Origin of the sequence: Amycolatopsis sp. NPDC089917 (genome assembly GCF_040684635.1) — a bacterium.
Lineage (GTDB): Bacteria > Actinomycetota > Actinomycetes > Mycobacteriales > Pseudonocardiaceae > Amycolatopsis.
In genome coordinates, this window is sequence record NZ_JBFBGL010000063.1 from 1 (window position 1) to 47,476 (window position 47,476).

At 68.9% G+C, this 47,476-nt stretch carries 47 protein-coding genes and 1 pseudogene; 27 read left to right on the plus strand and 21 right to left on the minus strand.

The genetic code is table 11. From position 1 onward, the window contains the following. Window positions 1–104: 104 nt before the first annotated feature. Both AB0N89_RS33005 and AB0N89_RS33010 read right to left on the minus strand, forming a co-directional pair. Window positions 105–530: a YciI family protein gene (locus AB0N89_RS33005; RefSeq protein WP_364212855.1), complete on the minus strand. Its 426-nt coding sequence runs from the start codon at window positions 528–530 to the stop codon at window positions 105–107. Between the two features lie 55 nt (window positions 531–585). Further along, window positions 586–852: a DUF3040 domain-containing protein gene (locus AB0N89_RS33010; protein ID WP_364212858.1), complete on the minus strand. Its 267-nt coding sequence runs from the start codon at window positions 850–852 to the stop codon at window positions 586–588. A gap of 258 nt (window positions 853–1,110) precedes the next feature. On the opposite strand from AB0N89_RS33010, the gene AB0N89_RS33015 reads away from it, so the two are divergent. Further along, a complete protein-coding gene (locus AB0N89_RS33015; RefSeq protein ID WP_364212861.1) occupies window positions 1,111–2,172 on the plus strand; it encodes a cobalamin-independent methionine synthase II family protein in 1,062 nt (353 codons plus the stop codon). 22 nt (window positions 2,173–2,194) lie between these two features. On the opposite strand, the gene AB0N89_RS33020 is transcribed toward AB0N89_RS33015, so the two are convergent. Both AB0N89_RS33020 and AB0N89_RS33025 read right to left on the minus strand, forming a co-directional pair. Beyond that, window positions 2,195–2,821 carry a LysE family translocator gene (locus AB0N89_RS33020; protein WP_364212864.1) on the minus strand — a complete coding sequence of 209 codons (627 nt, stop codon included), beginning with the start codon at window positions 2,819–2,821 and terminating at the stop codon, window positions 2,195–2,197. Then, complete coding sequence (locus AB0N89_RS33025) at window positions 2,818–3,384, minus strand: GNAT family N-acetyltransferase (RefSeq protein ID WP_364212866.1); 567 nt, start codon at window positions 3,382–3,384, stop codon at window positions 2,818–2,820. Before AB0N89_RS33025 ends, AB0N89_RS33020 begins: the two co-directional genes overlap by 4 nt. 51 nt (window positions 3,385–3,435) lie before the next feature. Here AB0N89_RS33025 and AB0N89_RS33030 point away from each other — a divergent pair, with 51 nt between their 5' ends. Further along, window positions 3,436–4,257, plus strand: coding sequence for an alpha/beta hydrolase (locus AB0N89_RS33030; RefSeq protein WP_364212868.1), 822 nt, complete (start codon window positions 3,436–3,438; stop codon window positions 4,255–4,257). A 51-nt stretch (window positions 4,258–4,308) separates the two neighbouring features. Here the strand turns inward: AB0N89_RS33030 and AB0N89_RS33035 are convergent, their stop codons facing one another. Together AB0N89_RS33035 and AB0N89_RS33040 are read right to left on the minus strand one after the other, a co-directional pair. Continuing rightward, complete coding sequence (locus AB0N89_RS33035; protein WP_364212870.1) at window positions 4,309–5,124, minus strand: MerR family transcriptional regulator; 816 nt, start codon at window positions 5,122–5,124, stop codon at window positions 4,309–4,311. Window positions 5,125–5,169: 45 nt separating this feature from the next. After that, window positions 5,170–5,484, minus strand: a pseudogene (locus AB0N89_RS33040) (epoxide hydrolase); the annotation flags it as partial. Between the two features lie 108 nt (window positions 5,485–5,592). Here AB0N89_RS33040 and AB0N89_RS33045 point away from each other — a divergent pair. From AB0N89_RS33045 to gcl, 3 genes are read left to right on the plus strand one after another with little or no spacing between them, the layout of a single operon-like run. Then, window positions 5,593–6,420 (plus strand): TIM barrel protein, encoded by an 828-nt coding sequence (locus AB0N89_RS33045; protein WP_364212872.1) that lies wholly within the window; start codon window positions 5,593–5,595, stop codon window positions 6,418–6,420. After that, window positions 6,417–7,304 carry an NAD(P)-dependent oxidoreductase gene (locus tag AB0N89_RS33050; RefSeq protein WP_364212875.1) on the plus strand — a complete coding sequence of 296 codons (888 nt, stop codon included), beginning with the start codon at window positions 6,417–6,419 and terminating at the stop codon, window positions 7,302–7,304. Before AB0N89_RS33045 ends, AB0N89_RS33050 begins: the two co-directional genes overlap by 4 nt. Before the next feature lie 3 nt (window positions 7,305–7,307). Continuing rightward, the gene (gene gcl, locus AB0N89_RS33055) at window positions 7,308–9,002 is read left to right on the plus strand and encodes a glyoxylate carboligase (protein WP_364212878.1); all 1,695 of its coding nucleotides are present in this window, start codon (window positions 7,308–7,310) and stop codon (window positions 9,000–9,002) included. 48 nt (window positions 9,003–9,050) lie between these two features. On the opposite strand, the gene AB0N89_RS33060 is transcribed toward gcl, so the two are convergent. Both AB0N89_RS33060 and AB0N89_RS33065 read right to left on the minus strand, forming a co-directional pair. Next, entirely contained in the window at window positions 9,051–9,479 is a 429-nt protein-coding gene (locus AB0N89_RS33060) for a pyridoxamine 5'-phosphate oxidase family protein (protein ID WP_364212881.1), read from the minus strand. A gap of 130 nt (window positions 9,480–9,609) precedes the next feature. Further along, window positions 9,610–10,791: a lytic murein transglycosylase gene (locus tag AB0N89_RS33065; RefSeq protein WP_364212884.1), complete on the minus strand. Its 1,182-nt coding sequence runs from the start codon at window positions 10,789–10,791 to the stop codon at window positions 9,610–9,612. A 250-nt stretch (window positions 10,792–11,041) separates the two neighbouring features. Between AB0N89_RS33065 and AB0N89_RS33070 the strand changes: the two genes are divergently transcribed. From AB0N89_RS33070 to AB0N89_RS33080, 3 genes are all read left to right on the plus strand, one after another. Continuing rightward, window positions 11,042–11,605: a helix-turn-helix domain-containing protein gene (locus tag AB0N89_RS33070; RefSeq protein WP_364212887.1), complete on the plus strand. Its 564-nt coding sequence runs from the start codon at window positions 11,042–11,044 to the stop codon at window positions 11,603–11,605. A 110-nt stretch (window positions 11,606–11,715) separates the two neighbouring features. Beyond that, a complete protein-coding gene (locus AB0N89_RS33075) occupies window positions 11,716–14,037 on the plus strand; it encodes a penicillin acylase family protein (RefSeq protein WP_364212890.1) in 2,322 nt (773 codons plus the stop codon). Continuing rightward, window positions 14,034–15,362, plus strand: coding sequence for an alpha/beta hydrolase (locus tag AB0N89_RS33080; RefSeq protein ID WP_364212892.1), 1,329 nt, complete (start codon window positions 14,034–14,036; stop codon window positions 15,360–15,362). Before AB0N89_RS33075 ends, AB0N89_RS33080 begins: the two co-directional genes overlap by 4 nt. Before the next feature lie 108 nt (window positions 15,363–15,470). On the opposite strand, the gene AB0N89_RS33085 is transcribed toward AB0N89_RS33080, so the two are convergent. Then, window positions 15,471–16,271 (minus strand): carbon-nitrogen hydrolase family protein, encoded by an 801-nt coding sequence (locus AB0N89_RS33085; RefSeq protein ID WP_364212895.1) that lies wholly within the window; start codon window positions 16,269–16,271, stop codon window positions 15,471–15,473. A 103-nt stretch (window positions 16,272–16,374) separates the two neighbouring features. Here AB0N89_RS33085 and AB0N89_RS33090 point away from each other — a divergent pair, with 103 nt between their 5' ends. Continuing rightward, window positions 16,375–17,034 (plus strand): GntR family transcriptional regulator, encoded by a 660-nt coding sequence (locus tag AB0N89_RS33090; protein WP_364212898.1) that lies wholly within the window; start codon window positions 16,375–16,377, stop codon window positions 17,032–17,034. On the opposite strand, the gene AB0N89_RS33095 is transcribed toward AB0N89_RS33090, so the two are convergent. Beyond that, complete coding sequence (locus tag AB0N89_RS33095; protein ID WP_364212901.1) at window positions 17,022–18,173, minus strand: agmatine deiminase family protein; 1,152 nt, start codon at window positions 18,171–18,173, stop codon at window positions 17,022–17,024. The genes AB0N89_RS33090 and AB0N89_RS33095 overlap by 13 nt on opposite strands. Before the next feature lie 86 nt (window positions 18,174–18,259). Here AB0N89_RS33095 and AB0N89_RS33100 point away from each other — a divergent pair, with 86 nt between their 5' ends. Together AB0N89_RS33100 and AB0N89_RS33105 are read left to right on the plus strand one after the other, a co-directional pair. After that, on the plus strand, window positions 18,260–18,826 hold the full coding sequence (locus tag AB0N89_RS33100; protein ID WP_364212904.1) for a TetR/AcrR family transcriptional regulator: 567 nt from the start codon (window positions 18,260–18,262) through the stop codon (window positions 18,824–18,826). Further along, window positions 18,827–19,153, plus strand: coding sequence for a sporulation protein (locus AB0N89_RS33105; RefSeq protein ID WP_364212907.1), 327 nt, complete (start codon window positions 18,827–18,829; stop codon window positions 19,151–19,153). Here the strand turns inward: AB0N89_RS33105 and AB0N89_RS33110 are convergent. Next, entirely contained in the window at window positions 19,138–19,812 is a 675-nt protein-coding gene (locus AB0N89_RS33110; protein WP_364212910.1) for a TetR/AcrR family transcriptional regulator, read from the minus strand. The two genes, AB0N89_RS33105 and AB0N89_RS33110, sit on opposite strands and share 16 nt — an antisense overlap. A gap of 64 nt (window positions 19,813–19,876) precedes the next feature. On the opposite strand from AB0N89_RS33110, the gene ligD reads away from it, so the two are divergent. After that, the gene (ligD, locus tag AB0N89_RS33115; protein WP_364212913.1) at window positions 19,877–20,815 is read left to right on the plus strand and encodes a non-homologous end-joining DNA ligase; all 939 of its coding nucleotides are present in this window, start codon (window positions 19,877–19,879) and stop codon (window positions 20,813–20,815) included. Window positions 20,816–20,858: 43 nt separating this feature from the next. On the opposite strand, the gene AB0N89_RS33120 is transcribed toward ligD, so the two are convergent. From AB0N89_RS33120 to AB0N89_RS33130, 3 genes are all read right to left on the minus strand, one after another. After that, window positions 20,859–23,243: an excinuclease ABC subunit UvrA gene (locus AB0N89_RS33120; RefSeq protein WP_364212982.1), complete on the minus strand. Its 2,385-nt coding sequence runs from the start codon at window positions 23,241–23,243 to the stop codon at window positions 20,859–20,861. A gap of 150 nt (window positions 23,244–23,393) precedes the next feature. Beyond that, the gene (locus AB0N89_RS33125; protein ID WP_364212916.1) at window positions 23,394–23,909 is read right to left on the minus strand and encodes an alpha/beta hydrolase; all 516 of its coding nucleotides are present in this window, start codon (window positions 23,907–23,909) and stop codon (window positions 23,394–23,396) included. Between the two features lie 12 nt (window positions 23,910–23,921). Continuing rightward, window positions 23,922–24,425 carry an Lrp/AsnC family transcriptional regulator gene (locus tag AB0N89_RS33130; RefSeq protein WP_364212919.1) on the minus strand — a complete coding sequence of 168 codons (504 nt, stop codon included), beginning with the start codon at window positions 24,423–24,425 and terminating at the stop codon, window positions 23,922–23,924. Window positions 24,426–24,518: 93 nt separating this feature from the next. Here AB0N89_RS33130 and AB0N89_RS33135 point away from each other — a divergent pair, with 93 nt between their 5' ends. The 7 genes from AB0N89_RS33135 to AB0N89_RS33165 all read left to right on the plus strand — a co-directional run bounded on the left by AB0N89_RS33135 (window position 24,519) and on the right by AB0N89_RS33165 (window position 30,296). Beyond that, on the plus strand, window positions 24,519–25,703 hold the full coding sequence (locus AB0N89_RS33135) for an MFS transporter (protein WP_364212922.1): 1,185 nt from the start codon (window positions 24,519–24,521) through the stop codon (window positions 25,701–25,703). A gap of 138 nt (window positions 25,704–25,841) precedes the next feature. Continuing rightward, window positions 25,842–26,030 (plus strand): hypothetical protein, encoded by a 189-nt coding sequence (locus AB0N89_RS33140; protein WP_364212925.1) that lies wholly within the window; start codon window positions 25,842–25,844, stop codon window positions 26,028–26,030. A gap of 45 nt (window positions 26,031–26,075) precedes the next feature. After that, complete coding sequence (locus tag AB0N89_RS33145) at window positions 26,076–27,218, plus strand: type III PLP-dependent enzyme (RefSeq protein ID WP_364212928.1); 1,143 nt, start codon at window positions 26,076–26,078, stop codon at window positions 27,216–27,218. Beyond that, the gene (gene speD / locus AB0N89_RS33150) at window positions 27,208–27,579 is read left to right on the plus strand and encodes an adenosylmethionine decarboxylase (RefSeq protein WP_364212931.1); all 372 of its coding nucleotides are present in this window, start codon (window positions 27,208–27,210) and stop codon (window positions 27,577–27,579) included. The genes AB0N89_RS33145 and speD overlap by 11 nt, the downstream gene beginning before the upstream one ends. Then, window positions 27,579–28,451, plus strand: a complete 873-nt coding sequence (locus tag AB0N89_RS33155) for a spermidine synthase (protein ID WP_364212934.1) — start codon at window positions 27,579–27,581, stop codon at window positions 28,449–28,451. The genes speD and AB0N89_RS33155 overlap by 1 nt, the downstream gene beginning before the upstream one ends. A 419-nt stretch (window positions 28,452–28,870) precedes the next feature. After that, the gene (locus tag AB0N89_RS33160) at window positions 28,871–29,590 is read left to right on the plus strand and encodes a GAF and ANTAR domain-containing protein (protein WP_364212936.1); all 720 of its coding nucleotides are present in this window, start codon (window positions 28,871–28,873) and stop codon (window positions 29,588–29,590) included. Window positions 29,591–29,777: 187 nt separating this feature from the next. Next, the gene (locus AB0N89_RS33165) at window positions 29,778–30,296 is read left to right on the plus strand and encodes a hypothetical protein (protein WP_364212939.1); all 519 of its coding nucleotides are present in this window, start codon (window positions 29,778–29,780) and stop codon (window positions 30,294–30,296) included. A gap of 15 nt (window positions 30,297–30,311) precedes the next feature. On the opposite strand, the gene AB0N89_RS33170 is transcribed toward AB0N89_RS33165, so the two are convergent. Next, window positions 30,312–30,581 carry a hypothetical protein gene (locus AB0N89_RS33170; RefSeq protein WP_364212942.1) on the minus strand — a complete coding sequence of 90 codons (270 nt, stop codon included), beginning with the start codon at window positions 30,579–30,581 and terminating at the stop codon, window positions 30,312–30,314. Window positions 30,582–30,814: 233 nt separating this feature from the next. Between AB0N89_RS33170 and AB0N89_RS33175 the strand changes: the two genes are divergently transcribed. From AB0N89_RS33175 to AB0N89_RS33190, 4 genes are all read left to right on the plus strand, one after another. Beyond that, window positions 30,815–31,726 (plus strand): universal stress protein, encoded by a 912-nt coding sequence (locus tag AB0N89_RS33175; RefSeq protein WP_364212945.1) that lies wholly within the window; start codon window positions 30,815–30,817, stop codon window positions 31,724–31,726. A 58-nt stretch (window positions 31,727–31,784) separates the two neighbouring features. Further along, window positions 31,785–32,465: a response regulator transcription factor gene (locus AB0N89_RS33180; RefSeq protein WP_364212948.1), complete on the plus strand. Its 681-nt coding sequence runs from the start codon at window positions 31,785–31,787 to the stop codon at window positions 32,463–32,465. 77 nt (window positions 32,466–32,542) lie between these two features. Next, window positions 32,543–33,577, plus strand: coding sequence for a PAS domain-containing sensor histidine kinase (locus AB0N89_RS33185; protein ID WP_364212950.1), 1,035 nt, complete (start codon window positions 32,543–32,545; stop codon window positions 33,575–33,577). A gap of 48 nt (window positions 33,578–33,625) precedes the next feature. After that, window positions 33,626–38,137, plus strand: a complete 4,512-nt coding sequence (locus AB0N89_RS33190; RefSeq protein ID WP_364212953.1) for a HAMP domain-containing protein — start codon at window positions 33,626–33,628, stop codon at window positions 38,135–38,137. Window positions 38,138–38,145: 8 nt separating this feature from the next. On the opposite strand, the gene AB0N89_RS33195 is transcribed toward AB0N89_RS33190, so the two are convergent. Further along, complete coding sequence (locus tag AB0N89_RS33195) at window positions 38,146–38,520, minus strand: response regulator transcription factor (protein WP_364212985.1); 375 nt, start codon at window positions 38,518–38,520, stop codon at window positions 38,146–38,148. Window positions 38,521–38,621: 101 nt separating this feature from the next. Further along, the gene (locus AB0N89_RS33200; protein WP_364212956.1) at window positions 38,622–38,927 is read right to left on the minus strand and encodes an ANTAR domain-containing protein; all 306 of its coding nucleotides are present in this window, start codon (window positions 38,925–38,927) and stop codon (window positions 38,622–38,624) included. Window positions 38,928–39,115: 188 nt separating this feature from the next. Between AB0N89_RS33200 and AB0N89_RS33205 the strand changes: the two genes are divergently transcribed. Continuing rightward, on the plus strand, window positions 39,116–39,748 hold the full coding sequence (locus AB0N89_RS33205; RefSeq protein ID WP_364212959.1) for a response regulator transcription factor: 633 nt from the start codon (window positions 39,116–39,118) through the stop codon (window positions 39,746–39,748). A 13-nt stretch (window positions 39,749–39,761) separates the two neighbouring features. On the opposite strand, the gene AB0N89_RS33210 is transcribed toward AB0N89_RS33205, so the two are convergent. After that, entirely contained in the window at window positions 39,762–40,739 is a 978-nt protein-coding gene (locus AB0N89_RS33210) for a hypothetical protein (protein ID WP_364212962.1), read from the minus strand. Window positions 40,740–40,870: 131 nt separating this feature from the next. Between AB0N89_RS33210 and AB0N89_RS33215 the strand changes: the two genes are divergently transcribed. Then, window positions 40,871–42,613 carry a GAF domain-containing protein gene (locus tag AB0N89_RS33215; protein WP_364212964.1) on the plus strand — a complete coding sequence of 581 codons (1,743 nt, stop codon included), beginning with the start codon at window positions 40,871–40,873 and terminating at the stop codon, window positions 42,611–42,613. A 6-nt stretch (window positions 42,614–42,619) separates the two neighbouring features. On the opposite strand, the gene AB0N89_RS33220 is transcribed toward AB0N89_RS33215, so the two are convergent. Then, complete coding sequence (locus AB0N89_RS33220; protein WP_364212967.1) at window positions 42,620–42,916, minus strand: dsRBD fold-containing protein; 297 nt, start codon at window positions 42,914–42,916, stop codon at window positions 42,620–42,622. A 156-nt stretch (window positions 42,917–43,072) separates the two neighbouring features. Between AB0N89_RS33220 and AB0N89_RS33225 the strand changes: the two genes are divergently transcribed. Both AB0N89_RS33225 and AB0N89_RS33230 read left to right on the plus strand, forming a co-directional pair. Then, complete coding sequence (locus AB0N89_RS33225) at window positions 43,073–44,029, plus strand: hypothetical protein (RefSeq protein ID WP_364212970.1); 957 nt, start codon at window positions 43,073–43,075, stop codon at window positions 44,027–44,029. Between the two features lie 77 nt (window positions 44,030–44,106). Beyond that, window positions 44,107–45,066, plus strand: coding sequence for a DUF6528 family protein (locus tag AB0N89_RS33230; RefSeq protein ID WP_364212973.1), 960 nt, complete (start codon window positions 44,107–44,109; stop codon window positions 45,064–45,066). Between the two features lie 182 nt (window positions 45,067–45,248). On the opposite strand, the gene AB0N89_RS33235 is transcribed toward AB0N89_RS33230, so the two are convergent. Further along, the gene (locus tag AB0N89_RS33235) at window positions 45,249–46,238 is read right to left on the minus strand and encodes an alpha/beta hydrolase (RefSeq protein WP_364212976.1); all 990 of its coding nucleotides are present in this window, start codon (window positions 46,236–46,238) and stop codon (window positions 45,249–45,251) included. 80 nt (window positions 46,239–46,318) lie between these two features. Beyond that, window positions 46,319–47,296, minus strand: a complete 978-nt coding sequence (locus AB0N89_RS33240; RefSeq protein ID WP_364212979.1) for a helix-turn-helix domain-containing protein — start codon at window positions 47,294–47,296, stop codon at window positions 46,319–46,321. Window positions 47,297–47,476: the final 180 nt, after the last annotated feature.

Sequence of the window (47,476 nt, forward strand, 5' to 3'; positions counted from 1 at the left end):
AGCCCGACCTGTTCACATCCATGAACGGAGTCTGTTATAGTGATTATGTTCATCCATAAGAACGCTGTTCGGGACCCATCCTGACCGACACCTCGCCTTGGCCCCTAAGACCGTTCGGCGACTTCGTCGCGCATCCGCTGCTCGTTCTCCTGCAGTTCCGGCGTGAAGGCTTCGCCGAAGTCCTCGGCTTCGAGGATCTTGCGGACTTCGAGCACGGTGTCACCGTGCGGGGGAGTGGGACAGCGCTTCGCCCACTCGATCGCTTCGGCGCGCGACGGGACGTCGACGATCCAGAAGCCGCCGACGAGTTCCTTGGCTTCGGTGAAGGGGCCGTCGGTGACCGTGGCCCCGGCGGCGCCGAGCGTGACCCGCGCGCCCTTCGAGCTCTCCTGAAGACCTTCGCCACCCAGAAGGATCCCGGCGTCGAGCATGTCCTGGTTGAACTTCGCCATGGCGGTCAGTGCCTCCATCGGCGGCATCTTCCCGGCTTCGGAATCCTCGTCCGCCTTGATGATGATCATGAATCGCATGCGTCTTCCTCCCAGTGAACCGGACGTATCGCCCGGACTCTACCGGCGAGGACGATCACGCCCGCCCGAACCGGGACAGATGCACGATCACCGCCGTGGTCACGGTGACCATCCCGGTCAGCAGGAGGGCCGGGCTGTTCAGCACCATGCCCAGCAGCATGAGCAGACCGGCGATGATGTCGAGGGTCAGGACGACCACCAGCCGGAGCAGCGGGGGTCGTGCGGGCTTGCCCGAGCGAAGCCGGGCCGCCAGCGCGGGCTCGGTGAGCTCGAACCAGCGCTCGATCTTCTCCAGCTCTTGCCGATCGTGATGGCTCAGCATCGGTTTCTCCTTCGGCGCGGCCCCGCCCGTCGACATCGACGGAATACCCAGGCGCGGGGCCGGATAAGCATCGAATTTCGAGGAATCTCGTATAACGGCCTATACGTCGCGGCGAATGGCACATGCCCGGTGGGCCGAATGGTTGCGCCATTAGTGGTTTCCGCACGCGGAAAGATCGTCAAGGAACGGAGTGATCGGTAGTTTCTGCGCTTGTGGCCAGGGTGGCCACGGGCTGCTCCATCCGGGAGGACTCGAGCGATGACCATACCCACCGAACCGATCGGCAGTATTCCCCGTCCTGCCTATCTCGTCGAGGCACTCGGTGAGCACGCGGCCGGGCGGCTCGACGCCGACGGTCTCGGCGAGGCGCAGGAAAAGGCTCTCGTGGAAACCATCCAACGTCTCGAGGAGACCGGTTCGCCGGTCATCACCGACGGCGAGCAGGGTAAACCGAGCTTCGCCACCTATCCCTTGGCGGGGCTGGCTTCCCTGGCCTCCGACGGCGTCGTCATCCCCTTCGCCGACGGGCACACCCGGCAGCTGCCGAGGCTGACCGCCGGCCCTTTCCGCTACCAGACCTACGCCGACACGTATCTGCGCGCGGCGAAGAAGCATGCGACCAAACCGGTGAAGCAGGCGGTGATCGCCGCTTCGGCGATCGGGCTGGTCTACCCCGGTGAGGAATTGTCCGGATATGACAAAGAACAGTTCATCGCCGACCTCGTGAATGAGGCGGAAACCGATATCCGCCGCAGCCTCGACGCCGGCGCGGACAGCGTTCAGATCGACTTCACCGAAGGCAGGTTGTCACTGAAACTCGACCCGTCCGGTGGGCTTCTTCAGTCTTTTGTGGACTTGAACAACGCCGTGCTGGCCCGGTTCTCCGACGAGGAGCGGAAGAGGATCGGGGTGCACACCTGCCCCGGCGGCGACCAGGACTCGGTGCACAGCCTCGACGTCGACTACGCCGGACTTCTGCCGACGTTGTTCCAGCTCAACGTCGGCAACGTCTACGTCCAGCTGGCCAGCGAGGCGGATCCCGAGCGGGCGCTGCGGGTGATCGCCGAGCACGCCCGCCCGGAGCAGCGGATCTTCGTCGGCGTGACCGACCCGATCGACCCGCGCGTCGAAACCGCGGAGGAGGTTCGGGACAGGGTGCTGCAGGCGGCCCGGTTCCTCCCGCCGGACCGGTTGGGCACCTGTGACGACTGCGGGTTCTCGCCGTTCGCCGACGACACTTCGACGTCGCGGGAGACCGCGTTCGCCAAGATCGCCGCCCGCGTCGAAGGCACGCGTCTCGCCGCCGAAGCCCTGGGCTGATGCCGGGTGATGGGCGCCTTGCTCAGTTCTGGACGGCGACGCGGATGCCGAGCCCGACCAGGAAGGTGCCCATCACCGCGTCCATCCCGCGACGCACCTTGCCGGAGCCGAAGAACCGCCGCAGCGAACCGACCAGCGTCGCCAGGGTGAAGGTCCACACCACCGCCACCGTCGTGGCGAGCACCGCGAGCTGCAGGGTCTGCACGGTCGAGGCCGAATGCGGAAGGAACTGCGGGATCAGCGCGAGGAAGAAGACCGCTACCTTCGGGTTGAGCAGGTTGGTCAGCAAGCCCTGGCGGAACGCTTCCCTGGGCGAGACGACGGGTGTCACCCTGTCCTTGAGCTCGCTGTAGTCGCCGCGGCGCACGGCCAGCCACGCCTTGACGCCGAGGAAGATCAGGTACGCGGCGCCGATCAGCTTCACCACGGTGAAGGCGATCGCCGACACGGTGAGGATCGCCGCGACCCCGAGCGCGATCGCGACCACCCAGACGAAGACGCCGAGCGCGATGCCGAGTCCGGCGGCGATCCCGGCCTTGCGCCCGCCGAGGATCGCGCTGCGGGTCACCACCAGGAAGTCCGGCCCGGGTGCCATCGCGCCGAGCAGGCAGACCAAGACGAACGAAAGTGCGGTGGCGCCGGAGATCATCCTTCGATCCTATCCGGCTGTTCGACGTCCCGGGCCATGACCGCTCCCGGGAGATCGACCCCGTCGGGCGTCGTCACAGTCACCCGTTCGAGTTCGGTGAAGCCGAACGACAGGTACAGCGGGACGCCGGGCAAGGTCGCGGTCAGCGTCAGCGAGGTGAACCCCTCGGCCTTCGCCGCGAGGCGGCACGATTCGAGGATCGCGCGCCCGAGCCCGCGCCGGGTCCAGTCGCCGCGGACGAACATGGCGCGCACCCGAGCCGGTTCGGTGGCCGGGTCGAGCGGACGTTCGTCGTCCGCCGCGTCGCCCGCGCCTGCGTGGGTCTTGTTGCGACGGCTCCACCCTCCGCAGGCGACGATCTCGCCGTCGGTCTCGTGCACGAAGTAGGTGCCGTCTTCGATCAGCCGCAGATCGATGGCCGCGATGTGCTCGGCCGCGCTCGCCGTCTGCCGCTCGTCGTAGAACCGGGGGAACAACTCCAGCACCGAGGCCCGCATCAGCGCCGCGATGGCGGGCGCGTCGGCGAGCGTCGCCGTCCGCTGCGGGGGTGTGTACGCCGTCATGTCGCGGAAGATAGCCAATGGCGGCGGCCGCGCCTACCGGATAATCGAGGGATGATCACCGACGACGGGCGTGAGCTGTGGACCTCGGCGACCGGCCGGGGCGCACCGATCCTGTGCTGCCATGGCGGCCCGGGGCTGTGGGACATGTTCGGCACCTTCGATCCGGGCCCGGGATTCCGGCTGATCCGGTGGGATCAGCGCGGTGCCGGTCGCTCGGAACCGCGTGGCCCGTACACGCTCGACCGGATGGTGGCCGACGTCGACGCCGTCCGCGAGTGGCACGGGCTCGACCGCGTCCCGGTGCTCGGGCATTCGTGGGGCGCGCATCTCGGCCTCCTCTATGTCCTCGCGCATCCGGAGCGGGTGAGCGCGTTCGTCTACGTGTCGGGTGTCGGACTCGGGTACGAGTGGCACGCGGAGTTCAAGCAGAACTTCGAGCGAGTGCTGGGGGATCGGCATCGGCGATGGACCGAGCTTCGTGCGAAGGAACGTGATGCTGCCGAAGAGCGGGAACTCGCGGTCCTCCAGTGGGCGGCCGACTTCGTGGTGGACGGCGCGCGTCACGCCGAGACGATGGCGACACCGTGGTTCCCGATCAACTACGAGGCGAACTCCGCGCTGGGCGAGGAGATGCGCGCGGTGCCGGAGTCCGAGCTCGTCGAGGCTTGCCGGTCGCTGCGGGTGCCGACGTTGATCGTGGACGGGATGGCGGACGCCCGGCCTCGATGGGCGGTCGACTCGCTGGAGCGGGCTCTGCCTTCGGTGACCCGGGTACGGCTGCCCGGTGTCGGTCACGTGCCGTGGCTGGAGGCGCCGGAGGCGTTCCGGACCGCCGTGGCCGACTTCGTGGCGCGGCACGGCGGCGTGTCATGAGGGGTCCCCATGGGGCGAAACCCGTCCCATGGGGACCCCTCATGACACACCTCAGGCCTTGGCGATCGGCTGCTGCAACTCGGTGACCCACTTGTCCCCGTCGGCCGGGCAATCGAGGTAGAACTCCCGTGCCGGGCCGCTCGCGCGGTATCCGTGCGCGTCGACCCACTTCGCCAGTGCCTGGTAGCTGGAGAGCACGGTCTCCATCGAGCCCCGGTGCAGGATCGTCGCCGCGGTCGCCACTTCGGCGAGGCTCACCGTCGAAAAGCCTTCCGAGCCATCGGTTTCGGCCGCGATCGGGACGGCGGCGTGGATCAGCACGCGTTCGCCGTCGGGGTCGTCCTCGTAGTAGGCGATGAGCGGCCCCGACGGCGTGATCGGGCCGAGCGCCCCGAACAGCTCCTTGTACAGGCCCTGCACGACGGGCCCGATCTCCTCGTTCACGTATCCGCCCGCCGTCCCGGTCAGCTCGGCGACGCGCACCGCGGGCAGGCTTTTGAGGACGACGTCTTCGGAAGGCATGCTTCCCTCGCTTTCGATCGACCGGAGCCTCGCTTCGACGGCCATGAGCCGTGCCTCGTCGGCCGCGATGGCCGCTTCGAGTTCGGCCCGGCGCAACCGCAGCATCCCGCGCAACTCGTCGGCGCCGACCTCCGCGTCGAGGATCTCCTGCACCTGGGTGAGCGTGAAGCCGAGATCCTTGAGCGCGATCACCCGGTTGAGCCGGGCCAGCTGGTCGCCGGTGTAGGACCGGTACCCGCTGAACGGGTCGACGTGGGCGGGCCGCAGCAGCCCGATGGCGTCGTAGTGACGCAGCATCCGGACCGACACCCGGCCGTGCTTGGCGAAATCTCCGATACTGAACATGACGCCTCCCAGCCGACAGCCTGACACGGTGTCACAGTCAAGCGGTCACCGCACGAGCCGGAAGAACGACCGCACCTCCTCGGTGAACGCCTTCGGCTGCTCGAAGGCCGCGAAGTGGCCTCCCCACTCCAGCTCGTTCCAGTACCGGATGTCGGTGAACCGGCGCTCGGCCCAGCGGCACGACGCCCGCGGCGACTCGCGCGGGAAGATCGAACAGCCGGTCGGCACGGCGATCGTGTCCACAGTGGATTCGGTGAACCAGCTCGACACTTCCGCGAAACTCTCCCAGTACAACCGGGCCGACGAGGCGCCGGTGCCGGTCAGCCGGTAGAGCGTGATGTCGTCGAGCATCGCGTCCCGGCCCACCTCTCACTCGCCGGTATACCGCCCGTTGACCGCAGGCAGGTCAGCGAGCTATTCTCGATATACGAAAGAAAAATTCCGCAGAGCGAAATTACAGAGGTTTCGATGGCTGATCTTGCGGGTTCGCGTCATGCGCTGCCCTACGTGCTGAACCTGTCGCTGGTCTTCACCGAGCTGCCGCTGCTCGACCGTGCGGAAGCGGCGCGCGCGGCGGGTTTCACCGCGGTCGAGTACTGGTGGCCGTTCGAGACGCCGGTGCCGGACGCCGCCGAGGTCGACGCGTTCGTGGCGTCGGTCGAGCGGGCGGGTGTCGCGGTGACCGGGCTGAACTTCTTCCCCGGTGACATGGCCGGAGGCGATCGGGGCCTGGTCACCTGGCCCGGCCGCGAGGACGAGTTCACCCGAGGTGTCGCGTCCGCGATCGACCTCGGCGAACGGCTCGGCTGCCGCCGGTTCAACGCGCTCTACGGCAACCGGATCGACGGCGCGGATCCGGCCGGACAGGACAAGCTCGGCCTGTCGAATCTGGCGCTCGCGTCGGACGCGGCCGCGCGGATCGACGCGGAGATCGTCTTGGAACCGCTGTCCGGGGCGGAGAAGTACCCGCTCAAGACTGCGGACGACGTCCTGAAAGTGCTCGACGAACTCGGGCGGGACAACGTGAAGCTGCTGGCCGACCTGTACCACCTGGCGGTCAACGGTGACGACCTCGACACGGTCACGACCGTCCACACCGGACGGATCGGCCATGTGCAGATCGCCGATGCCCCAGGGCGCCACCAGCCGGGGACCGGAACGCTGGACATCGAGGGCTACCTGGAAAAGCTGCAGGCGGCGGGCTACCGCGGGCAGGTCGGGGTGGAGTACAAACCCGACGGCCCGAGCGCGGATTCGCTGTCGTGGCTGCCTTTCGAACGAAGGGGACTGGCATGACCAAGCTGGGATTCATCGGCCTGGGGATCATGGGCGGGCCGATGGCGGGACATCTCGTCGCGGCCGGCCACGAGGTGAGCGGATTCGACACGAACGCGGACGCGCTCGCGAGGCTGGAAGCCGCGGGCGGCCGGGCGGCGAACGGAGTGACGGACGCCGTGGCCGGCGCCGAGGTCGTCATCACCATGCTGCCGAACCATCCGCAGGTCGAAGCCGTCGTGCTGGCGGCCGGAGGCGTGCTGGAGTCGGCGAAACCGGGCACCCTGCTGATCGACATGAGCACGATCCGGCCGGAGACCTCCATCGAGGTGGCGGAGCGGGCGGCCGAACGGGAGATCCGCGTGCTCGACGCGCCCGTGTCCGGTGGTCAGGCCGGTGCCGAGCAGGCCTCACTGTCCATCATGGCCGGTGGCGACGCGGAGGACTTCGCCGTCGCGCTCCCGATCCTGGAGGCCGTCGGCAAGACGATCGTGCACGTCGGGCCGCACGGCGCCGGTCAGGTGGTCAAGGCCGCCAACCAGCTCGTCGTCGGCGGCACCTACGGTTTGATCGCGGAAGCCATCGTGCTGCTGGAGGCGTCGGGCGTGGACGCCGGGGTCGGGCTGGACGTCCTCGCGGGCGGCCTGGCGGGCAGCCGGATCCTCGAACTCAAGCGGAAGTCCATGGTGGCGCGGGAATTCGCGCCGGGCTTCCGGATCGACCTGCACCACAAGGACATGGGCATCGCGCTCGCCGCGGCCAGGCAGGCCGACGTCGCGCTGCCGATCACCGGGCTGGTCGCCCAGCTCGTCGCCGCCGGACGGGCGATGGGCCACGGCTCGCTCGATCACTCCGCCCTGCTGAAGGTCGTCGAAACGCTGTCCGGCGCGGAAAGCAAGGAGTGAGGAATGCCCAGAATCCCCGCCATGCAGGCCGTCGTCGACGTCCTGGTCAGTGAGGGCGTCGACACCGCGTTCGGCTGTCCCGGCGCCGCGATCCTCCCGCTGTACCACGCGATGCAGGGCAGCGGCATCGAGCATCTGATCGTGCGCCACGAAGAGGGCGCCACCCACATGGCCGACGGCTGGGCGCGGACCACCGGGAACGTCGGCGTCGCGATCGGCACCTCCGGGCCCGCCGGGACGAACATGATCACCGGGCTCTACACCGCGCAGGCCGATTCGATCCCGATCCTGTGCATCACCGGGCAGGCCGACTCACGGAAGCTGCACACCGAGGCCTTCCAGGCCGTCGACATCGTCGAGATCGCCAAACCGGTGACGAAATGGGCGGTGCAGGTCAAGGAGGCGGCCCAGCTGCCGTGGGTGTTCCGGGAGGCGTTCCGGATCGCGCGGTCCGGCCGCCCGGGCCCGGTGCTGATCGATCTGCCGATCGACGTCCAGCGGCAGGAGATCGAATGGGACTCCAGCATCGATTCGCCGCTGCCGGTCATCAAGGCGACGCCGTCGCCGGCCCGGGTCGAACGGGCACTGGATCTGATGCTGGCCGCCGAGCGGCCGTTGATCCTCGCGGGCGGCGGCGTGGTGCTCGGCGACGCGAGCGACCGGCTGCGGACCGCGGCCGAACTGCTCGGCGTCCCGGTCGGCGTGACGCTGATGGGCAAGGGGAGCTTCCCCGAGGACCACGAACTGTTCGCCGGTATGGCAGGTATCCAGACGTCGCAACGGTGGGCGAACGCTGCCTTCCTCGAAGCGGATCTGGTGCTGGCACTCGGCGCGCGGTTCGGCGACCGGCACACCGGTGACCTCGACGTCTACCGCGGGAGCCGGAAGTTCATCCACGTCGACATCGAGCCGACGCAGCTGGGCAAGGTGTTCGGGCCGGACCTCGGGATCGTGTCGGACACGGGCACCTTCCTGGACGCGTTGATCGAGGCTGCGTCGAGGCGCTCCCCGGCGCGGGATCGCGCGTGGCCGCGGCGGATCGGTGAGCTGAAGGACGGCCTGCCACGACGCGAGGATTTCGAGGACACTCCGATCAAGGCGCCCCGGGTGTTCAAGGAGATCAACGAGTTCTACGGCGAGGACGCCTACTTCGTCACCGCGATCGGGCTCTATCAGATCTGGTCCGGGCAGTTCCAGCGCGCGCACAAGCCGCGGCACTACCAGGTGTGCGGCCAGGCGGGCCCGCTCGGCTGGGAGATCCCGGCGGCGATCGGCGTCAAGAAGGCGAAACCGGAGGCGGAGGTCGTCGGTGTCGTCGGGGACTACTCGTTCCAGTTCCTGGTGGAGGAGCTGGCGGTGGCCGCGCAGTACGACGTCGGGTTCGTGCTGATCATGCTGAACAACGAGTACCTCGGGCTCATCCGGCAGGCCGAGACCGGCTACGAGATGAACTTCGAGGTCGACATCCACTACGACAAGAACGGCACGGACAATGTGAAGGTCATGGAGGCCTACGGCTGCTCCGGGACCCGCGTGACCGAGCCGGGCGAGATCCGGACGTCGCTGGAATGGGCGCGCAAGGAGGCCGAGCGCACCTCGCGACCGGTGCTGGTGGAGATCATGATCGAACGCGAGGGGAACGCCGCGATGGGCAAGGCGCTCGACAGCGTCGTCGAGTTCGAGCCGATCGCGGGCTGACGACGGTGCCCGGCCGTCGCCCCGTGGCGGCCGGGCACCGTCGGTTCGTCAGGCCTTGCCCTGGTCGTTGCTCAGCCACTTCTCCGGCCGGACCCGGACCAGCACGGAGTTGTCGCTCAGGGCGCCGTCGACGTACTTGGTGCCCTCGTCCTCCGGCAGGTAGCGGTGCGCGATCTTCAGCGCCTGTTCCCGGGTCGGCGGAGCGTCGTTGGCGACGACCGGACCCTCGGCCGTCACGTACTTGTACGGCAGCGTCTCCGACTGCGCGACCAGGCTCAGCCTGCCCGCCTTCTTGATCGCCTTGTCCTTGACCGAACCGCCGTCCATCCAGATGAGGAGTTCCCCGCCGGGCTCGTAGTCGTACCAGACCGGCACGGCCAGCGGGGCCCGCCCTTCCCGCTCCACGGCCAAGACCCCGATGTGGACCTCGCTCAGGAAGGCTTCCCGTTCCTCGGCGGTCATGACGAAAGACGACATCCGTGTCTCGCTTCTCTCGGTTGGTGATCTACGAGAAGCGACAACGCGGCCCGGGTTCAGGACATTCCGGGCATCGCGTTTCGTTCGCTGAATGCGCTCTGGCGCATTCAGCGAACGAAACGCGGGGTGGTCACGGGGTGGGCGAGGTGGTGGTGGAGCTGGTCGGGCTCGTCTCGCCGGTGTTGCCCGCCGGGGTCGACGACGGCGGCGCCGAAGACGTGCTGGACGGCGGAGGCGTCGTCGAGGACGGGGGCGTGCTCGAAGGCGGCGTCGACGACGGCGGCGTACTGGTCGGCTTCGAGGGCGAGCTGCTGCTCGGCGGAGTGCTGCTGCTCGGCGGGAGCGACGAGCCCGGCGGCGGGGTCGTCGGCGGTGTGGTCGTGCCAGGCGGGGGAGTGTCGGGCAGCGTCGGGACCGGGATCTGGCCGCCGGGCGTGTCGGCGGCGACGTTCGAGGAGTCGGGCGCGCCGACCGGGACCTGGCTGTCCGGCATGGTCGAGACGCCACCTCGATAGGCGACCGCCCAGCGGATCACGGTGTCCACATAGGACAGCGAGTGGTTGTAGCGGTACACGGCCACGCGCTGGGTCTGCTCGGACGTCAGGTCGACGCCGCCGGAGCAGAGGTAGCGGCCCGAGCCGAGCGTCGCGTCGTAGATGTTGTTGGGGTTCGACTCGCCGTCGCCGTTGCCGTCGGAGGCGTAGCCCTTCCACGTCGACGGGATGAACTGCGTCGGGCCCACCGCGCGGTCCCACACCGTGTCGCCGTCGTACTTCCCGCCGTCGGTGTCGGGGATCGCGGCGAACGCGCCGGCTCCGTTGAGCTGCGGGCCGAGGATCGGTTCGAGGGTGTTGCCCTTCGCGTCGACGTAACCGCCGCGCGCGTGGTTGGACTCGATCCGGCCGATGCTGGCGATCAGCGCCCAGTCGATGTGACAGCCGGGCAGTTCCTTCGCGAGGATGTCGGCCGCGTTCTTGTACGCCTTCATCATGCTCGCCGGGATGCCGAGCGCGCCCGACGGCGCGAACGAGCCACCGACGTTGCCGGAGCTGCCGGGAACGGTCAGCGGATCCGGATTGGGCGGCTCGGGGAGGCTGCCGTCTACGGCGATCTCCGGGACCGTGCCCACCGGCGGCTGCCAGGCAGCGGCCTGATTCTGCGGCACGACGGGCTTCGGCGCGGCGATCGGGGCATCGGGACCCGCCGACCCGGTGACCGCGGGCAGGACCGCGAGCGCACCACCGGCGAGCGCGAAGGCCGTCCGGTGCCGGGCGGACATCTTGTCCGTCTGTCGAGGGCGGTGCTTCGGCATGTTCTCTCCCGCAAGGTCGACTCCGGGCAAAACTATCCGATACAACCGAATTCTGGGGAAGACACAACGAAAAAGCCGCGAACCTGTCGAGTTTTCGTCCGCCCGGCACAAGACCTTCGTATCGAAGTTGTCAATTTCACGCTGAGTTCACCGAAACGTCAGCAGAATCCCCGGCCCCACCGCGAGCATGGTCCGCACTGCGTGCAAAGAGAACTTTGCATAATCTCCTTTGCATGGCTACCTTGGTGTCATGACCGGTCCGCCGACGCCCGAAGAGATCACCGACGCCGCCGTGCTGAAGGCGATGATGCATCCCTTGCGTCGCCGGATCATGGAGGCGCTGGGCCGCGGGCCCGCGACGGCCACGAAACTGGGTAAGGAGCTGGGGGAGAGCTCGGGCGCGACCAGCTATCACCTGCGAGAACTCGCGAAGTACGACTTCATCGAGGAGGCGCCGGAACTCGCGCACGGCAAGGAGCGCTGGTGGCGTGCCAGGCAGCGAGACATCCGCTGGCCCCGGCACAGCGAGCAGAACGAAGAGATGCGCGCGGTGTTCGACGAGGCGCATCGCGCCGCGTTCACCGAGGACCTGGAGCAGATGGCGCGCTTCCTGCGCCGTCGCGACGAACTGGGCGAATGGGGTGACGCGCTGGTGTTCTCGCGCGGCGCGGTGCACGTGAACATCGAGGAGCTCAAGCAGTTCTGGGAGGAGTACCTGGAGCTGCTGCGCCGCTATTGGCGGCCTGAACCCGGACCGGACGCGCGAAAGGTGTACGTGCGCTGGACGGCGTTCCCGGATCCGGACGAGGAGTGAGAGAGGGGAGCTGAAAAGCCGGTGGGAGAGCGGCCACTCGACCACCGGAACGCGTCACCACGCCGGACGGCGTGTCTTCACGAACGACTCCACACAAAAGGGGGAGCAGCATGCTGCTCTGGAAAAGAATCGCGGCCGTCGGCGCCGTGACGAGCCTGCTCGCGGCGGGGACCGCGACGGCCGCGCAACCGCCGGATGGAGCGTCCCGCGCGGACGCCACCATCCGCTACACCGAGTACGGCATCCCGCATGTCGTCGCGAACGACTGGACCGGCCTGGGCTTCGGGCAGGGATACGCCGCGGCCAAGGACAACCTCTGCGCGATCGAGGACGTCGCGATCACGACACGGGCCGAGCGGTCCCGATGGCTGGGCCCGGACGCGCCACCGACGAGCGGGGTGAGCCAGGCGAGCACGAACCTCGCCAGCGACCTGTACTTCCAAGGGCTGAACGAAAGCGGCGTGATCGAGCGGCTGCTCGCGGAACCCGCGCCACGCGGGCCGTACCGGGAGGTCCGGGAACTGATCCGCGGCTACGTCGAGGGCGTGAACAAGTACCTGCGCGCCGGTGAGGTCGCCGATCCGGCTTGCCGGGACGCCGGCTGGCTGAAGCCGATCACCGAACTCGACGTCTACCGGCACAGCCACGCGGTCGGGATGATCTTCGGACAGGGCGGGGTCGCGGACTCGATCACCGCGTCGCTGCCGGGCGCCCCGCCCGCGGGTGCCGGCCGTGAGCAGATGACCGGCGAGACCGGGATCGGCAGCAACGCCATCGCGATCGGCAAGGCGGCTTCGGCGAACGGCCGCGGTGTCTCGCTGGCCAACCCGCATCTGCCGTGGCAGCTGAGCGGGACCAGGCTGTGGCAGTCGCAGCTGAGCCTGCCGGGCAAGCTGAACGTCAGCGGCGCCGGGATCCCCGGCATCCCGCTGATGTGGCTGGGTCACAACGAAACCGCGGCCTGGAGCGGTACCGCCACCGACACGACCCGGACGTACACGCTGTTCGAGCTGAAGCTCGTGCCCGGCTCGCCGACGACCTACCTGGTCGACGGGAAGCCCGAGCGGATGCGGCGCTCCGACGTCAGCGTCCTGTCGCGCAGGGCGGACGGCGCCTTGGAACGTGTCGTACGTCCACAGTGGACGACGAGATACGGACCGGTGACGACCCGGCTCGGGCAACGAGAGCTGCCGTGGACGGCGTCGAGTGCCTTCGCGATCGCGGACGCCAACGCCGGGAACCTCGGGATGACGAACTCGATGTTCGAGATCGCCCGCGGCCGGACGGCGGGGGAGATGATCGGCGCGGTCCGCGAGACCCAAGGGCTGCCATGGATGAACATCATCGCCACCGATGATCGCGGCCGCGTGGAGTACAGCCAGATCCACGGGGTCCCACACGTCACCGACGAGAAGGCGGCGCGCTGCAACACGCCGCTGGGCAAGGAACTGTTCGACGCCACGGGGATCGCGGTGCTTGACGGGGCCAGGGCGGCTTGCGCGTGGGGCCGCGACCGTGACGCGCTGCGGCCCGGCGTCTTCGGCCCGTCCAGCCTGCCGACCCTGAGCCGGGACGACTACCTGGCGAACTCGAACGACAGCTACTGGCTGTTCAATCCCGCCGAGCCGAAGACCGGCTTCCCGCGGATCGTGGGCCCGGTCCGCTACGAGCAGAACATGCGGACCCGCGGCGGCTTCGTCGAGATCGCCGATCAGCTGGCGAAAGGCGGCTTCACCGGACAGGCGATGCGGGACCTGATGTTCTCGCACCGGGACCACGCCGCCGAACTCGTGCGGGCCGACGTCGCCGCGATGTGCCGCACGATGCCGGACCTGGACGCGGCCTGCGCCGCGCTGGCGAACTGGAACGGGCGATCCGACGCCGACAGCCGGGGCGCGCTGCTGTTCGACCGGTTCTGGTCCACAGTGGATCGAATGGGGCCGGGGATCTGGAAGGTCCCGTTCGACGTCAAGGACCCGGTCCGCACGCCGAACACGCTCGACACCGGGAACGCGGCGATCCGCAAGGCGCTCGCCGGCGCCGTCGCGGAACTGAAAGCGGCGAACATCCCGCTCGACGCTCCCTACGGCGAGAACCACTACGTCGTTCGGGGAGGCAAGAAGATCCCGCTGGGCGGCGGGACCGCCGGTCGCGGGGTCTACGACTCCCTGGGCGGACCTTGGGATCCGGCCCGCGGCTACACCGAGATCGTGCACGGCGGGACTTACCTGCACGTCGTCGCGTTCAACGGCACCGGATGCCCGGACACGACGACGCTGCTGACCTACTCGCAGTCGGCGAACTCTGAGTCCGTGCACCACAGCGACCAGACGGAGCTGTACTCGCGCAAGCAGTGGGTCACCGAACGGTACTGCGAGAAGGACATCCTCGCGTCGCCGTCGCTCGACGTGGTCCGGGTGAGCAGACGATGATCGCGGCACTGTTGGCGGCCGGGGTGCTGGCGGTGTCTTCGCCGGTGCCCGCCGCCGCATCGGACGGCGAAGTCTCGTTCACCAGCCATGGCGTGACCTTGCACGGGACCGTGGTCGCTCCGGAGGGCGGAGGCCCCGCGCCGGGCATCGTCATGGTGCACGGTTCGGGCGAACACGACCGTGACGACTACCGTGCCGAGGCCGAAGCCTTCGCCAAGGCGGGGATCGCGACCCTGATCTACGACAAGCGGACCGAAGGCTATTCGCTGTTCGAGCGGGACTACTCGGTCCTGGCCGACGACGCGCTCGCCGCGGTCCAGACGCTGCGCTCGCGCCCGGGCGTGGATCCGGCCCGCGTCGGGGTGTGGGGGTTGAGCGAAGGGGGCTGGGTCGCGCCGTTGGCGGCGTCGAAGTCGAAGGACGTCGCCTTCGCGGTCACCGTCGGGGCCAACGGGGTCTCGCCCGACCGGCAGCAGTCGTGGGCTTTCGAGACCTACCTGCGGCACGGCGGGGTCACCGGCTCGATGGTGGACATGGTGTCGTCGACGAACATGCGGACCCTCGCGGGGGCCGGGGTGTTCCCCGAGGCCGGGTACGACCCGGTGCCGGTGCTGGAGAAGGTGCGGCAGCCGGTGCTCGGGCTGTGGGGTGAGCTGGACCGGCTGACCCCGCCCGGCGAGGCGGTCCGGATCTTCCGGGAAACGCTGGAACGGGCCGGGAACAGGCAGTACACGCTGAAGGTGTTCCCGCAGGCGCAGCACGGTCTCCGGCAGACCACGGACGGTTTCGACAAGCTCGACGGCTTCGCTCCCGGCTACCTCGACCTCGTGGCGAAATGGGTGAACGGACCGAAGAACGGTCTGTCGGCCGATCCGCCTCCGGTCCAGGCCGGCCAGAGCGTCGCCCTGGCGCCGCTCGCCTGGCACGAGGCGCCGTGGATGCAGATCGGGGTATGGGCGTTGGCGTTGCTGACGTTCGCGGCTTATCCGGTGACAGCGTTGTTCCGCCGACGCAAGGATGTTCCGCTCGCCCGGCCCGCGCGCTGGCTGGCGTCGACAGGGTTGCTCGCCACGGCGGGCTTCCTCGTCTACTACGTCGTCCTGACGACGGGGGCGGCGATGGCGCCGGGGCCGGTCCTTTTCGGACGGACGTTGCCGTGGCTCGCGTTGCAGCTGATCGCGGTCGGTGTCGTCGTCACCGGCGTGATCACGGCGATCTCGTGGTGGCGCAGGAAGGAACCTGGAGGAGTCCGGGTCGGGCTGCTGCTGGCCGGAGCCGTGCTGTTCATCCCGTGGGCCGTCCATTGGGGACTGCTGGTCCCGTGACGTAAGAGCCTGGGTGCCGGGCGGCCACCCGGCACCCAGGCGAACGGAAGCCGCGTCACCACGCCCGAGGGCGTGTCTTCACGAACGGACCTCCGGGTCAGAAGATACTCAGGACTTCGGGGTGACGGCGAATCGGCGCAGCTCCAGCGCCGGGTTCTTGGCACGCACCTCGGAGATCCGCTCCGCGGAGACCTCGCCGGTCGCGGTCCCGGTGCGCTCGCCGAGCGAGGCGACGACGACGCCCATCGGGTCGACGATCATGCTGTGCCCCGAACCCGCAGGAGCCGCCTGTCCCGCCGCGACCAGATAGATCGTGTTCTCGATCGCCCGCGCCCGGACCAGCGTGGTCCAGTGGTCCTCCTTGAGCGGGCCGGGCATCCACTCCGCCGGGAGCAGCACCGCGTCCGCGCCCGCGTCGACCAGACGGCGGGTGACCTCCGGGAACCGCAGGTCGTAGCAGGTCTGGAGGCCGAAGGTGATCCCGTCGACCTCGAATGTCTCGGGGGCCTCGATGTCGCCGGGGCGAACCAGCTCCGATTCACGGAAACCGAAGGCGTCGTACAGGTGCAGCTTGCGGTACAGCGCCGTGATCGCCCCGTCGGGACCGGCCGCGACGAGCGTGTTCGAGATCCGTTCGCCACCGGGGAGCGCTTCGTTGATGCCCGCGACGACAGTGATCTGCCGGTCCTTCGCGAGACCGCGCAGCTCGGTGACGAACGGTCCGTCGAGTTCTTCGGCCGTGGTCACGAATTCCCGGCTCATCGTCGGTACGGTGAACAACGAGTACTCGGGCAGCGCGACCACCCGCGCCCCGCGGTCCGCCGCTTCGCCGACGAGGGAGGCGACGCGGGCGAGGTTGGCCTCTTTGTCGTTGCCGGGCGCGAACTGCGCCACCGCGACGTGCACCATGGGACCCCTTCCGATCAGTGGAACTCTTGTATACATGATGGATACTTGGCTGGTCCAGGTGTAGGGTCTGTCGCGGAAAGTGACTACACAGAGGGGGAACGAGATGACTGTGACCGCCGAAGGGGGCGGCCCGGCGCGCGAGCGGGTCTACACGTGGCTGCGCGACGGAATCATCTCGGGCGAGCTGGAGGGTGGCCGCTTCCTCGACGAAATGTGGGTCTCCGGCGTCGTCGGCGTCTCCAGGACGCCGGTGCGCGAGGCGTTCCACCGCCTGGCCGCCGAGCGGTTCATCAGTCTCTTGCCGCGCAAGGGCGCGCAGGTGCGCACGGTCACCGCCCGGGAGCTGGAAGAGGTCTACCAGAGCAGGCGGCTGATCGAAGGCCACGCCATCGCGGCGCTGTGCGCGAACAGGGCAGGCGCTCCCGCCGAAATGACGGAACTCATCGACGAGATGGCGCGGGCGGGCGCCGAAAGCGACTGGTTCGCCGTTTCCGGGCTGGATCGCCGGTTCCACCGTGCCATCGTGAACGCCGCGGGCAACACCGTCCTGACCGAGTTGTACGACACCCTTCGTTCGCGGCAGCAGCGGGTCACGGTCCGCGCGCTGGAGGCGCGGCCGGAAAGGCTGACGGTGATCAACGAGGAACACCGGGCGCTGGTCGCCGCCCTGAACGACCACGACGTGAAAGAAGCGTCACGGTTGTTGGAACAGCATTTGCGCCCGGTGTCCGAAGTGATGTCGGTGCTGCCTCAGGAAGGCTGACCCGGCTGGTCGTGCGTCGAACAGTGGATCCCGCCGCCACCCGAGGCGATGGTCGAGATCTTCACCGGCACGATCTCGCGGCCGGGGAACTGGTCCCGCAGGACCTGCTGCGCGCGTTCGTCCGCCTCCGCGTCGCCGAACTTCGGCACGAAGACCGATTTGTTCGCGATGTAGAAGTTGGCGTACGAGATCACGCTGTCCTCGCCGTAGCCCTCGACCTTGTCCGGATCCGGCTGGACGAGGTCGATCACCTTGAACGGTTTGCCGTCGGCGTCGGTGGCGCTCGCGAGCACCGACCTCGCCTGATCGGCCGCGCGGGACCATGAGTCGGGCGGGGTGCCGGGCGCCGCCTTGTCCAGGAGCACGACGCCGGGCGCGGTGAACCGGGCCAGGCAGTCGACGTGCGCGTCGGTGATGTCCTCGCCGCGGACGCCCGCGAACCAGATGACCTTCCGGACGCCGAGCACCTTCTTCAGTTCGTCTTCGATCTCCTGGCGGCTCTTGCCCTTGTTACGGTTGTCGTTGACCAAGGAGCTCTCGGTGACCATCAGCGTGCCCGCGCCGTCGGTCTCGAACGAGCCGCCCTCGGCGGTGATCCAGGTTTCGGTGCGGGTGAGCCCGTACTTGCCGAGCACGGCCCGGGCGACGGCGTTGTCCTTGTCGTGGGGCTTCTGCTTGTTTCCCCAGCCGTTGAAGTTGAAGTCGACCCCCGCGACCTTGCCCGCCTCCTCGGCGAACACCGGCACGGTGTCGCGTGCCCAGAGGTCGTCGACCGGGATCGGGACGACCTCGACAGTGTCGCCGCAGGCCTGCTGGGCGGCGTCGGCGTGCTCGGGCCGGGCGAGGAGCACCACCGGTTCGAAGCGGGCGATCGCCTTGGCCAGCCCGGCGATCTCCTCGCGGACCGCGGGCAGGTCTTCCGCCCAGATGGACTTCGACGCGGGCCAGGACAGGTAGGTGCGCGCGTGGCTTTCCCATTCGGCGCCCAACCGGCGGACTCCCGCCGCCGCGGCGGGCTCGGGCGAACCGGTCGCGGGCGGGGCCGGCTCGCCTGAGCATGCGGTGCTCCCGACGGCTACGGCGCCGACCGCGGTCAGGGCGCGCAGAACCGTGCGGCGGGGCAGGGACGAATCGAACACTGTGCACTCCTTGGCTGGACCGGTGGTGACACGATAGCATCCTGACTGAAAATTCAGTCAGGACGAGACCGCTAGGGTGAACACCCGTGTTCGAACGTCAGCAGAAGATCTTGGAAGCGGCCGTGCGGGTGATCGCGCGCAGCGGTGTGCGGGGCCTGCGGGTCGAGAAGATCGCGGCCGAGGCCGGGATCTCGACGTCGCTGATCTATTACCACTTCACCAACCGCGCCGGGCTGCTCGGCAAGACGCTGGAGTTCGTCAGCGATCGCGCCGCGGCCTACACCGAAGAGGCCGCGGCCGAGGCGGCGGATCCCCGCGCCGAGCTGGAACTGATGCTGTTCGGGGAACTTCAGGACACCCAAGCGGTGCGGGAGAACAGCACGGCCTGGGGCGAGCTACGGGCCAGCGCCGTCTTCGCTCCCGAACTGCGCGAACCGCTGGCGGAGTCGACCCGGGTCTGGGTGGACGAGGTCGCCGACACGATCCGGCGCGTCGGAAGCCCCGGAATCAAGGCGGAGGACGCCGCGGAACGGCTCACCAGCCTGGTCGAAGGACTCAGCGAGCGGCGGCTTTCTGGTTCGATGGACCTGGACCGGGCGCGGGACCTGCTGCGGGGCGCGATCGCGCTGGAACTCGACAGGGCGGGGGACTGAATGGGACTCGAGAAGGTCGTCGGAGCGATGCGGGACAACCTCACCGTCCGCCGGGTCTACGGGGAGCCCGTCGAGAAGGACGGCGTCGTGGTGATCCCGGCCGCGAGCATCATCGGCGGTGGAGGCGGCGGGCACGGCACCGAACAGGGCAAGGAAGGCGAGGGCGGCGGGTTCATACTTGCCGCGCGTCCAGTCGGCGCGTACGTGCTCAAGGGTGGCGACGTGCGCTGGGTGCCCGCGACGGACCTGACCTTCCTGGGCACGGTTTTCGCCATCATGGTCGCGACGATCCACAAAGCCAGGCGCCGGAGTCAGGGTCGTTCTTGAGCCGCGATCCCGGTCAGGATGAGATCGATCCCGGTGAGGAACTGTTCCCGGTCGTCGTGCTCGCGCACCTGGCCTGCGATGGCCTTCAAGAACCGGAATTCGGCGGGATCGAGTTCCTCCCAGGCGTTCGCCGCGTCGCGAAGGAATTCGGCACGGTCCGCGCCGCCGACCTGGAGCGCCCGTGCGTTCGCGGCGTTCTGGCCGGCGGCGCCGAAGACGTAGTGCGCGAGCGCCGAGGTCGCGGTGAACCAGGTGGCTTCGGGGACGCCCAGCGCGCTGACCCGGCGTCCGATGCTTTCGAAGATCCGCGGCGTCACCGAGCCCCAGGGGCTGTGCGAGAGCTGGACGGCGAGTTGCGGGGAAAGCCACGGGTGCCGCTCGACCGCGTCGAACAGGCCGAGCGCGAGGGCGCGGATCTCTTCCCAGGGTGAGCCCGTGGCCGCGACGGTCAGAGCGTCGCCGATGACGGACGCCGTCGCGGCGGCGAGCAATTCGCCTTTGTTCGGCACGTGCCAGTAGATCGCGCCCGGTCCGGTGGCGAGGCGTTCGGTCAGCGTCCGGAAGGTCAGCCCGCGCTCGCCGTCGGCGTCGAGCAGTTCGACGGCGGCCTCGACGATGCGCTCGCGCGAGAGCGCGTCCGCGCGGGTCCGTTGTGCCATGCCGCCATCCTGGCAGGTGAGCCAAGCGGACGCGGACGGGTCGCTTTCGGGTTAGTTTGCCTGTATGGCGAAAAGCTCGGCGGTGGAGATCGAGGTCGGCGACCGGACCGTGCGGGTCTCGAACCCGGATCGCGTCTACTTCCCGGCGCGGGGCGAGACCAAGCTCGATCTCGTCCGGTACTACCTCGCTGTCGGCGACGGGATCGTGCGGGCGCTGCGGGAGCGGCCGTGCATGCTGCACCGGTTCCCGTCCGGGGTGTCGGGGGAGAAGGTCCACCAGAAACGGGTCCCGAACGGGGCACCGGACTGGCTGCAGACCGTCCGCGTCGACTTCCCCTCCGGCAGGCACGCCTACGAACTGTGCGTCACGCATCCCGCCGACGTGATCTGGGCGGTGCAGATGTCGACCGTCGAGTTCCACCCCTGGAACTCCCGCCGAGCCGACACCGAAAGCCCGGACGAGTGGCGGATCGACCTCGACCCGATGCCGGACTGCCCGTTCTCCACCGTGCGGAAGGTCGCCCACACCGTCCGCGAGATCCTGGACGAACTCGGCATCGCCGGCTGGCCGAAGACCTCCGGCGGGCACGGTCTGCACGTGTACGTCCGGATCGAGCCCCGATGGGGTTTCCAGGAGGTCCGCCGGGCGGCGCTCGCGTTCGCGCGCGAGGTCGAACGCCGGCTGCCCGACGAGGTCACCACCACCTGGTGGCGCAAGGACCGTGACCCGTCGAAGCTGTTCGTCGACTACAACCAGAACGCCCGCGACCACACGATCGCGAGCGCGTACTCGGTGCGCGGCGTGCCCGAAGCCGTCGTCTCGACGCCGATCAGGTGGGACGAGATCGACGACGTCGAACCGCGGGAGTTCACCATCGCCACCGTGCCCGCGCGCTTCGCCGAACTCGGCGACCTGCACGCGGGCATCGACGACACCGCTTACTCGCTCGACACCCTGCTGGAATGGGCCGACCGGGACGGCCTCGAAACCGAAAGCGAGTGACGTCCCTCCTGCATTCAGGTGACCAAATGCGGCGCTTGCCGGGTCATTTGCCGACGTAGGCCGCCAGGTGCTCACCGGTCAGCGTCGAACCGGTCGCCACCAGATCGGACGGCGTGCCCTCGAAGACGACCTTGCCGCCGTCGTGACCGGCGCCCGGGCCGAGGTCGATGATCCAGTCCGCGTGCGCCATGACCGCCTGGTGATGCTCGATCACGATGACGGACTTGCCCGCGTCGACGAGCCGGTCCAGCAGGCCGAGCAGGTTCTCGACGTCCGCGAGGTGCAGACCGGTGGTCGGCTCGTCGAGGACGTAGACGCCGCCCTTGTCGCCCATGTGCGTCGCGAGCTTCAGCCGCTGGCGTTCACCGCCGGACAGCGTGGTCAGCGGCTGGCCGAGGCTGAGGTAGCCGAGCCCGACGTCGTTGAGCCTGCCGAGGATCGCGGCCGCGGCGGGGATGCGTCCCTCGCCTTCGGAGAAGAACTCCACCGCTTCGGACACCGGCATCGCCAGCGCCTCGCTGATGTTCTTGCCGCCGAAGGTGTACTCCAGCACCGAGGCCTGGAACCGCTTGCCGTCGCACTCCTCGCAGGTGGTCGACGTGCCCGCCATGATGCCGAGGTCGGTGTAGATGACACCCGCGCCGTTGCAGTTCGGGCAGGCGCCCTCGGAGTTGGCGCTGAACAGCGCGGGCTTCACGCCGTTGGCCTTGGCGAACGCCTTGCGGATCGGTTCGAGCAGACCGGTGTAGGTCGCCGGGTTGCTCCGCCGCGAGCCGCGGATGGGCGTCTGGTCGACCGAGACCACACCCTCGGCGGCGGGGATCGATCCGTGGATCAGCGAGCTCTTGCCTGAGCCGGCGACACCGGTGACGACGCAGAGGACGCCGAGCGGGACGTCGACGTTCACCTTCCGCAGGTTGTGGCGGTCCGCGCCGCGGATCTCCAGTTTGCCGGTCGGCTTGCGGACGCTGTCCTTGAGCGACGCCCGGTCGTCGAGGTGCCTGCCGGTGCTGGTGTCGCTGGCACGCAGGCCGTCGACGGTGCCTTCGAAGCAGATCGTCCCGCCCTCGGTGCCCGCGCCGGGGCCGAGGTCGACGATGTGGTCGGCGATCGCGATCGTCTCCGGCTTGTGCTCCACGACGAGCACCGTGTTGCCCTTGTCGCGCAGCTGCTGGAGCAGGTTGTTCATCCGCTGGATGTCGTGCGGGTGCAGGCCGATGGTGGGCTCGTCGAAGACGTAGGTGACGTCGGTGAGCGAGGAGCCGAGGTGCCGGATCATCTTCGTGCGCTGCGCCTCACCACCCGAAAGCGTGCCGGACGGCCGGTCGAGCGAGAGGTAGCCGAGGCCGATGTCCACGAACGAGTCGAGCGTGTGCTGGAGCTTCTCCAGCAGCGGCGCGACCGACGGCTCCTTGAGCCCGCGGACCCAGTCGGCGAGGTCGCTGATCTGCATCGAGCAGGCGTCGGCGATGTTGATGCGCTTGATCTTCGACGACCGCGCGAGCTCGCTCAGCCGGGTGCCGTGGCATTCGGGGCAGGTGGTGAAGGTGACCGCCCGGTCCACGAACGCGCGGATGTGCGGCTGCATCGCCTCGCGGTCCTTGGACAGGAACGACTTCTGGATCGTGGGGATCAGACCCGAGTAGGTCAGGTTGATGCCGTCGATCTTCAGCTTGACCGGCTCGCGGTAGAGCAGGTCGTCCATCTGCTTCTTGGTGTACTTCTTGATCGGCTTGTCGGGGTCGAAGAAACCGCAGCCGCGGAGGATGCGGCCGAACCAGCCCTCCATGGAGAACCCGGGCACCGACAGCGCGCCCTCGTTGAGGGACTTGGTGTCGTCGTACAGCGCGGTGAGGTCGATGTCGTTGACCTTGCCGCGGCCCTCACAGCGGGAGCACATCCCGCCGGTGACGCTGAACTCGCGACGTTCCTTCGTGGTCCGTCCGGCCTTTTCGGTGGTCACGGCGCCCGCGCCGGAGATCGAGGCGACGTTGAAGGAGAAGGCCTGCGGCGAGCCGATGTGCGGCTTGCCGATCCGGCTGAAGAGGATGCGCAGCATCGCGTGGGCGTCGGTGGCCGTGCCGACCGTGGAGCGGGGGTCGGCGCCCATCCGCTGCTGGTCGACGATGATCGCGGTGGTCAGACCGTCGAGGACGTCGACCTCGGGCCGCGCCAGCGTCGGCATGAAACCCTGCACGAAGGTGCTGTAGGTCTCGTTGATCAGCCGCTGCGACTCGGCCGCGATCGTGTCGAAGACCAGCGAGCTCTTGCCCGACCCGGAAACACCAGTGAACACCGTCAGCCGGCGCTTCGGCAGCTCGACGGCGACGTTCTTGAGGTTGTTCTCGTTCGCGCCGAGTACTCGGATCAGATCGTGGCTGTCGGCGGGATGTTCCTCGGGCTGCTGCGGCCTGGTGGTCTTGCGCATCATTTCTCCATCCTCATATGGGCCGCGTGTACGGTCCGTCAGCCCCACCGGGCTCGATCTAACCAGTTTCGAGCCGTTCGTCCTCTTCAAACGTGCGGTGATCACGCTAGGTGAGTTCAGAGGCTCCGCGCTTCTCGATTCCTGACTGGCCTAGAGAAGGGTCGCGAGCAGCTTCTCGCCTTCGGGCCACGGACCGTGGGCGCCGGTGAGGTGCCCGACGGGACCGACGTCGGCGAACTCCGCGCCCCAGATCCCGGAGAAGGACCGCGCACGGGCCGGGGTCATCCAGCGGTCGTTCGCGCTCGCGGCGACGACCGCCGGGAACGGAAGGGCGAGGCGGGGGATCGGCGCGAATCCGGCCAGCGCGGGCTCGGGATTCTCCTCGACGTCGGCGGGCGTCACGAACAACGCGCCGCGCACGGGCCGGTCCCCGCCACCCGCTAGCCAGTGCAGCACGGTCAGGCAGCCCAGGCTGTGCGCGACCAGGACGGGCGGCTCGGTGGTCTCCGCGAGCGCCTCGTCCAGCCTGGTGACCCAGTCCTCGCGCACGGGCTCGTTCCAGTCGTCCTGGTCGAACCGCTGCGAACCCGGATACCGGTCACACCACACGGACTGCCAGTCCCCGGGCTCGGGACCGAACCATCCGTCGACGAAGAGCAAACTCATGACGACCAGTATTCAGACGCTCCAGCCCTCGCTCTTGGTCGCCTTCAGGTAGTCCTCGACCGGCGGTCCGACCGGCCTGCCCTCGTACTGGGTCGACAGCACCACCGACGACCTGATCTCGCCGTGTCTGCCCAGCCGTTCGAAGAGCCCTTCGAGGTGTTCGAGCGATACGGCGCGCACTTTCAGCATGGTGCAGCGGTCGCCGCTGAGCCGGTGCAGCTCGACCACCTCGGGGTAGTCCTCGGACTTGCTGGTGCGCAGCAGGCAGCTGCCGAGCGAGCAGCGCATTTCGACGAACGCCTGCAGGTCGTATCCGGCGCGGCGCGCGTCGACCTGGGCGCGATACCCGGTGATGACGCCCGCCTCCTCCAGCCGTCGGACCCGTTCGGCGACCGCGGGCGCGGAGAGGTTCACGCGGCGGCCCAGCTCCTTGAACGAGAGCCGTCCGTCGCTCTGGAGCGTTTCGAGGAGCCGCCAGTCGAGGTCGTCCAGCGCTCTTTCCGATCGTAAGGTCATCGCGCCCGGATTCCTTTCATGATGGGCCTCGCACCCCCGCGAGGCCTTCGTCAGCCTATTCGCCGGGGCGGCCGGAATCCCTAGGTTTGAATCATGAAACCGATGTTCGCGCTCTTCATGGGCGTCGCCTGCCTCAGCACCGCGGTCGTCGGCCTGTCCACCACGGCGGCGCTGATCGTGGTCGACCACGCCGGCGCCGCGTGGAGCGGGCTGCCGAACGCCGTGCTGGTACTCGGCTCCGCCGTGGGATCGCTGTCGTCGGGCGCGCTGGCCGCCCGTTTCGGCAGGCGGCTCGTCCTGGTGCTGATGTACGGCGCCGCGGTGGCGGGCGCGCTGATCTCGTTCACCGGCGTGCTCGCCGGGTCGGTGCTCGCCCTGATCGCGGGGATGCCGTTGATCGGTTTCGGCAACAGCGGGGCGCAGCTCTCGCGGTACACGGCCGCGGACCTCGCGCCCGAGCACCGCAAGGGTTTCGCACTGTCCACAATGGTCTGGGCAGGGACCGTCGGCGCGGTCGCCGGGCCCGCCCTGATCGCGCCCGCGGCGGCGCGGGCGGAAGCCGCCGAACTGCCCGCGCTGTCCGGCCCGATCGCGGCCGGGGCGATCGTCGTGGCCATCGCCGTGGTCGCCGTCGTCACCCTGCCGCGAAGCCTCGCCGCCCCGGCTGAGCGGGCGCCGAGGCGGGACCGGATGTCCGTGCGGAACCCGGTGATCCTCGGACCGCTCGTGGCGATGGTCGGCGCGCAGCTGGCCATGGTGGCGGTGATGACGATGACCCCGGTCCAGCTGCACGAGCACGGTCAGGGGCTCGACGTCGTCGGCTGGGTGCTGAGCGCCCATCTGATCGGGATGTTCGCGCTGGCGCCGTTGTCCGGCTGGATCACCGACCGCTGGGGCGGCCGCACGACCATCTTCGGCGGCATCGGCACGCTCACCGTCGCGGCGGTCACCGCGATCGGCGCGCCCGATTCGCATCACGTGGGAATCCCGCTCGCGATGTTCCTGCTGGGCTACGGCTGGAACCTGGTGTTCGTCGGCGGCAGCGGAATGCTCAGCCGCGATCTCCCGCCCGCCCAGCGAGCGCGGGCGCAGGGAACGGTCGACGCCTTCGTCTGGGGGACCTCCGCGGTGGCGAGCCTGCTCGCCGGGCAGCTGTTCGGCCTGGGCGGCTACGTCCTGGTCGCCGTCGCGGGCGGTCTGTGCGCCCTCGCCCCGCTCGCGGTGATCGGCCGCCGGGCGGGCGCGGCCGAGCCCGTTGAAAAAGCCGGGCTCCGCTGATCTGCGAAACGCGGGCCGTGCGGTCATACTGCTTCACTCCGACACGAACGAACCCGTGATGACGCAGATCACGTCGGTGACCGATTCGGAGGGTCTTAGGGTGAAAGCAGACAAGGTGCGGGAGATCGGGGGTGCACGATGAGCGAGTTCGCGGTGAATCTGCGGGACCGGGTACGGCAGGCGAGGGAGGACGTCCGGATCGCCAGGCTGGACTCTGACGACGATCGCGCCTCGGCCGTCGGCGCCGATCTCGCCAACCTGGAGCGGCTGGCCGCCGAGCACGGCGTGGACCTGCCGGAGCAGGCCTCGGACGACGCCCGAGCGTGACCCCGGGTTCCGGTCCGATGATCGGCCTTTGACACCCTGGGGCGTGTGACCGAAAGCCTGAACCGGATCCGCGCCTTCCTGGCGGACCGCGAGCCGCCGACACCGTGCCTGGTGGTGGACACCGACCTGGTCGCGGACCGTGCCGCCGCGGTCGCGGCCGCGTTCCCGGACGCGCTGATCCGGTACGCGGTCAAGGCGAATCCCGCCCCCGAAGTGCTCGACGCGGTGTTGTCGGCGGGCGCGGGGTTCGACGTGGCGGGAACGGCGGAGATCGCGCTGTGCCTGTCTCGCGGCGCGCGGGCGGTGGAACTGGCCTACGGCAACACAATCAAGAAACCCGCGGACATCGCGTCCGCGTACGCGCGCGGGGTCCGTGAATTCACCACGGACTCCGCGGGTGATCTGGCGAATCTGGCCGAGCACGCGCCCGGTTCGCTGGTCTCGGTGCGCCTGCTGACCGCCGGCCCGGACTCGGTGACGCCGTTCGGCCACAAGTTCGGCTGCGAGCCGGCGGTGGCCGCGACGCTGCTCCGGCAGGCCGTGGCAACCGGGCTGAGGCCCGGAATCGCGTTCCACGTCGGTTCGCAGCAGCCGGATCCGGCGGCTTGGGAGATCGGGATCACGACCGCGGCCAAGGTCGCCGCCGACGCCGGCGTCGTCCTGGATCGGCTCAACATCGGCGGCGGGTTCGCCACCGAGCACCGCGAATCCGTGCCGTCGCTGGGGGATTACGCGCGGGTGATCCACGCCGCTCTGGAAAGGCATCTGCCGGGACCGGAGCTGCTGCTGGAGCCGGGTCGCGTGATCGTCGCCGACGCCGGCCTCATCCGGACCGAGGTCGTCCTGGTGACCACTCGCGCCGCCGCCGACGAACGCCGCTGGGTCTACCTCGACGTCGGCAGGTACAACGGAATGGCGGAGTGCGAGAACGAAGCTGTCGCGTATCGACTGGAGCCTGTCGGCGTCAAGGGTCCGGAAGGGCCGGTGGTCCTCGCGGGGCCGACCTGCGATGGTGACGATGTGCTGTACCAGCGGACGCCATGCGCGCTGCCGATGTCGCTGAAAGCGGGTGACCGGCTGGACATCCCGGGTACCGGGGCCTACACCGCCAGCTATTCTTCCGTCGCTTTCAACGGAATCGAGCCGTTGCGCACCTATTGTGTGGGGAGGTTCGCCGATGCCGGGTGAAGAATCACTCGTCGGCCGGTTCGCCGGCCGCCATGTCCTCGCGGAGTTCGAGGGGATCGAGCCGTCGCTGCTCGACGACGCCGAATTCCTGAAGAAGACCCTCGCCGACGCGGTGACCGAGGCGGGGGCGACGGTCTGCGAAGTCGTGTCGCATTCGTTCGCCCCGCAAGGGGTCACCGCGCTCGCGCTGCTGGCCGAATCGCACGCGTCCGTGCACACGTACCCGGAGATCGGGTCGGCGTTCGTGGACGTGTTCACCTGCGGGGACCGAGCGGACCCCGAACGCGCCGTCACGCTGCTGGCGAAGATGCTGGGCGCCGGCACCGTCCGGATGTCCACTGTGGAACGAGGAGAGAACTGATGGCGCCACGAGTGATCGTCGAGCCGATGGGCGCGGGGCTCACCCGGAACTGGGACGTCGAGGAGGTCCTGTTCGAGGGCCGTACCGCGTTCCAGGACGTCCTCATCGGACGGACCGCACAGGGGATCTCCCTGTTCTGCGACGACGAAAGGCAGAGCACCGAGCTGAGCCAGCTCGTCTACCACGAGGCGCTGATGGTGCCGTCGCTCCTGCTCGCCGAACGCGTCGAACGGGTGCTGATCATCGGCTCCAGCGAAGGGGTCGCCTCCGAGCTCGCGGTCGCCGCGGGGGCCGAGGTGGTCAATCACGTCGACATCGACGCGGAGGCGGTGCGCGCTTGCGCGGAACACCTTCCCTACGGTTACACGCTCGACGATCTGGCCCGCGCCGAGCGCGGCGAGGGGAAGATCCGCGTCCACTACCGCGACGGCTGGGAGTTCCTCGCCGAGGCGCGCGAACGTGGGGAGACCTACGACGTCGTCGTGATCGACCTGCCGGACGAGAACGACGATCCGGCGGCCCAGCACAACCGGCTGTACGGCTCCGATTTCCTCGCCAGGTGCACGGCGTTGCTCGCCGAAGGGGGAGTGGTCGGCTGCCAGGCGGGATGCCCGACGATGTGGCGCAACCAGACGCTGATCGCGTCGTGGCGCCGGTTCACCGAGTCGTTCGGGACCGTTCTCTACTACGGTTCGGACGAGCACGAATGGGCCTTCCTGAGCGGCCGTGCCGACGTGCTCGACGATCCGGGAGCCCTTGTCGCGGAGCGGATCGGCAAGGCCGGAATCGGAGAGTCCACTGTGGACGAGGAGGCGCTTCGCGCGAACACGGTGCCGCCGATTTCGTTGCGGCGCCACCGGGAAAATCCGTGATCGTCCTTCATCCTGGGGATGGTCGCCGGGTTCGTGGCCGGGACGGGAGACGTGGCTCGCGTGACTGGACGGCGAACTCACGTGATTGGAGGCGTAACTCGGGTGCGCGGCGTCCGATCACGCGAGTTACGTCTCTGATCACGTGAGTTCGCCACCTGATCACGTGAGATCGCCCATCTGTCCGGACACGCCACCGTATACCTTACCACTCATGGTGTCCTTTGTGGACAGTTGAGAAACGGTCATAGTGGTGAGTCGCTTCCGCCCCTGCGTGCTGCCCGTCATGTTCCTGTGCGCCGCGTGCCGGCTTCGGGTGTCGCGACATTGCCTTACCTCTGAACAACTCCTGCATTCACCCGTGACAGAGATCCGCCATCTGGTCGTTGCCGGGTGTCATGGTGCGGGCCAGAATCGCTCTGGTGAACAGCTGGTGCGAGAAGACCGCCTCGGGAGTGGACCGGGAATCCGCGGTCTGTGCGGCATTCGCGAGTTTGACCGCGAGTGTCACGGAGGGCCTGGGGCCGGATCGGGTCGTGGACACGTTGTCCAGCGAATGCGTGCGGCTGCTGCCGATCGATTCGATGGAGGTCTTCCTGCCGGGACTGAAGCTCGAACGCGACCCCCCGGTCGTCGAGGAGGAGCCCGCGCTCGAATCCTTCAAAACCGGGAGCGCCGTCTTCGTCGAGGATCTTTCCATCGAGGCGTGGCTCTGGCCCGAGTACGTGGCCAGAGCGGTGGGACTGGGCTATGTCGCGGTTTCCGCGATCCCGTTGCGCGCGATGGAGGAAACCGTCGGTTCGATGACGTTGCTCAGCGCCGGGACCGCGGTCCTGAGCGCCGGAGATCACCGGCTGGGTCAGGCGCTCGCCGACGTCGCGGCACAGTGCCTGCTGCAGCAGCGGGATCTGCACCACTACCGGACGCTTTCGGATCAGTTGCAGACCGCGCTCGACAGCCGGGCGATCATCGAACAGGCGAAAGGCATGCTCGCCGAATGCGCCGGTATCGACGTCCGGACCGCTTTCCAGCGGCTGCGTGCCTTCGCGCGAAGCTCGAACAGGAAGCTGACAGAGGTCGCCCGCGAGTTCGTGGAGGGCACGCTGGACAGCGAAAAACTTCTCAGACCGCGCGAACGGTGACAACTGCCGGGAAACGACCGGCAAGTGCGGGTAGGGCCGTAGGTCACCGGAACCGGGGACTTGTCCCGGTGAACGCGCGACCGTGCGGCCCTAGGGCGCGGGGACCTGATCGGAAAGGCTTCACGTCGAGGAAAGGATGCGTGAAGCCATGGCGCTGCTGGGAAGCCTACTTGGGAAGAGTCGTTCGGTGCGGCCGAGCCTGCTTCCGTTGCTGGGGTTGAGGTCGGCGGTACCGACGCTGCGGTCCGGGTACGGGCTGGCGCCGACCCGGTCGGGGACGGTGTGTTTCTTCGCCGAAGGCCGTCCGGGCGCGGGGACGGAGGCCGAGATCATCGCCGGTCTCGCCGGCGACTCGGCCCGCCGCAACCTGGTCACCCACGACGCGCACGGGCGGACGATCGTGCGCTGCTGGCGGGAGAACGGGGATCTGGGCTGGCTCCTCGACGACCTCGTCGACGTCAACGAGAGGCTGGCTCAGGCCGGGTTCGCGGCCTGGCTGCTGTACACGACGGTCGACTTCGCCGAGCTGCGGGACATGCGGCATCCGAAGCTGACCATGGTCTACCGGCGGGAACGCGGCGCGTTCTACCCCTACGCCCCGTGCGGGACCCGCGGCCGGGACCGGGCGAGGGAACTGAAGATCCGCTCGTCGCTGACCCGGATCGTGCCGATGGAGTCCGACATCGGCCGGTGGCGCCCGGTGTGACGGGCGCGCGCCCGGTCAGCCGGGGACGCCGCTGAGCCAGCCGCGCAGGCGCTGGACGCGCCGGTCCCGCATGGTCCATCGCGGGAGGTGGTACCGGCGCGGGGTGGCGGGCGCCGTGTCTTCGAGACTCCGGACGGCGGCCAGGACGTCGTCGAGCGGGGAAGCGCGCGTCTCGGGTATCGCCACCATTCTCGGCAGCTTCTCGAGTTCGGAGGAGACCAGCGTCCTGCTGGTGCCGGCGGGCTTGCCGGGGCGGCGATGGGTCTCGGAGATTCTCGTGGTCACGTCCCGATCACCTTTCCCGCCCGGCGGTTCCCGTGGTTCGTCACCTTCGACGATGCGGTATCGCGAGCCGTTCCGGTCAGCGCCGAAGGTTGTGGCATCGAGGGCACAAAGACCCCTCTCGGTCGCGGGACGGGTACGCCGGGTCACGGGTTGGCGTCGAACCGTCCTGCCGGGCGGCGACGGTGGGACAATGCCCGCCGGAATTCCCGCTTTCCCTCCTGGAAAAGGACTTCATGCCCTGTGCCCGCGCCGCGCCGGAGGGCAGGCTGTCGGCGGACGTCCGCCGGTTCCGGCGGCGGGACGGGAGGCCGGTGATGGCCGGGATCCAGCGGCGTGCCGCCGTGGTCGTCGGCGTGGACGCCTCGCAGTCGTCGCGGGCGGCGGTCCGCTGGGCCGCGGGTGAGGCGGCGAGACGGGACTGCGCGCTGAAGCTCCTCCACGTCGATGGACGCCGCTGGGAAGGCGGCGCCGTGCAGGACAACCTCACCGCCGCGAGTGTCGCGAGGGAAGCCGAACCCGCTGTGCCCACCGAACACGAGGTGAAACCCGGCGGGATCGCCGACGAACTGATCGCTGCGTCGAGATCCGCGTCGCTGCTGGTGCTGGGAACCCACGGGTTCGGCGCACTGCGCGGAGCGCCGATCGGCGCGGTCGCCACGGAAGTGGCGGGGCACGCGGGATGCCCGGTGGTCGTCGTCCGGGGACTCACCGCACCCCGCCGGGGCGAGGTGGTCGTCGGCGTCGATCAGTCCGGCGACAGCGAACGGGCCCTGGTTTTCGCGCTGGACAGCGCTTCGGCGCGGAACACCGGTCTCGTGGTCGTGCACGCCTGGCACGACGGCGTTCTCGAGGCCGGAGCCGAGCTGGCGAGTGTCGAGGCGGCGGAGGAACGCGCGCTGGAGGACCGGGTGGCGGCTTGGCGCGACAAGTATCCCGGCGTCGTCCTCCGGCTGGTGGTCGTCCGTGACCGGAACGTGGCCCGTGCGCTCATCCGGGTGGTTCCGCACGCGGGGCTGATCGTCATCGGATCATCCGGTGGCGGGCTCGGGAGCACGGCACAGGGGTTGCTGAGCCGCGCCCGGTGCCCGGTCGCGCTGATAGGAGAAAGTCGCGCGCGGGTGAAGTGCGGCCACGGGCAGGATTGATTTCCGGGAATCTGCCGGACAATGGTCCCGGCCACACGACGATCGACGGAGAAGGTGCATGCCGAACCCGACTTTTCCGCAGCCCCAGCCCCCGGCCGCGGCCCCGATCCGAGTGCTGCTCGTCGAAGACCACAAGATGGTGGCCGAGGCGCTCGGCGCGGCGTTCGAGGAATTCCCGGAAATCCACCTGGTGGCCTCGGTGCAGTCCCTCTCGCACGGGATGATCGCGGCGGAGGAGCACCTGCCCGACATCGTCCTGCTCGATCGGCGCTTGCCGGACGGCGACGGGATCGAGGCGATCGTGGGGTTCCAGGCGATCTCGCCGTCGAGCAGGGTGCTCGTGCTGACCGGCGACGCGAACAGCGCCATCGCCGCGAGGATCCTCGAAGTCGGCGGTGCCGGTCTGCTGCTGAAATCGGGGCTCCTTGACGAGCTGATCACGGCGATCCGGACCGTCGCGGCGGGTGACGTGGTCATCGAGCCGGAACTGCTCAGCGGCGTATTGGCCTTGCTGGCCGGGAGCGCGGGCAGGCTCGGACCGGTCCTCACCTTGCGGGAACGCCAGGTGCTCGGGCTGATCGCCGACGGCGCGGGAACCGACCGGATCGCCGAAGAACTGCGGCTCGCCCGGAATACCGTGCGGAATCACGTGCAGCGGATCCTGGCGAAGACCGGGACCCATTCGAAACTCGAAGCGGTCGCGCACGCGCGCAAGAATGGCCTGCTCGAACGGCCGTAGCGGTGAGAGGTATCCGAGTGCCAAGCTGCACTATGGCCATGCTGCCATCGGAACAGGAGCCTGCTCATCGAAGCGCTGTGCTGTTCGAGCTGTTCGTGCACAGTGTCGTCGACTACGCCATTTACATGGTCGACGTCGACGGCGGGGTGATCAGCTGGAATCCGGGGGCGGAACGGATCAAAAGATATTCGGAAGAGGAGATCCTCGGCCGTCATTTTTCCGTCTTCTACACCGAACAGGACGTCGCCGCCGGAAAACCCGCGGAAGAACTGCTGATCGCCGCCGAGGAGGGGAGCCACGAGGAGGAGGGCTGGCGGCTCCGCCGCGGCGGCGAACGGTTCTGGGCCAACACCGTGATCACTGCTTTGCGGGACGGAGACGGCACTCTCGTCGGTTTCGGCAAAGTCACCCGTGACCTCACGGAACTTCGGAAATCGCAGGAGGAGACGACCGGGCGGCGGCTGGCTTTCGCCCATTTCGTCCGGGCGCAGGAAACCGAACGCCGCCGTATCGCGTGGGATGTTCACGACGATTCCATCCAGTCGATGATCGCGGTGAGCATGCGATTGCAGATGCTCGCCGCGCAACGACGGGATCCCGCGCTGGCGCAGCTCGACGAGGCGATTCAAGGGGCCATCCGGCGGCTGCGGATCCTGGTCGCCCAACTGCGGCCGCCCGCGCTCAACGACGACGACCTGATCGCCTCGATTCGCGACTACCTCGACGACGTCGTCACCGGCTGGGGGCTGGACTGCTCGCTCCGGCACGACTTCACCGCCAAACCACCGCCCGACATCGTCGTCACGGCCTTCCGGATCGTCCAGGAGGCGCTGGTGAACGTCCGCAAGCACGCGAACGCCACCGCCGTCGTGGTCTCGCTGACGGGACAGGACGGCGGCCTGCTGGCGAAGGTCGCCGACAACGGCGACGGGATGAAGACGGGCGTCGAAAGTTCGCACGAAGTGGCCTCGGGCGAGCACATCGGAATGGCGTCGATGCGCGAGCGCGCCGAAGCGGCGCAAGGGTGGTTCCAGATTTCCAGCGGGCCCGGCGAAGGGACGTCGGTGGCCTTCTGGATTCCGCTGGGGCCTCCCTGGCCCGCGCGGAGATGACGGTATCCCCCTGGACCCGCGGGGAACCAGAACAAAGGAGGCACCTCGATGCCGGAACCGGGAAGCAAACGTGGATCGAGAGACGCGGTCCGAGTGAGCGGGGCGATCGCCGACGAAGGCCTGCAACGGTTGCTGGAAGGGCTGAAAGCCGTTCGTGACGGCGATTTCAGCACCCGGTTGCCCCAGGTGGACGACGTCCTGATGGACGAGATGGCGGTCGTCTTCAACGGGATGGTCGACCAGCTGGCGTTGTTCACCTCCGAGGTCACCCGCGTCGCGCGCGAGGTGGGGACCGAAGGGAAGCTCGGCGGCCAGGCGGCGGTGCCCTCGGTTTCGGGAACGTGGAAGGACCTCACCGATTCGGTGAACGCGATGGCCGGCAACCTCACCGGCCAGGTCCGCGACATCGCCGAGGTCGCGACCGCGGTGGCGAAGGGTGATCTGTCCCAGAAGATCACCGTCGACGTCAAAGGCGAGATGCTGGAGTTGAAGAACACGATCAACACGATGGTGGATCAGTTGTCGTCGTTCGCGGACGAGGTCACCCGGGTGGCCCGTGAGGTGGGCAGCGAAGGCAGGCTGGGCGGCCAGGCGGAAGTGCCCGGTGTGGCGGGGACCTGGCGCGACTTGACGACGTCGGTGAACTTCATGGCGGGCAACCTGACCGATCAGGTGCGTTCGATCGCCGAAGTCACCACTGCGGTGGCGAAGGGTGACCTGTCGCAGAAGATCACGGTCGACGCGCGGGGCGAGATCCTGGAGTTGAAGAACACGATCAACACGATGGTGGATCAGTTGTCGTCGTTCGCCGACGAGGTCACCCGGGTCGCCCGCGAGGTCGGGATCGAGGGGGCGCTCGGCGGGCAGGCCCAGGTGCCCGGTGTGGCGGGGACCTGGCGGGATCTGACGACGTCGGTGAACTTCATGGCGGGCAACCTCACCGCGCAGGTGCGGTCCATCGCGCAGGTGGCCACGGCGGTGGCGAAGGGCGACCTGTCGCAGAAGATCACCGTGGACGCGCGGGGCGAGATCCTGGAGTTGAAGAACACGATCAACACGATGGTGGATCAGTTGTCGTCGTTCGCCGACGAGGTCACCCGGGTCGCCCGCGAGGTGGGTACGGAAGGCCGGCTGGGTGGTCAGGCGGACGTCAAGGGTGTGTCGGGGACGTGGAAGGGCTTGACCGAGTCCGTGAACGTCATGGCGGACAACCTGACCGACCAGGTCCGTTCCATCGCCGAAGTCACCACGGCGGTCGCGAAGGGTGACCTGTCCCAGAAGATCCGCGTCGACGCGCGCGGCGAGATCCTGGAGCTCAAGGACACGATCAACACGATGGTCGGCCAGTTGTCGTCGTTCGCCGACGAGGTCACGCGGGTGGCGCGTGAGGTCGGGACCGAGGGCCGGTTGGGTGGTCAGGCGGACGTCAAGGGTGTGTCGGGGACGTGGAAGGGCCTGACGATGTCCGTCAATGTCATGGCGGACAACCTGACCGACCAGGTCCGTTCCATCGCCCAGGTCGCGACGGCGGTCGCGAGGGGGGACCTGTCGCAGAAGATCACCGTGGAGGCGAAGGGCGAGGTCGCGGCGCTCGCCCAGACGATCAACACGATGGTCGACACGCTGTCGGCGTTCGCGGACGAGGTCACGCGGGTGGCGCGCGAGGTCGGCACCGAGGGCATCCTCGGTGGGCAGGCGCGGGTGCCGAACGTCGCCGGCACCTGGAAGGACCTCACCGACAACGTCAACTCGATGGCGAACAACCTCACCGGCCAGGTCCGCAACATCGCCCAGGTGACCACCGCGGTCGCGCAGGGCGACCTCTCCCGCAAGATCGACGTCGACGCGCGCGGCGAGATCCTGGAGCTCAAGACCACCATCAACACCATGGTCGACCAGCTCTCCGCGTTCGCCGCGGAGGTCACGCGCGTCGCCCGCGAGGTCGGCAGCGAGGGACGGCTCGGCGGCCAGGCGGAGGTCGAAGGCGTTTCGGGCACCTGGAAACGGCTGACCGAGAACGTCAACGAGCTCGCCGGGAACCTGACACGCCAGGTCCGGGCGATCGCGGAGGTCACCAGCGCGGTGGCCACGGGCGACCTCACCCGGTCGATCTCCGTCGAGGCACAGGGTGAGGTCGCGGAGCTGAAGGACAACATCAACGCGATGGTGCAGTCGCTGCGCGAGACCACGCGGGCGAACGAAGAGCAGGACTGGCTCAACACCAACCTGGCGCGGATCTCGGGCCTGATGCAGGGGCACCGGGACCTGCGCGTGGTGGCGACGCTGATCATGAACGAGCTGACCCCGCTCGTCGGGGCGCAGCACGGGACGTTGTTCCTCACCGAATCCGGGGAGCACGGCACCAGGCTGCGGCTGATCACCAGCTACGGGCACAGCGAGGATCCGGCCTCCCCGTCGGGATTCGCGATGGGGCAGTCGCTGATCGGGCAGGCCGCGCAGACCAAGAAGCCGATCGTGGTCGACCGGACGCCGCCGGACTTCGTGAAGATCTCGTCGAGTCTCGGCTCCGCGCCGCCGGTGTCCTTGATCGTGCTGCCGATCGTCTTCGAGGACCAGGTGCTCGGCGTCATCGAACTGGCGTCGTTCGGCGAGTTCACCGCCGTCCGCAGGGATTTCCTCGAACAACTGATGGAGACCATCGGGGTCAACGTGAACACGATCATCGCCAACGCCCGGACCGACTCCCTGCTGGAGGAGTCCCAGCGGCTGGCCGAAGAACTGCAGGCGCGCTCGGAGGAACTCCAGGCGCAGCAGGCGAAACTCCAGGTGTCCAACGCGGAGCTGGAGGAGAAGGCCGAACTGCTCGCGCAGCAGAACCGCGACATCGAAGTGAAGAACTTCGAAATCGAGCAGGCGCGACAGGAAATCGAGGAACGAGCGCAACAGCTCGCGCTCGCGTCGAAGTACAAGTCGGAGTTCCTGGCCAACATGTCGCACGAACTCCGGACCCCGTTGACCAGCCTGCTGATCCTCGCCGGCGTCCTGTCGCAGAACTCGACCCAGAACCTGACCCCCAAACAGGTCGAGTTCGCGAAGGTGATCCAGTCCGCGGGCACCGACCTGCTGCAGCTGATCAACGACATCCTCGACCTGTCGAAGGTCGAGGCGGGCAAGATGGACATCCATCACGAGCCGTTCCCGCTGCGCCAGTTGCTCGACTACGTCGGCACGACGTTCCGGCCGCTGACCGCGGAGAAGGGGCTGGACTTCCAGGTCACGGTGGAACCCAACGTGCCGGAACTGCTGTTCACCGACGAGCAGCGACTGCGGCAGGTGCTGCGCAACCTGCTGTCGAACGCGGTCAAGTTCACCGAAGACGGCAACGTCGAGCTGCGGGTGAAGCTGGTCGACACCATCGTCTCGTCGGCGAGCGGAGGCCCGCACGAGTCGCTGGTGGCCTTCAGCGTGACCGACACCGGGATCGGGATCGCCGAGGAGAACCTCGAATCGATCTTCGGCGCCTTCCAGCAGGCCGACGGCACGACCAGCCGCAAGTACGGCGGGACCGGGCTCGGCCTGTCGATCAGCCGCGAGGTCGCGTACCTGCTCGGCGGCGAGATCCGCGCGGACAGCGTGCTGGGGACGGGCAGCACGTTCACCCTCTACCTGCCGGTGGCCCGGTTCGTCACGCACGCGAGCCATGATGAGTCCACTGTGGACAAAACCGGGACGGAACGGCGGGTCCTGGTCGTGGAGAACGAGCAGAACAGCCTGCTGACCCTGCTCGCCCGCGGGGTCGCGGCCGACGTCGCGGACAGTCACGGCTCGGTGCAGGTCCGGGCGGTGGCCAGTACCGCGGAGGCGGTCGAGGAACTGAGGCGCGCCAGCTATCGCTGCGTCGTGCTCGACACCGGCATCCCCGGAACGAGCGCGTTGACCTTCCTCAAACGACTCGCCGAGGGACCGGATCCTGTCGAGGTTCCAGTGCTGGCCTACGCGACCCGCAAGCTCAGTGCCGCGCAGGACCGGTTGCTGCACAGCCACGCGCGGGTGCATCCCGTCGAACTGCTGCCGTCGCTGGACCTGCTGCGCGAGCGCATCATGCTGCACATCTCGGCGAGCGAACTCGAAGGCATCCTTCCGCTGATGCGCCAACCCGAAGGGCCTCCGGCGATCCCGGAGGAGACGGCGAAGGTCGCCGATCCGCCGTCCGGACCGCCGCGTCTGCAAGGACGCAAGGTCCTGCTGGTCGACGACGACGCCCGCAACGTGTTCGCGATCGCGGGCATGCTCGAACTGCACGGCCTGTCGGTCGTGCACGCGCCCAACGGCCGCAAGGGCATCGAGCAACTGCTGTCCGACGACGGCATCGACCTGATCCTGATGGACGTGATGATGCCGGAGATGGACGGGCACGCGACGACGGCGGCGATCCGCGAGATGCCGAAGTTCGCGGGCCTGCCGATCATCACGGTGACCGCGAAGGCGATGGAAGGGGATCGCGAGAAGAGCCTCGCCGCCGGGGCGAGCGACTACGTCACCAAACCCGTCGACGCGGAGGAACTGCTGGCTTGCATGGAACGCTGGCTCGCGGACTGACGTCCGGGCTACTCGGTCCCGTTGGCGCTGTTCGCGCAGAGCCGGCGGATGGCCGCGACGATCTCGGTGTTGGGGCTGCCCTTCACGATGTACTCGGAGACGCCGGCGGACGCCATCTGGGCGATGGACCGAGTGTCGCTGTGCGCGGAGAACGCTAGCAGCCGCGTATGGGGCACTCGGCGCCGGATCTCCCTCGCCATCCACGCGCCGCCCCCGCCGGGGATCCGGACGTCCAGCACGGCGACCTCCGGGACCAGCAGTTCCGCGAGCGCGACCGCCTCGCCCGCTTCCAGCGCGACGGCGACCACCTCGATGTCCGGTTCGGTCTCCAGGAGGGCACGCAAGGCATCGCCGATGACCGGGTTGTCGTCCGCGACGAGCACCCGAAGTCTGGGGGGCGGCGTTCGGTTCATCACCCAGTCCGTGCCCGCGCTGTTCGTTGCGCCGGTGGCGGTCGCGGGCCCCCCTCCGGGCATGACGTGACTCAGCAAGAGATTCTTCGGTCGCCCTCGCTCGGCTGCTCGACGAGCGTCCTGGCGACGTCGTGGATCTTCATGTTGTTGTTGCGGCAGAAGGAACGAAGCAGCTCGAACGCCGAATCGATGTCGATTTGGTAACGCTCGGCGAGGATTCCCTTGGCCTGCTCGATGGGCAGCCGGTGGTCCAGCGCGTACTGAAGCTGCTCGGCCCGGGTCCGGTAGAAGCGGAGGCGGTTGCGCATGGCCACGACGTCGTCGGTCGGGTCGGGAGAGCCGGACGAGGCGGCCGGCGAAAGCGTGGTCTCGGACATGACGTGATCGTCGCAGCGGGGGAACTGCTCCGGAAGAACAGAACGTCCTGACTCGAATGATGCAAATGAACCTGGTCCGGTCGGCCGCAGCCACTCGAACGGGTGCCGAACAGTGCCCTTTGGCTTGTCGCAGTGACAGGTCGTGCGCCGTACGCTCTCCCACGAGGAGGGAAACCGTGGAGGTCGGAATGCTTCGGGTGTTTCTGGTCGACGACCACGAAGTGGTCCGTCGAGGGGTCGCGGACATGCTCGAGGAGGACGCGGGGCTGTGCGTGGTCGGCCAGGCCGCCACCTTTTCCCAGGCGCTGGCGAGGATTCCGGCGCTGCGGCCGGACGTCGCGGTGCTCGACGTGCGGCTGCCGGACGGCAACGGCGTCGAGCTCGCGCGGGAACTGAGATCCAAGATCCCCGAGCTGCAGTGCCTGATGCTCACGTCCTACACCGACGAGCAGGCGATGCTGGACGCGATCATGGCCGGCGCGAGCGGCTACGTCATCAAGGACATCCGCGGGATGGACCTGGTGGCGGCGGTCAAGGAGGTCGGCCTCGGCCGGTCCCTGCTGGACGCGCGGGCCGCCGCGACGCTGATGGCGAAGTTCCGCGACGACGCCGCCAAGAAAGGGCCGCTGGCAGGGCTTTCCGAACAGGAACGCACGCTGCTGGAGCTGATCGGCGAGGGACTGACCAACCGGCAGATCGCCGAGCGGATGTTCCTCGCGGAGAAGACCGTGAAGAACTACGTCTCCCGGCTGCTGACGAAACTCGGCATGCAGCGGCGCACCCAGGCGGCCGTGCTGGCCACGGAACTGCGACGGCAGTGAGGGTTTCGCGCGATCAGGCGGAAACGAGCGTGTCGAGCAGGACTTCGTCCAGCGGACGGCGCGGGGTCCACGGCAGCGGCAAGCCGTAGCCGACGCGCAGCAGCACTTGTGGCCACACCCCGCAGCCGAGAAGCCGCCGTAGTTCGTCACGGGCGGCACGGACCCTGATCGGCGGCGAGATGTACGACGCGTCGAGGCCGGCGCCCGTCGCGGTGAGCAGCACCCGTTGCAGCGCCTGTCCCGCCTGGAGCCGGTCAAGCCGTTCGTCGGTCAGCGACCCGATCACCACCACCAGCGGATCCGAGTACGAACCGGTGCTCGTGGCGCCGAATCCGTCCAGGAGCCAGGTTTCGTCGCTGGGGGAGTCTTCGGTCGCGTAGGACGGCACGCCGTCGCGCGCACCCGCGCTCAATCCGGTCCAGCGGCCGAGTTCGGCGACGAAATCGGGATCGGCGAGCTGGACCCGGCGAGCGCGGGAGGTGAGATCGCGGAGATGACGGCACTGCTCCGCGTCGAGGCTCGGCATCCACGCGTGTTCGAGTTCGGTGGCGTGGCGGAGGGTGGAGAGCGTGGACCGCGGGATCGCGCTGGGCAGGAAGGGCCGCCGGTTGGTGCGGCGGCGGGTGATCGCCCGGGCGAGCCGGGAGACCTTCGGATCGGGGGTGCGTTCGGCGACCGGACGGACGACCGCGAGCAGATCGGGGTCGGCGCGGCTCGGCATGAGCGTCGTCGCGGGATGGAAGCCCAGTGCGTGAATCGCCGTCCGGAGGGTGAAAAGGGCCGCGCCGCACGAGAGAACGAGCTCGCGACCGTCGGGATCCGTGACCGGGAGGATCCGGCGCGGGTCGGCGTGGAGTTCGATCCCGGTGCCGGTGCACCGGAAAAGCCAGGGCTGTGTGTTGTGCGTCGACGGGGCCAGCGTGGCCGATCGGAGCACGGAATTCACCTGTTCGGAGTTCAAACGCCCGACCCTGGTGACTTGTATCGTCATGGTTCCCCCCGCCGCTGCGCCACGGGCAATACGGTTTGTCTCGCTGAGACGGTCCCGCCCGCGGTGCGGGGCCGAAAGAGGAGAAAGTCACCACGGGCGTGAGTCGTCCCGATCTTCGGAGGCGCAGCAGGATGTCGGGTCAGGACCGGCTCGGCGGAAGCGACGACCGGATCACCGGCGCGCTCTCCCAGTTGCGCGTTCGTGAAGTGCTGCGTGATCTGCAGGAGCGCATCGAACGGCTCATCGGCACCCGCGACAAGATGGACGGCCTGCTCGAAGCGGTGCTGGCCGTCGCCTCGGGGCTGGAGCTGGACGCGACACTGCGCCGGATCGTGCAGGCGGCGATCGACCTCGGCGAAGCCACCTACGGCGCCCTCGGGGTGATCGCGGACGACGGTACGCTCGCCGAGTTCGTCTACCTCGGCATCGATGGCGAGACGAAGCAGCAGATCGGGCACCTCCCGAAAGGCCACGGACTGCTGGGGTTCGTCATCGACGAGGCGAAACCGGTGCGGCTGGCCGACATCTCGCGGCATCCCGCGTCGGTCGGGTTCCCGCCGTGCCATCCGCCGATGCGGTCCTTCCTCGGGGTCCCGGTCCGAGTCCGCGACGAGGTGTTCGGAAATCTCTACCTGACCGAGAAACGCGGTGAGAGCTTCACCGATGACGACGAGGTCGTCGTCCAAGCGCTCGCCGCGGCGGCCGGGATCGCGATCGAGAACGCCCACCTCTACGAACAGGCGCGGATCCGCCAGCAGTGGCATGCCGCCACCAGCGAGGTGACCACGGAATTGCTGGGCGGCACCGACCCCGTCGAGGCGCTCAACCTGATCGCCAGCCGGGCGCTGGAACTGACCGGGTCAGACCTCACTTTGCTGGCGCTGCCCGGTTCCGGCAGGCTCGACGTCAGTCCGGACGGCGAAGAGGAGGCCGACGAACTCACCATCGCCGTCTGCGCGGGCGCGCGGGCGGCGGAACTGACCGGGGTGCGGATCAGCGTCGCCGCTTCGCTGCCGGGGGCGGTCTACCGCGACCGGACCCCGCGCAGCGTGCCGGAACTGGTGCTCGGTCCCGAGGGGGAGTTGAGCTTCGGCCCGACGCTCGTCGTGCCGCTCCGCGCGCGGGAACGTACTTCCGGGGTGCTGATGGCGGTGCGGAATCCGGACGCGGTCCCGTTCGAGCTCGCCCAGCTGCCGGTGGTGGCCTCGTTCGCCGACCAGGCCGCGCTCGCCCTCCAGCTGGCCGCGCAGCAGCGCACGGCCAGGGAACTCGACGTGCTCGCCGATCGGGACCGGATCGCCAGGGATCTGCACGACCACGTCATCCAGCGGCTGTTCGCGGTCGGTCTCGCCATGCAGAGCACACACCGCCGGGCGCATTCCCCGGAACTGCGGCGGCGGATCGGCGACAGCATCGACCAGATGCACGAGATCGTGCACGAGATCCGCACGGCGATCTTCGATCTCCACGGCGGCGAGGCGGGCCAGCAAGGGGTACGGCTGCGGCATCGCCTCTACGACTCGATCACCGAACTCACCGACGAGACCGCGATCCACCCGACGGTCAGCCTCTCCGGGCCGCTGGACTCGATTCCGTTCCTGTTCGCCGAAAACGCCGAGGCGGTGGTGCGGGAGACGGTCGGCAACGTCGTCCGGCACGCGGGCGCGAACGGCGTTTCGGTGAGCGTGTCGGTGAAGGACGACGTCCTGCGGATCGTCGTCACCGACGACGGCACCGGGATCGTCGGTGAGCCCGGCGCGGTCGGCGGGCTGCGGAATCTGCGTGACCGCGCGGAGAAGGTGGGCGGGACGTTCCTGGTCGAGACGCGGGAAGAGGGCGGCACCCGGATCGAGTGGTCCGCCCCCTTGCGTTGACCGCGGTCAGTTCGCCGACTGCCCGGCGAGGAGTTCGTCGACCTCGATCGAGCGGGCGACGTCGGACGCGACGGTCTCCAGCAGCTCCGCGGTGAGGTCCGAAAGCGCCCGCGTCACCGCGAGATAGGAACCGATCTGGGAGTTCGAACTGTCTCTCAGCCCGGCCTCCGCCAGCCCGACTCCGACGAACTCACCGCCGTCTTCCAGACGGAGCAACGCCTCCGCGCGTACCCGGTACGGCTCGTGCTGCAGGGAAACGTCAATGGTCCATTTGTCCGTCATCGTCGGCTCCGTTCCGGTCATCGAGACTCCCATCGCGGCCGTTCGCGGCACAGGGTCCTAAGTCCTCGCTCCCCGGGAATCGGGGGCGAAAGTCCTCGGGATTCGTGACCGGCGGCCGCTGCGGTCGCCGGATACCCCGGCCGAAGGTGGATCAACCCCCTCCCCTCGGAGCCCACGATGAAGATCCCGTTACCGAACCATGTCGACCAGGCGGTGGCGGCCGCCGTCCGCGCGCCGTCCCCGCTCAACACCCAGCCTTGGCGATTCGTCGTCGAGCGGGACCGGATCGAGGTGTGGCTCGACCGCGCGCGGGTGCTCCGGATCGCCGACCCCGATGCCCGCGAGGCGCGGCTTTCCTGTGGCGCGGCGATCTTCAACCTGGTCGTCTCCCTGCGCTCCAACGGGAAGACGCTCTCACTCCGGACGATGCCGTCGCCGGACGAGCCCGATCTGCTCGCCGAACTCGTGGTCCACGGCGACCGGTTCTCCTCACCCGAGGAGCGGAAGCTGGCCGAGGTCGTCTTCCGCCGTCACACGAACCGCCGTCCGTTCCTGGACCGGCCGGTACCCGCGTGGGCACGCACGACGCTGCGGGGGGCCGCGCTGGTGGAAGGCGGGCTGCTGGAACTGTTCGGCCGCGGCGACCGGGCGAACGCGGTCGCCCGCGTGCTGCACCGGGCCGAAGCCGCGCAGGCGCGCAACGGCGCGTTCCAGGCCGAGGTCGCGCTGTGGACCCGGCGGGCGGCCGGGTTCCCGGACGGCGTCCCCGCGCCGACCAAACCGCCGTCACCTCACGGGATCCCCGCGCAGGAGTCGTTCTTCGCCGCCGAGCAGGAAGGCGGTGAGCCCGTGCTCGGGGCGATCCTGACCGCGGACGGCGGGTCCACCGCCGACCTCCGCGCGGGGATGGTGCTGCAACGGGTGCTGCTGACCGCGACGGCGGCAGGCCTCGCGACGTCGTTCGTCGGCAGGCTGTTCGAGACTCCCGAGACACGGACCGCGATGGACCGGATCTTCGCCGACCTCGGCCGCCCGCACGCGGTGCTGCGCCTCGGCTACGGCCGCCCGACGCCGATGACGGCCCGCCGTCAGGTGGACGAAGTGCTGCTCAGGAGGTCCGAAGCGGCCCTCTGACCTCGGGTCATCTCGTCGACACCCACGTTTCCGATCGCCGCCACACGCCCGTCATCCTGGGCGGATTCAGTCTCCGTATGAAGATCATGCGGAATTCCTTGGTGGCGCTGGCCGTCGTGGGCCTCTCGGTCGCGGCGTCCGCGCCGGCGGTGGCGGACGCGGTCGCGCGCGACCGCGGTTCGATCGTCATCACCGAGCAGGCGTCCAAGCGGATCCTGGTCCTGCCCGCCGACCGGGCCTCCTGGGAGAACCGGAAGATCGGCTGGTCGTGGGCGCCGAACGCCGCCAACGGCCTGGCGGACCTGGCCGGATCGTGGAGCAACCCGAGCGACGCGAAGCTCGCCGAGCGAGGTGGCGAGAAGTACCTGCTCACGTCGGCGTCGGGTGGTTTCACGGCCGTCGTGCCGTATCCGGCGGGGGACCGGGCGTACTGGGCCGCCAACGCAGGGGGACCTGCCAACCCGCACAGCATCGAGCTGCTGCCGGACGGCAACGTCGCGGTGGCCGCCAGCACCGGTGGCTGGGTGCGGGTCTACACCGCTTCGCAGGGGCAGCGCTCGACGACCTACGCCGAGTACCCACTGGTGGGGGCGCACGGCGTGGTGTGGGACGCGGGCCGGAACGTGTTGTGGGCCCTGGGCACCGACGCGCTCGTCGCGTTGACCGTCGGCGGCACCTCCGCCGCACCGGTGATCACCGAGCAGCGGCGCGTCCCGGTGCCGACCAAGGGCGGGCACGACCTCCAGCCCGTCCCGCATCGGCCGGACCTGCTGTGGGTCACCACGGAAGCCGGGGTCTACCAGTTCTCGAAGACGACCGGTGGATTCACCCAGCGCTTCCCTGGCGCACGGGAGATCGACCGGCCGCACGTGAAGAGTGTCTCGACGAACCCGCGGACCGGACAGATCCTGACGGCTTCGATCCAAGACGGGCACCTGTGCACCTGGTGCACGGACACCGTCCGGCTGGCCTTTCCACGCGCCGAGCTGGCGCTGCACGGCGCGTGGATCTACAAGGCCCGCTGGTGGATCGGTTGAGCGGTACTTCCTGATCGGTACTTCCATGTCGGTACCGGCCGTTCGGGGGGCTGCCCGGCCGGTACCGACACACCAGAGAAGAGGGGCCCCCGCCGTGAGAATGACGCCTGGCCGCGTCTTTCACCTGACCGAGTGAATCGGGCCGTTCGGGGCGCGCCGTTGACCCATTCGGGGTATACGCCTCACCCGAGGAAGGCCCGCAGTTCGTCGATGACCGTCCGCGGCTGCTCCTCGGCGACGAAGTGCCCGGAACCGGAGACCTTCCGCACCCGGACATCGGTGGCCTTGGACGGCAGGACCGCGGCGAGGTAGTCATAGTTGAACTCCGAACCCAGCCCCAGCATCGGCGCGGTGATCTTCCCGTACGCCTTCTGGTCTTCGATGTCCTTGCCGAACGCCTGATACCAGCCGTTGCCGGCGCGGATCGCGTCCGGCCGGTCGTACGCGGCGGCGTAGATCGCGCGGTCCCGGTCGCCGATCGAGGCCGGATCGGCCAGCAGGTGGTCGAACATCCAGTCGACGAGGAAACGCGAGCGGCCGGCCAGCAGCTGTTCGGGCAGCGTGGCGACCTGGTTGAAGGCGAACCACCAGACGTTCACCGGCTGTCCGGGCGGGGCCAGCATCGGGATCTGGTACAGGCTCTCGTCGGGATGCGAGACGTCCATGAGCGTGACGGTCTTCGTCGCGTCGGGGTGGTTGGCGGCGACACTGAAGGCGACCATGGCGCCGATGTCGTGCCCGGCGATATGCGCCTGCCGGTAGCCCAGCGAGCGGACGAGTTCGAAGATGTCGCGGGCCATGGTCTTCTTGTCGTAACCGCCCTGCGGCTTGCTCGAGCCGCCCATGCCCCGCAGGTCGACGGCGATCACGCGGTACCGCTTCGCCAGCGCCGGCATGATCCGGCGATACTGCCACCAGGTCTCCGGCCAGCCTGGCAGCAGGATCAGCGGTTCGCCCCGGCCGCCGGCGACGTAGTGCAGCCGCACGCCGTTGACCTGGGCGTACTCGCTGCGGAAGCCGCCGGGCAGGGACCGGGCGAGTTCCGCGTCTCCGGGAGCGCCCGGCTGGCCCGCCTCGGCGATGCCACCCGAGGCCACCAGCGCGGCCGCGGCGCCCGCGCCGAGGGTGAGCATGGACCGGCGGTTGAGGAAGGAACGGCTGTCTTCGGTCATGTCTCTGATCGTGGCCTGCCGGGGTGCCGGTCCGTGAGCGGTGTTTTCGCCAACGGAGGTCGGTTTTGAGACAGCCCGGGTCAGGCGGACACGGGTTCGAGGACGCCCAGCCTGGTCCCGAACGTCTCCCGGTAGGCCACCGGGGTGACCCCGACCTGCCGCCGGAAGTGCGGCCGGAGCGCGGCGGAGGAGGAGAACCCGCAGTAGCGGGCGATCTCGTCGACCGGGAGGTCGGTGGATTCGAGCAGCTGCTGCGCGCGGATGACCCGCTGGTGGGTGAGCCAGGTCCCGGGCGCGGCGCCGGTGATCTCGCGGAACCGGCGGTCGTAGTTGCGCCTGCTCATATGCGCCCGCCTGGCGAGTTCCTCGACCGGGAGCGCGGTGTCCAGCCGGGTGAGTGCCCAGGCCATCGTCTCCGAGACCGGGTCGCCCTCGTCGAGGTCCGGCATCGGCGACTCGATGTACTGGGCCTGCCCGCCGGGCCGGTGCGGCGGGACGACCATGCCCTTGGCCAGCCGGTTCGCCACCTCCGCGCCGCACCACGAGCGGATGAGGTGCAGGCCGAGGTCCATGCCCGCGGCGCCGCCGCCCGCGGTCAGGATGTCGCCGTCGTCGATGTAGAGCACCGATTCGTCGATCCGGACGGCGGGGAACCGGGCCGCGAGCAGTGGCGCCATCGCCCAGTGCGTGGTCGCGGGGCGCCCGTCGAGCAGCCCGGCGGCGGCCAGCACGAAGGCGCCGCTGCACAGTCCGGCCACCCGGGCGCCCCGATCGTGGGCCGCGCGGAGCGCCTCCAACGCCGCTTCGGGCGGATCCTCCATCGGTGACCGCCAGTTCGGGACCAGCACGAGGTCCGCGTTCCGGACCGTGTCGAGGTCCTCGGGCACCGGGACGGTCAGGCCGCCACCGCGCAGGGCGGCGCCCGGTTCGCCGCCGACGACCCTGAGATCGAGGTCGGGCAGCTCCCCGAAGGCCGAGGCCATCTCGAACACACCGAACGCGAAGGACATCGCGCCGAGCGACGCCCCGTCGAAGACCACCACGGCCAGCCGTCTCATGGCCCGATTCTAGGGACGGTCGAGAGTGGACATGGCGATTTCGAAGAGAAAGGCGACGGGTGACCAATGGGCTGGGTGAGTCGTGAGTGGCGATTCGGGGTTAGAGGCTGTCCGTGAAGGCCTCCTTGTGTGAGGCGCAGGGCGTGCTGGGGGGCGTCACGGACGTTGTCGAATCCCCAA

What these genes read in the sequence shown, in the direction of transcription:
- AB0N89_RS33005 (WP_364212855.1), bottom strand. Translation starts at nt 530, where the DNA reads ATGCGATTCATGATCATCATCAAGGCGGACGAGGATTCCGAAGCCGGG.
- AB0N89_RS33010 (WP_364212858.1), bottom strand. Translation starts at nt 852, where the DNA reads ATGCTGAGCCATCACGATCGGCAAGAGCTGGAGAAGATCGAGCGCTGG.
- AB0N89_RS33015 (WP_364212861.1), top strand. Translation starts at nt 1,111, where the DNA reads ATGACCATACCCACCGAACCGATCGGCAGTATTCCCCGTCCTGCCTAT.
- AB0N89_RS33020 (WP_364212864.1), bottom strand. Translation starts at nt 2,821, where the DNA reads ATGATCTCCGGCGCCACCGCACTTTCGTTCGTCTTGGTCTGCCTGCTC.
- AB0N89_RS33025 (WP_364212866.1), bottom strand. Translation starts at nt 3,384, where the DNA reads ATGACGGCGTACACACCCCCGCAGCGGACGGCGACGCTCGCCGACGCG.
- AB0N89_RS33030 (WP_364212868.1), top strand. Translation starts at nt 3,436, where the DNA reads ATGATCACCGACGACGGGCGTGAGCTGTGGACCTCGGCGACCGGCCGG.
- AB0N89_RS33035 (WP_364212870.1), bottom strand. Translation starts at nt 5,124, where the DNA reads ATGTTCAGTATCGGAGATTTCGCCAAGCACGGCCGGGTGTCGGTCCGG.
- AB0N89_RS33045 (WP_364212872.1), top strand. Translation starts at nt 5,593, where the DNA reads ATGGCTGATCTTGCGGGTTCGCGTCATGCGCTGCCCTACGTGCTGAAC.
- AB0N89_RS33050 (WP_364212875.1), top strand. Translation starts at nt 6,417, where the DNA reads ATGACCAAGCTGGGATTCATCGGCCTGGGGATCATGGGCGGGCCGATG.
- gcl (WP_364212878.1), top strand. Translation starts at nt 7,308, where the DNA reads ATGCCCAGAATCCCCGCCATGCAGGCCGTCGTCGACGTCCTGGTCAGT.
- AB0N89_RS33060 (WP_364212881.1), bottom strand. Translation starts at nt 9,479, where the DNA reads ATGTCGTCTTTCGTCATGACCGCCGAGGAACGGGAAGCCTTCCTGAGC.
- AB0N89_RS33065 (WP_364212884.1), bottom strand. Translation starts at nt 10,791, where the DNA reads ATGCCGAAGCACCGCCCTCGACAGACGGACAAGATGTCCGCCCGGCAC.
- AB0N89_RS33070 (WP_364212887.1), top strand. Translation starts at nt 11,042, where the DNA reads ATGACCGGTCCGCCGACGCCCGAAGAGATCACCGACGCCGCCGTGCTG.
- AB0N89_RS33075 (WP_364212890.1), top strand. Translation starts at nt 11,716, where the DNA reads ATGCTGCTCTGGAAAAGAATCGCGGCCGTCGGCGCCGTGACGAGCCTG.
- AB0N89_RS33080 (WP_364212892.1), top strand. Translation starts at nt 14,034, where the DNA reads ATGATCGCGGCACTGTTGGCGGCCGGGGTGCTGGCGGTGTCTTCGCCG.
- AB0N89_RS33085 (WP_364212895.1), bottom strand. Translation starts at nt 16,271, where the DNA reads ATGGTGCACGTCGCGGTGGCGCAGTTCGCGCCCGGCAACGACAAAGAG.
- AB0N89_RS33090 (WP_364212898.1), top strand. Translation starts at nt 16,375, where the DNA reads ATGACTGTGACCGCCGAAGGGGGCGGCCCGGCGCGCGAGCGGGTCTAC.
- AB0N89_RS33105 (WP_364212907.1), top strand. Translation starts at nt 18,827, where the DNA reads ATGGGACTCGAGAAGGTCGTCGGAGCGATGCGGGACAACCTCACCGTC.
- AB0N89_RS33110 (WP_364212910.1), bottom strand. Translation starts at nt 19,812, where the DNA reads ATGGCACAACGGACCCGCGCGGACGCGCTCTCGCGCGAGCGCATCGTC.
- ligD (WP_364212913.1), top strand. Translation starts at nt 19,877, where the DNA reads ATGGCGAAAAGCTCGGCGGTGGAGATCGAGGTCGGCGACCGGACCGTG.
- AB0N89_RS33120 (WP_364212982.1), bottom strand. Translation starts at nt 23,243, where the DNA reads ATGCGCAAGACCACCAGGCCGCAGCAGCCCGAGGAACATCCCGCCGAC.
- AB0N89_RS33125 (WP_364212916.1), bottom strand. Translation starts at nt 23,909, where the DNA reads ATGAGTTTGCTCTTCGTCGACGGATGGTTCGGTCCCGAGCCCGGGGAC.
- AB0N89_RS33130 (WP_364212919.1), bottom strand. Translation starts at nt 24,425, where the DNA reads ATGACCTTACGATCGGAAAGAGCGCTGGACGACCTCGACTGGCGGCTC.
- AB0N89_RS33135 (WP_364212922.1), top strand. Translation starts at nt 24,519, where the DNA reads ATGAAACCGATGTTCGCGCTCTTCATGGGCGTCGCCTGCCTCAGCACC.
- AB0N89_RS33140 (WP_364212925.1), top strand. Translation starts at nt 25,842, where the DNA reads ATGAGCGAGTTCGCGGTGAATCTGCGGGACCGGGTACGGCAGGCGAGG.
- speD (WP_364212931.1), top strand. Translation starts at nt 27,208, where the DNA reads ATGCCGGGTGAAGAATCACTCGTCGGCCGGTTCGCCGGCCGCCATGTC.
- AB0N89_RS33155 (WP_364212934.1), top strand. Translation starts at nt 27,579, where the DNA reads ATGGCGCCACGAGTGATCGTCGAGCCGATGGGCGCGGGGCTCACCCGG.
- AB0N89_RS33175 (WP_364212945.1), top strand. Translation starts at nt 30,815, where the DNA reads ATGCCCTGTGCCCGCGCCGCGCCGGAGGGCAGGCTGTCGGCGGACGTC.
- AB0N89_RS33180 (WP_364212948.1), top strand. Translation starts at nt 31,785, where the DNA reads ATGCCGAACCCGACTTTTCCGCAGCCCCAGCCCCCGGCCGCGGCCCCG.
- AB0N89_RS33190 (WP_364212953.1), top strand. Translation starts at nt 33,626, where the DNA reads ATGCCGGAACCGGGAAGCAAACGTGGATCGAGAGACGCGGTCCGAGTG.
- AB0N89_RS33200 (WP_364212956.1), bottom strand. Translation starts at nt 38,927, where the DNA reads ATGTCCGAGACCACGCTTTCGCCGGCCGCCTCGTCCGGCTCTCCCGAC.
- AB0N89_RS33205 (WP_364212959.1), top strand. Translation starts at nt 39,116, where the DNA reads ATGCTTCGGGTGTTTCTGGTCGACGACCACGAAGTGGTCCGTCGAGGG.
- AB0N89_RS33210 (WP_364212962.1), bottom strand. Translation starts at nt 40,739, where the DNA reads ATGACGATACAAGTCACCAGGGTCGGGCGTTTGAACTCCGAACAGGTG.
- AB0N89_RS33215 (WP_364212964.1), top strand. Translation starts at nt 40,871, where the DNA reads ATGTCGGGTCAGGACCGGCTCGGCGGAAGCGACGACCGGATCACCGGC.
- AB0N89_RS33220 (WP_364212967.1), bottom strand. Translation starts at nt 42,916, where the DNA reads ATGACCGGAACGGAGCCGACGATGACGGACAAATGGACCATTGACGTT.
- AB0N89_RS33225 (WP_364212970.1), top strand. Translation starts at nt 43,073, where the DNA reads ATGAAGATCCCGTTACCGAACCATGTCGACCAGGCGGTGGCGGCCGCC.
- AB0N89_RS33230 (WP_364212973.1), top strand. Translation starts at nt 44,107, where the DNA reads ATGAAGATCATGCGGAATTCCTTGGTGGCGCTGGCCGTCGTGGGCCTC.
- AB0N89_RS33235 (WP_364212976.1), bottom strand. Translation starts at nt 46,238, where the DNA reads ATGACCGAAGACAGCCGTTCCTTCCTCAACCGCCGGTCCATGCTCACC.
- AB0N89_RS33240 (WP_364212979.1), bottom strand. Translation starts at nt 47,296, where the DNA reads ATGAGACGGCTGGCCGTGGTGGTCTTCGACGGGGCGTCGCTCGGCGCG.